We start from the raw sequence: 57,671 nt of genomic DNA, 5'->3' as shown, positions 1-57,671 counted from the left end.
CGGTGTACGCCGGCTGGTCAGGGTGAAGGCGGCGGTAGATCTGACTGATCGTGGCACCCTTGACCTTCAGTCGAAGACGATCCGGCATGCCGGGGGCATTGAATGCGTTCTCCCCCGGCGCGATGTAATCGAGACGCTCGACGACGGTCGATGACTGACGCGTGCGCTCGTGGTTGAGCATCGATCCCGTCATCGGCGGAACGGTCAACGCGTGGCGAGCCGTGACCGGCCGGTCCGCGTAGATCTCCGGTGAAGGCACCTTGAAGTCGACGTCGAGATCGCCGCGGATGCCGACGACGATGATTCGGCGCCGGCGCTGCGGAACGCCGTACTGATCGAAGCTGTAGAGGTGGGGGTACAGCTTGTAGCCGTGCTCGCCCGCCGCCGACAGCTCGTCGAGGATCTTCTGAAACGCCTTTCCCTCGTTCGCGCTCTGCAGGCCGGAGACGTTCTCCGCCACGAACCACCGGGGCTTGTGCGCCTCCAGAACACGGACACCGTAGGAGTAGAGCGGCCCGTACTTGCCGTCGAGCCCCCGCCACTCGCCGACCAGCGAATAGTCGTTGCAGGGGAAGCCGAACGCGAAGCCATCGATGCCGCTGAGCTGCTCGATGGCCAGCTCCTTGACGTCCTGGTGAATCACGCTCTCGTCGGTCGCGCCGATGATGTTGTGCCGATAAGTCGCGCAGGTATCCGCGTCGTAGTCGTTGGCCCAAGCGTGCTGCAGAGTGACGCCGACCGACTCGGCTGCGTTGTGTGCACCCTTGGCCATGCCTCCCGGACCACAGAAAAGTTCGCCCATGCGGAACGTGAGATCAGTCACTTGTGGCCCTTCGACTTGCTGGCGAGAACGCCGACTCTCTTCTTGATCCGAACACTAGTTCGACCCGGCGACATCGCCTCACCCGAACACGTTGTCGATCCAGTCGCGCAGGACCATGGCCTGCTCCCGATCGAGCTGGATCGATTGACTGCTCTTCGGCTGGCTCGCTCGATCGGAAGATCCGAAAGTCGACAGGTGAAGCAGCTTAGTTCCGTCCGCGGCCTCGAAATCCTGAACGAAGCAGTCGACCTCGGATGGATGAGCCTTGACGTTCTGGGTTCCATGCTCGATCGATCGAATCCGGGCCATGCTGCGATCATCGCCGACAAACGAATCGATCCTCAGTAGGCGCGCCTTGAGCGCCGCGCGGCTCGACTCCGCCTGGGACGCTGCGCGCCCCTGTCGGTCGGTGCTGACATCGTTGGGGGCATGACGGAGACGACGACACGCGGGGCCGCCCTCGACGCGCTGCGGGAGCTGGTGCAGCGGGATGACGCCGACTTCCACGAGGGGCAGTTCGAGGCGATCTCGGCGCTCGTCGACGATCGGCGGCGGGCGCTCGTCGTGCAGCGCACCGGGTGGGGCAAGTCGGCCGTGTACTTCGTGTCGACGCTGCTGCTGCGGCGCCGCGGGGCCGGGCCGACCATCCTCGTCTCCCCTCTCTTGGCGCTGATGCGCGACCAGGTCGCGGCGGCGGCTCGGGCCGGGGTTCGCGCCGCATCCATCGACTCCAGCAATCAGCACGAATGGGATGACGTGCGCGCGCGGCTCGCGGCCGACGACATCGACGTGCTGCTGGTGTCGCCCGAGCGGCTCAACAACCCGCAGTTCCGCGAAGAGCAGCTGCCGCAGCTGATCGAGCGCACCGGCCTGCTCGTGATCGACGAGGCGCACTGCATCTCCGACTGGGGGCACGACTTCCGGCCCGACTACCGGCGGCTGCGCGACCTCGTCGCCGAGCTGCCCGCATCCATCCCCGCGCTCGCGACGACCGCGACCGCCAATTCGCGCGTCGTCACCGACGTCGTCGAGCAGCTGGGCGGGGCGGATGACGTGCTCACCATCCGCGGACCGCTCGCGCGCCGCTCGCTGCGGCTCGGCGTGCTCGAGCTGCCCGACCAGGCCACCCGGCTCGGCTGGCTGCTCGAGCACCTCGGCGACCTGCCCGGCTCGGGCATCATCTACACGCTCACGGTCTCCGCCGCCGAGGACACCGCGCGGCTGCTGCGCCAGGCCGGGCACGAGGTGCTCGCCTACACCGGGCAGACCGAGACCGCCGAGCGGCAGCAGGCTGAGGCCGCGCTCAAGGACAACCAGGTGAAGGCGCTCGTCGCCACCAGCGCGCTCGGCATGGGCTTCGACAAGCCCGACCTCGGTTTCGTGCTGCACCTCGGCGCGCCCAGTTCGCCCGTCGCCTACTACCAGCAGGTCGGACGCGCCGGGCGCGCCACCGACTCCGCCGACGTGCTGCTGCTGCCCGGCAGCGAAGACCGCGCGATCTGGGAGTACTTCGCCACCACCAGCATGCCTACACGCGAGCGCGCCGAAGCGGTGCTGGCCGAACTGCGGCTCGACGAGCCGACCTCCACACCCGCGCTCGAAGCGCTCGTCGACGTGAAGCGCAGCCGACTCGAACTGCTGTTGAAAGTTCTCGACGTGGATGGCGCCGTCCGCCGTGTGCGCGGCGGATGGGTGTCGACGGGCTCCCCCTGGGTCTACGACGAGGAACGCTACCGGCGCATCGCCGAAGCCCGGCAGGCCGAGCAGAACAGCATGTTGACCTACGAGTCGCGGGGCGTGAGCGAGCAGATCCGCTGCCGCATGGAATTCCTGCAGAACGCCCTCGACGACGACAGCGCGGTGCCCTGCGGACGCTGCGACCTCTGCGCCGGCGCCTGGTACCCGGCCGAGGTCGCCGGCGACGGACGATCGACCGCCGACGCCGCGCTGCGCCGCGCCGGCGTCGCGCTCGAACCGCGCAAGCAGTGGCCGGTCGGCGCGAGCGAGCGCGGTATCCCCGTGCGCGGCAACATCGCCCCGGCGGAGCGTCCCGACGAGGGGCGCGCGGTCGCCCGACTCACCGACCTCGGCTGGGGCGGCCCGCTGCGCGAGCTCTTCGCGCCGGGGCACGAGGATGCGCCGGTGCCGCCGGCCCTGCTCGACGCTGCCGTGTCGGTGCTTGCGGAATGGGGATGGGCTGCCCGCCCCGTCGGGATCGTCACGATGCCGAGTCGTTCACGCCCGCAGCTGATCCGCTCGCTCGCGGAAGGGCTGTCGCGCGTCGGACGGCTGCCGATCCTCGGCGAGCTCGACGCCGTGCCGGAAGCGCCGCCGAGCGGCGCCGGCGGAGCGAGCGCGTTCCGACTCGCCGGCGTGTGGTCGTCGTTCCAGGTCGGCGCGGCGCTGAGCGAGCAGCTGGAGGGGCATCCGGGCCCGGTGCTGCTCGTGGATGATGTCGCCGACTCGCGCTGGACGTTCACCGTCGCCGCGCGGCTGCTGCGGCATGCCGGCGCCGAGGCTGTGATGCCGTTCGCGCTCGCGCTGCGCGCCTGAGCGAACGGGCTCAGCCGCCAGCTGCGCGTACCGGGCCGACGGCTCTCGCGCGACCCGCTATGCGTCATCTCCCGACTTCGGCGGGAAGATCGCGCCGAGCAGCGCGCCGACCCAGGCGACCAGGTCGGCATCCACCGTGTCCGCCGGCATCGGCACCGACACCGCGTGCTGCGCCGCGAACAGCCGCGCGCCCGGGTACATGCGCTGCAGGCGCACCTGCAGCGAGTCGGGCAGATCGGCGGGGGCGATGCGCAGGTTGCCGCCCATCGCGACGACATCCGACAATCCGGCCTTCTGCGCGGCGCGGCGCAGGCGCGACACGGCGACGAGCGTCTGCACGACCGCGGGCGGCTCGCCGTAGCGGTCGGTCAGCTCCTCGATGACCGTGTCGAGCGCGTCGTCCGGTGAAGCCGGCGCCGACGCGGTCGACAGCTTCTGGTACGCCTCGAGACGCAGGCGCTCGCTCTCGACATAGGTCTCGGGGATGTGCGCATCCACCGGCAGCTCGAGGCGCAGCTCGGTCTGACCCTCGGCGACATCGCCGCGGAAGGTCGACACCGCCTCGCCGATCATGCGCAGGTAGAGGTCGAAGCCGACACCCGCGATGTGACCCGACTGCTCGCCGCCGAGCAGGTTGCCGGCGCCGCGCATCTCTAGATCCTTCAGGGCGATCTGCATGCCGCCGCCGAGCTCGTTGTTCGCGGCGATCGTCTCGAGCCGGTCTTGCGCGGTCTCACTGAGCGGCTTCGTCTCGTCGTAGAGGAAGTAGGCGTAGGCGCGCTCGCGGCCGCGGCCGACGCGCCCGCGGATCTGGTGCAGCTGCGAGAGCCCGTACTTGTCGGCCTTGTCGATGATCAGGGTGTTCGCGTTGGCGATGTCGATGCCGGTCTCGATGATCGTCGTCGTGACGAGCACGTCGTACTTGCGCTCCCAGAAGTCGACGATGACCTGCTCGAGCTGGCTCTCGCTCATCTGGCCGTGGGCGACGCCGATGCGCGCCTCGGGCACGAGCTCGGCGATCTTCGCCGCCTGCCCGGTGATCGACTTCACGCGGTTGTGCACGTAGAAGACCTGGCCCTCGCGCAGCATCTCGCGGCGGATCGCGGCCGCGACCTGCTTGTCGCTGTACGCGCCGACGTAGGTGAGGATCGGGTGCCGATCCTCCGGCGGGGTCGCGAGCGTCGACATCTCGCGGATGCCGGTCACCGCCATCTCGAGCGTGCGCGGGATGGGCGTGGCGCTCATCGCGAGGATGTCGACGTTCGTCTTGAGCTTCTTCAGCGCATCCTTGTGCTCGACGCCGAAGCGCTGCTCCTCGTCGATGATGACGAGGCCGAGATCCTTGAACTTGACGCTGTCGCCGAGGATGCGGTGGGTGCCGATGACGACATCCACCTCGCCGGTGAGGAGGCCGTCGATGGTCTCCTTCGTCTCCTTGTCGCTCTGGAAGCGACTCAGCGCCCGCAGGTGCACGGGGAAGCCGGCGAAGCGCTCCGCGAAGGTCTCCATGTGCTGACGCACGAGCAGCGTGGTCGGCACGAGCATCGCGACCTGCTTGCCGTCTTGCACGGCCTTGAAGGCGGCGCGGATCGCGATCTCGGTCTTGCCGTAGCCGACGTCGCCCGAGATGAGGCGGTCCATCGGGATCTCGCGGCGCATGTCGGCCTTGACCTCGTCGATCACGTTCAGCTGATCGGGCGTCTCCATGTAGGGGAACGCCTCCTCGAGCTCGTGCTGCCACGGGGTGTCGGGGCCGAAGGCGTGACCCTTGGATGCCATGCGCGCGCTGTAGAGCTTGACCAGCTCGACGGCGATGTCGCGCACGGCCTTGCGCGCCTTGCCCTTGGCGGCGGCCCAGTCGGATCCGCCCATCTTGCTCAGCGCGGGCGCCTCGCCGCCGACGTAGCGGGTGAGCTGGTCGAGCTGATCGGTGGGCACGCTGAGCCGGTCGCCGGGGTGGCCGCGCTTCGACGGCGCGTACTCGATCACCAGGTACTCGCGCTTGACCTTGGCGTTCGTGACGCTCGTGCCGAGCGGACCGCGCGGGGTGCGCACGCCGCTGGCGACCTCGCGCTGGATGAGCTCGACGAAGCGGCCGATGCCGTGCGTCTCGTGCACGACGTAATCGCCGGGCTTCAGCTGCAGCGGGTCGACGACGGCCTTGCGGCGGGCGGCGAGCTTGCGCGGGCGGCCGGAGTCGATGCCGACGGCGCGGCCGTAGAACTCGGCCTCTCCGATCACCGCGAACTTGGCGTCGGGCAGCTGGAAGCCGGACTCGACCGAGCCGCGCACGAGCTGCGCGACGCCGGTCTCGAGGTCGGGGTCGACGGCGTCGAGGATGCGCGCGGCCGCGCCCGCCTCACCGAGCACGTCGGCGGCGCGCTCGAGCAGGCCCTGCCCGCCCGCGACGACCACGACGCGCCAGCCGTCGCGCAGCAGGCCCGCGACATGCTCGACCGCGCCCGTGGCCTGACCGGCGAAGCTCGGCACGGCATCCGCCGCGATGCGCACCACCTCGTCGTCGTTCGCGTCGAAGGGGCTGATCGTCAGCCACTGACGACCGGCGCCCGCGGCCTCGCGCAGGCCGTTCACGGTGAGGAAGCTGCCCGCGGCGAGGTCGTCGCGGAACGCCCGGCCGAGATCGATCGGAGCGTCGGCGCCCGCGGTCGCGGCGCTCCAGGCCGCGTCGAGGAACTCGCGATCCGTGTCGACGAGGTCTTTCGCACGACTCGCGATGCGCTCGGGCGAGAGCACGGCGACCGTCGCCTCCGCCGGCAGGTAGTCGGTCAGAGGGAGCAGCTTCGGCAGCAGCGCGGGGGCGAGCGCCTCCATGCCCTCGGCCGGGATACCCTCCCCCAGCTTCGACAGGATCGGCGCGAGGGTCGGGAACTCGTGCTCGAGCTCGCGCGCCCGCTGCCGCACATCCTCGGTGAGCAGCAGCTCGCGGCCGGCGCCGAGCTCGACGCGATCGACCTTCTCGGCGAGCGAGCGCTGGTCGGCGACCGAGAACAGGCGCAGCTGCTCGACCTCGTCGCCGAAGAACTCCGCGCGCAGCGGGTGGTCGGCATCCGGCGGGAAGACGTCGAGGATGCCGCCGCGCACGGCGAATTCGCCACGGCGCGTGACCATATCGACGCGGCTGTAGGCGAGCTCGACGAGCTGCGCCGAGAGCCGATTGAGCTCGAAGCCACGGGCGCCCGGCTCGAGGACGATCGGCTCGAGCACGTCGAGGCCCGGGGCGAGCGGCTGCAGTGCGGCGCGCACGCTCGCGACGAGGATCAGGTGCTGCGAGCGATCCCAGCGGTGGATGCGGCGCAGCGAGGCGAGGCGGGTTCCGACCGTCTCGGCGCTGGGACTGAGGCGCTCGTGCGGCAGCGTCTCCCAGGCCGGGAACGGCAGGATCTCGGCGTCGGGCAGGTAGCTCGCGAGCGCGGCGCGCAGCTGCTCGGACTCGCGGCTCGTCGCGGTGATCGCGAGGAGCGCGCGGCCGGGGCCGGTCGCGCCGTTAGCCGCGCCGCTGCCCGGGTCTCCCTCCGCCGACAGCTGGTCGAGGATGCCGCCGAGCACCGGAGCGCGCAGGCCGTCGACGAGCGAGAGATCCGCATCCGAAACCGGATACGCCGAACCACGGGCGCGCTGAAGCGCCGGAATCACACCGTGCAGACCCACTCGTTCGAGTTTAGGCGGCACCGCCGACACTGGCCGACGGCGACGAGCTCGCGCTCAGCTGCGAAGCGGCGCTCAGGCGCGCGGCGCGTGCCAGCGCTGCTGCGCGGCGAGCAGGCCGTCGTCGACGAGCTGCTCGGTCGCATCCACCGCGTCCGTCAGCAGCGACGGCAGGGACGCGCGCTCGGTCGAGGCGAAGGGCTTGAGCACGAAGTCGGCCGAGTCCTGGCGGCCGGGCGGGCGGCCGATGCCGATGCGCACGCGCAGAAACTCAGGGGTGCCGAGGGCCGAGATGATGTCGCGCAGGCCGTTGTGCCCGCCGTGACCGCCGCCCTGCTTGAGGCGCACGGTGTCGAACGGCAGGTCGAGCTCGTCGTGCAGCACGACGACGCGCTCAGCGGGCAGCGAGTAGAACTTCGCCAGCTGCGAGACCGGCCCGCCCGAGTTGTTCATGAAGCTCAGCGGCTTGGCCACGATGAGCTTGGCCGCGCCGGGACGAATCCATCCCTCGGCGACGACGCTGTTGGTCTTGTGGCGCGAGAACTTCGCGCCGATGCGGTCGGCGAGGTCGTCGACCGCCATCTGCCCCACATTGTGACGCGTGGCCGCGTAGGCGGGCCCGGGGTTGCCGAGCCCGACCACGAGCCACGCATCACTCATGCGGAACTGTTTCGCGAGACGCGAGAAGAGGCGCGAGCCTCTTACTCGGCGTCGCCCTCGGCGGCCTCGGCGGCGTCGTCGCCCTCGGTCGACTCGGCGTCGCCCTCAGCGGCCTCGCCCTCCTCGCCCTCGCCCGGCTCGGGCAGGTCGACGACGGCGGGAACCGTGATGTTGACCACGAGCACCTCGGGGTCGGTGAGCAGCGTCGCGCCCTTCGGCAGCTCGACGTCCTTCGCGAGGATCTGCGTGCCCTCCTCGAGGCCTTCGGCGCTGACGTGCAGGTTCTCGGGGATGTGCGTGGCCTCGACCTCGACCGACAGGGTGGTCGCGTCGAGCGCGATGATCGTGCCGGGGGCCGACTCGCCGTCGACGTGCACGGGCACATCCACGGTGACCTTCTCACCACGGCGCACGACGATGAGGTCGATGTGCTCGACGAGCTGGCGCACCGGGTCCTTCTGCACGTCCTTGACCAGGGCGAGCTGGCTCTCGCCGTTGATGTCGAGGTCGAGGATGGCGTTGGCCTTGCGCAGGATCAGCGCCGTCTCGTGACCGGGCAGGTTGATGTGGCGCGGCTCGGTGCCGTGGCCGTAGATCACGGCGGGGATCTTGTGGGCGGCGCGGATGCGGCGGGCAGCGCCCTTGCCGAACTCGGTGCGCTCTTCGGCGACCAGCTTGTTGTTGTCGTCAGCCATGGCTGTTGTTCTCCTTATCGGGCTCTCACCCGAATCGTGTGCGGTTTCAACTCGAACGCAGGACAACGTGAGGAAGAACACAGCGGGTCGCGCCCGGGGCCTTGCTCACCGCGTCGATCACGGATGCGGGCATATGCGCGCATCCCTCGCCGAGGTCTCGCAGGAGTCTAGCCGGGGCTCGGGATCATCGCGAACCGGAGGTCTCGCCGGGCAGGATGACGGCGGTCGGCGCGTCCGGGCTGCCGCCGTCGACGGGCGTGTACCCCGGCGCCGCGACGGCAGCGCCGCCCGCCCCGCCGCCGTCGATCGGCGTGTAGCCCGGGGTCGCCCACGGTCGCGCCGGTGCGTCCCCTTCGGCGCCCGGACGCGCGGCGACGAAGTTGCTGCGCCGCGCCCCGACCCGCCCGGCGACGCGTCCGGCGATGCCGGCGCCGATCAGCAGGCAGCCGAGGATGAGGAACGCGCCAGACCAGGCGAAGGTCTGGATGCCGCTGACCGCGTCGCGGAGTCCCCGTTGCGCGGTGATCGGGGCGAGCATGCCGACGGGCAGCAGCAGGTAGGCGATGCTCGCGCCGATGAGCAGGAAGCCGCCGAGAAGTGCCGCGAGCGAGCTCCAGCGCACGGCGAGCACGATGACCAGGATGAGCGCGGCGCCCGCCGTCAGCAGCGCGATGCCCCAGGGGCTCGGCCCGCGCAGCGCCTGGAGCGTCTGCACGTAGTTCGCGAAGCCGCCCGCGGCGACGAGTCCGGCGGCGGGGAGCGCGACGAACAGGGCGAGCAGGACCGCGACGATGCGGGCGACAGCGGGCGAGGCGATCGTGCCGCGACGGCGGCGCGTCGCGACGATGCCGAGAAGGATGTTCGCCAGCCCGATCACGAGCACGAGTCCCGTCGGCAGGGCGAGATAGAGCCCGGTTCCGAGGTCGGGCAGCACGCCGTAGATCCATCCCACCGCCACCTGCACCGGACTGGCCGGCCCGTCGAGGCCGCCGAACCGCGCCGGCAGCACGACGGCGGCCAGGCCGACGAGGGTCTGCACGATGCCGACGACCACGACGCCGAGCGACGACCATCCGGCGGTCGCGGAGGCGACGAGGTGCAGCAGCGCCCCGATGGCGACGAGGGTGAGGGCCACGGCGAGCACGCCGAACGGCACGGTGCCGGCGCCGCCGAACGAGGTGACGAGCGTGCGGTAGGCGACTCCGCCCTGACTCAGGGCGAGGGCCGCGCCGCCGAGCGAGGCGACGGCGGCGATGAGCAACGACAGTGATCGAGCCATGATCAGCGACCTATCCGGCGGTGGACGAGCATGCGCCTACTGTGCCGCATGTGCCCCATTCGGGGGTGGAATCTGTCACGATGAATCAGAATCGCGCGTTTTCGAAACTGATCCTGGCTTTTCGGACAGGTTTTTGAAACGATGATCACGCGGTGTCGAGGGCGAGACCGCGCGAGAGTCGACCCCCGATCCCGCTCGCCGCCCCGTCGCCGCATCGCACTCGACGACGAGGGAGATCGCAGTGAGACGCACCAACGACAGGCGAGGGCGGGGCGCACGCGCGCTCGGCGCACTCGTGACCGCCGGCATCGCCATCGGACTGGCCGGGCTTCCGGCCATCGCCGCGGACGCCGCCCCGACGAAGACCTGGAGCGGCATCACCCCGCCGCTCAGCACGCCGTGGACCGACAAGGTGTCGCCCACGAACGCGCTGCCCGACTACCCCCGACCGCAGCTCGCGCGCCCCACCGCCGCGAACCCGGAGTGGGTCAATCTCAACGGACTGTGGCAGTACGCCGGAACCGACGGCTACAGCGCCCCGCCCATCGGCAAGGACCTGACCGGGCAGATCCTCGTGCCGTACCCGACCGAGTCGGCGCTCTCGGGCGTGCAGAAGCACTCCGAGTTCATGTTCTACCGCCGCACGGTCGAGGTGCCCAAGAACCTCACCAACGGCGGCAAGCACGTCAACATCAACTTCGGCGCCGTCAACTACGACGCCACGGTCTACGTCAACGGCCGCCAGGTCGGACGCCACCTCGGCGGCTACGACGCCTTCAGCATCGACATCACCAGCGCGCTGGAGAAGTCGGGACCGCAGGAGATCATCGTCGCCGTCCACTCCCCCGTGGACTCGGCGAACATCCCCGTCGGCAAGCAGCGCAACGAGCCCGGCGGCATCTTCTACACGGCCGCGTCGGGCATCTGGCAGACCGTGTGGCTCGAGTCGGTGCAGCCGGCCAGCATCGCCAGCTTCACCGCCACCCCCGACGTCGACACCTCGTCGTTCGCCATCACGGCGGGCTTCAACGGCGACGCCGTCGGCGGCAAGCTCAAGGTGGATGTGCTCGCCGACGGCAAGAAGGTCGCCAGCGCGACGGGCGCCGCGGGCGGGCCCATGACGATCTCGGTGCCCAAGCCGCGCCTGTGGTCGCCGGAGGACCCGTTCCTCTACACCTTCCAGGCGAAGCTCACGGTGAACGGGAAGACCGACAAGGTCGAGAGCTACGCGGGCCTGCGCGAGATCGCGGTCGAGAACGTCAATGGCAAGCAGCGCATCACGCTCAACCACAAGGCGACGTTCCTGCTGTCGACGCTCGACCAGGGCTACTGGCCCGACGGCATCTACACGGCGCCGACCGACGACGCGCTGAAGTTCGACATCCAGAAGACCAAGGACCTCGGCTTCAACACCATCCGCAAACACATCAAGGTCGAGCCGGCCCGCTGGTACTACTGGGCCGACAAGCTCGGGATGATGGTCTGGCAGGATTCGCCGGCGCTGCCGACGGGACGCAACGCGAACCTCAGCGACGCCGACAAGGCGAACTTCCGCGCCGAGACCGCGCGCATGATCGACCAGCACAAGAACGTCACGTCGATCATCGGCTGGATCCCCTTCAACGAGGGATGGGGTCAGTGGAGCGTGCAGGCCGCCTCGGAGGTCGGCGCGCAGGTGAAGGCGCAGGACCCGACGCGACTCGTCAACGATCGCTCGGGTGCGAACTGCTGCGACACCCCCGGTGACCCGGGCACGGGCGACATCATCGACTGGCACCAGTACCAGGGACCGGCGCTTCCCGCACCGGACGCGAAGCGCGCATCCATCGACGGCGAGCACGGCGGTCTGACGCTGACCATCGAGGGCCACACCTGGCCCGGCGCCCCGATCAACCCCTACGGCTCGGTCAAGGACAAGAAGGAGCTGAACGACGGCTACGTCGCCAACACGAAGGTGCTGCGCGACCAGGGAGCCCCCTACGGCCTGTCGGGCGCCGTCTACACCCAGATCACGGATGTCGAGGGCGAGCAGAACGGCTTCTTCACCTACGACCGCAAGGTCGAGAAGGTGAACGAGCAGCGCGTTCGGGAGATCAACCAGCAAGTGATCGCGGCGGGCGACAAGACCCCGCCCGCTCCCCCGGCCGGCACGCCCGGACTCGCCGGCGTCGGCGCCTGGGGCTTCGACGAGGCCTCCGGCACGACCGCGGCAGACTCGGTGGGCAAGAACCCGCTGACGATCCACGGCGACGCCACCCGGGTCCCGGCTCGTGACGGAGCCACCGGCACCGCGCTGCAACTCGACGGATCGACCCAGTGGGCCGACACCGCCAAGACCGTGCTGAAGACGACCGACCGCAACTACTCGGTCTCGGCGTGGGTCAAGTTCGACCAGGTCGGGGATGCGTTCCAGACGGTCGTGAGCGAAGACGGCGACACGGTGAGCTCGTTCTTCCTGCAGTACTCCGGTGCTGACAAGAAGCTCGCGTTCTCCTTCGCCGGAGCGCGCGCTCTCGCCACCGGCGTGAACGTCGAGGCGAACCGCTGGTACCACCTGGTCGGCGTGCGCGACATCACCGCGTCGAAGCTGACGATCTACGTCGACGGCGCCGCCGCCGGCTCGGTCTCGGTGCTCGGCAACAGCGACACCGCGACCGGCGGTCTGCAGATCGGCCGGGGCAAGTACGACGGCAAGCCCGTCGACTACCTCGACGGAGCCGTGGACGGCGTGCGCGTCTTCGACCGCGCACTGTCGGCCGACGAGGTGGCGCAGCTCGCGAAGGGCTGAACCGGCTGGGATGCGCGGGACTCTTCGGGTGGCTCCGCGCATCCCGAACACGGCGGCGGGGCCGCGATCGGATGACTCCGGTCGCGGCCCCGCCGTTCTGCGTGCGCTGGACTCCAGCGTGAGCGGAGGATCGCGCGGCGATCCTGGTCTCGCCGCGCGATATCGCGCGGCGCCGCGAAGATCGCCGCGATCCTGCAGCCGTTCGGTCAGTAGAACTCGTGCGTGTTGACGACGTTGAGCAGGGGCTCGCCGTCGAGCAGACGGCGGGCGTTCTCGGCGAAGAGCTCCGTGATCAGGCGCGGCTCGTTCTCGTTGATCGCGGCCGTGTGCGGCGCGATCACCACGTTCTCGAGATCCCACAGCGGGCTGGATGCGGGCAGCGGCTCGACCGCGGTCACATCCAGCACCGCGGCGCCGACGTTGCCGCCCTCGCCCAGATGGTCGATCAGCGCCGGCTCGTCGACGGTCGTGCCGCGGCCGACGTTGACGACGATCAGCCCCGGCTTCGCGGCGTCGAGCGCGGCGCGGCTCAGCATCCCGGCCGTCTGCTCCGTGCCGGGCAGGGCGAGCACCACCGCATCCACCTCGGCCAGCACCGCGGCCAGGTTCTCGACCGGCTCGATGCGGCTCACGCCGGGCGCGTCGACCTCTCGGCGGTGCACGCCGATCACGGTCATGCCGAGGCCCGCGAGCAGCTCGGCGGTGCGGCGGCCGATCGAGCCGAGGCCGACGACCGCGACGGTCGTCTCGGAGTTGAGTCGCATGGCCTCGCGCCCGGCCCACTCGTGTCGGCTCTGCGCCGCCCGCAGGCGGCTGAGCTGCTTCGTGCCGGCCAGCACGCCGAACAGCGCGAACTCGGCGAGCGGCTGCGCGTGCACGCCGGCGGAGGTCGTGAAGGTCAGCCGCCCGAGCGCGGCGTCGTCGAGCTTCGCCGACTTGATCTGCGCGCCGCCGCCGGCCGGGATCGTGTGCACCCAGCGCAGCCGCGGGTTGCGCTCGATCGCCGCGCGCAGGGCCGTGCCCGACTGGTCGGGCACGCCGAAGAAGGCCTCGCCGCCGTCGAGGTAGGCGTCGTACTCCCGCTGCTGCGCGGCGTCGCGGTCGAGCCGCACCATCCAGTCGGCCGTCGCCGGCGCCATCAGCTCGGGGCGGTGCGCGATCTCGAGTCGCGGCTCGAGACGACGCAGCAGGGCGACGTTCTCGTCGCTGAGCGGAGTGGCGATGACGACGCGGAGGCTCTGGGTCACGCGTCGATCCTGCCAGCCGGGCGCTGTGCGCCGCCGAGCGGGAGCAGCCGCCACGAGGGGCGCCACGACGGGCGCCGCCGAGCGCCGGATGCGAGCCTCGTCCGCGCGCGGCAGGCGACGCGCCGTGAGCGATAACCTGGGAGCAACCCCCTCGTCGAACACAGGAGAAGCACGTGTCGGACAGCCCCCAGGCCAACATCGGAGTCGTCGGGATGGCGGTGATGGGATCGAACCTCGCCCGCAACCTGGCCAGCCGCGAGGGCAACACCGTCGCGATCTTCAACCGCTCGTACGAGAAGACGCAGACCGTGCTCGACGAGCACCCCGAAGCCGGCTTCGTGCCCGCTTCGACCTACGAGGAGTTCGCCGCGTCGCTGCAGAAGCCGCGCGCCGCGATCATCATGGTGCAGGCCGGTCGCGGCACCGACGCCGTGATCGACGAGCTCGTCAAGGTCTTCGAGCCCGGCGACATCATCGTCGACGGCGGCAACGCGCTCTTCACCGACACGATCCGTCGCGAGAAGGCCGTGCGCGAGACCGGCATCAACTTCGTCGGCGCGGGCATCTCCGGCGGCGAGGAGGGCGCCCTCAACGGCCCCTCGATCATGCCCGGCGGCTCGGACGAGTCCTGGGTCACCCTCGGCCCGATCCTCAAGTCGATCGCCGCGGTCGCCGAGGGCGAGCCCTGCGTCACCCACGTCGGCCACGACGGCGCCGGCCACTTCGTCAAGATGATCCACAACGGCATCGAGTACGTCGACATGCAGCTGATCGGCGAGGCGTACGACCTCATCCGCCGCGGCACCGGCAAGAGCCCGGCCGAGATCGCCGACATCTTCGCCGAGTGGAACACCGGCGAGCTCGAGTCGTACCTCATCGAGATCACCGCCGAGGTGCTGCGCCAGAACGACGCCGAGACCGGCACGCCGCTCGTCGACGTCATCCTCGACGCCGCCGGAGCCAAGGGCACCGGCGCCTGGACCGTGCAGACGGCGCTCGACCTGGGCATCCCCGTCTCGGGCATCGCCGAGGCCGTGTTCGCCCGCTCGCTGTCGTCGAAGCCTGCGCAGCGCGCCGGCGCGTCGTCGCTGCCGGGCCCGTCGACGACCGTGTCGGTGGATGACGAAGCCGCCTTCATCGAGGACGTGCGCCGCGCGCTCTACGCCTCGAAGATCATCGCCTACAGCCAGGGCTTCGACGCGATCGTCGCCGGCGCCGAGCAGTACGGCTGGGACATCAAGAAGGGCGACATCGCGAAGATCTGGCGCGCGGGCTGCATCATCCGCGCCCAGTTCCTCAACCGCATCTCCGACGCCTACGAGGAGGACTCCTCCCTCGTAGCGCTCGTGCTCGCGCCGTACTTCCGCGATGCGGTCGAGGGTGCGCAGGAGGCCTGGCGTCGCGTCGTCGTGCACGCCGTGCAGGCGGGCATCCCGACGCCGGCGTTCTCGTCGTCGCTCGCCTACTACGACGGCATCCGCGCCGACCGCCTGCCGGCCGCGCTGATCCAGGGCCAGCGCGACTTCTTTGGCGCGCACACGTACAAGCGCATCGATAAGGACGGCACCTTCCACACCCTGTGGTCGGGCGACCGGAGCGAGATCTCGGCGGTCGACGCGCACTGATCGCGCTCGCACCCGCGCGCTGAAGGCCGCGGCGTCCTCCGGGATGTCTCGGCCTTCTGCGTCTCCTGCACCCGCGTCATTCGTCGCTGCGGTGCGGTGAGTCGCCCACTTCCGCGGCGTGCCGCCGGTGACACACCGCGGAAGTGGGCAACTCGAGCACCCCGCCGACGCGTGGCGGGGATCGGGCGCGAGCGGCGAGTCAGGCGGGTAGGCGGAAGCGCTCGGGAGCGGGGATGCCGCGGGTGAGGTCGGCGAGCACGCGGCCGATCGCGGGCGTGAACTTGAAGCCGTGGCCTGAGAAGCCGGCGCCGATCGTGACGGCGCCGCGGCGATCCAGCACGAAGTCCTCGCTCGGCGTCGTCGTGTAGGTGCAGCTGATCGCGACGAGGTCGTCGGGATCGGCACCCGGGATCCACTCGCGCACATAGCGGCGCAGCGCATCCAGCTGCACCGGCTCGGCGAGGAAGTCGCGGCGGTCGGGGTCGACCTCGGCGCCGACGCCGTGCCAGCCGACCTTGATGCCCTCGCCCGGCGTGAGCATGCCGTAGATCGGCGAGTACCAGAAGGCGTCGCGCTCCCCCGGCTGCGGCTGCTGCATGAAGCTCGGCCAGACGGCGTCGGCGAAATCGGCGCGCACGGCGAAATGAGCGGGCTGCTCCTGGGTGACGCGCAGCGGAGGCAGAGCGTCAGCGAGCGCGGCGGGCACGATCGTCGACGTCCAGGCGCCGGCGGTCACGACGACCTGCGCCGGCCGGAGGATCTCCGCATCCGTGTGGATGACCGGGGCTCCGGTCGCGTCGAGCTCGAGCGCGCGCACGGGGGTGTCATACCGGAACTCGGCGCCCAGCGCCTCGGCCTGCTCGCGCAGCACTCGCAGCGCCTCGGCCGCGCGCACCCGGCCGGCGTCGAGCGTGTGCAGCACCGGGCTCGTGAAGCGCAGTCCGCGCCAGCGCGCCGCCGCCTCGTCGGGCGCGAGGATCTCGCTGCGCACGCCGTTCGCGTGCTGCACCTCGCGCAGCGCCATGAGGTCGGTCTCCGCTCCGCCGTGCTGCACGACGCCGACCCAGTCGATCAGCTGCGTGTCCGACTGCTGCTCGAGCTCGGTCCACAGCTCACGGGTCTCGGTGAGCAGCGCCTGATAGTCGGCCTGCGGGTACGCGGCGCTGATGTTGCGCGTCGCGCCGTGCGAAGCGCCGAGCGTGTGGCCGACGGGGTGCTGCTCGAGCACGATCACCGAGCGTCCGGCCCTGGCGAGGTTCCACGCGGTCGCGGAGCCCATCGCCCCGGCACCGATCACGACGACATCGACCTGACTCACGCTCGCGCGCTCCTTCCGCATGCGCTCGGGTCGCGCATCCTGTTCAACCGTAGGGGTGGACGCGCTGCCGGTTCTTCGCGCCGCCGTCGTGCCGGGGCGCGGGGTCAGGCGGCGGCGAGATGCCGGCGGGCGCCCGCGTCGGCCGACGACCAGAGAGTGGTCGGGAAGCGGTCGCGCAGCGCCGGGATGACCTCGGTCGCGAAGCGCCCGAGGATCTCGAGCTGATGCGGGAACTCGACGGCGGTCGGGATGCCGATCGACTGCAGGTCGTGGCGGTACAGCTCGTGGAACCGCGCGATCTTGTCGACCACCTGCTGCGGGCTGCCGACCAGCGCGGGCCCCTCGGCGATCGCGTGATCGATGTCGCGGAACGGCGTCGTGTTGCCGGGCACGTTCGACGCGGCGACGATCGCCTCGTAGACCGGACCGTAGAGGTCGCGCGCCTGCTGCGTCGTGTCGGCGATGAACAGCGCTCCGGCCCCGGCGCCGACGTAGGCGCCGGCGGGGTCGTGCCCGTGCCGCGCGAACTCGCTGCGGTAGTGCTCGATGAGCACGGCGTAGTTGCGCAGCGGCTGGATCGCGTTGGCGCTGAACAGCGGATCGCCGTGCTTGGCCGCGAGGCCGGACGAGAACAGGGTCGTCGCCGAGCCGTGCCAGATGCGCGGGGCGCCGGCGTAGGGGCGCGGCAGCGTGGTGACGCCACGCAGCTCGCGCACGAACTCGCCCGCGGGGATCGTCACCTCCTCGTCACCCCAGAGCCGTCTCAGCACCGTGTACTTCTCGGCGAGCAGCTCCCACTGATCGTCGATCTCGAGCCCGAACAGTGGGAACTGCTGCAGCTCGTTGCCCTTGCCGATCGTCAGCTCGAGCCGGCCGCGGCTGAGCTGGTCGATCGTGGCGTAGTCCTCGGCGACGCGCACCGGGTCGAGCACCGGCAGCACGGTCACTCCGGTCTGCAGCCGGATGGTCGAGGTGGATGCGGCGATCGCTCCGAGCAGCACGGTCGGCGAGGAGGAGAGGAACGGTCCGGCGTGCCGTTCCCCTACGGCGACGGAGTCGAAGCCGAGCCGCTCGGCCGCGACGGCGACCTGCAGCGTCTCGTCGAGCCGGTCGGCGGGAGTCGACTGCCGGCCGGTGATCGGGTCGGGGCGGTAGGGGACGATGTCGAGAACCTGGAAGCGCACGTCAGCCCCGCTCTGTCGGGGTCTTCTCACCGGCTTCGACGCCGACGGGGAGGCGGTTGCCGGCGGGCGGCAGCGGACACGTCGCGAAGTCGGTGTAGGCGCAGGGCAGGTTGACGGCCCGGTTGAAGTCGAGCAGCACGCGGCCTTCGGCGTCGGGCGCGGCGACCGCGAGCGAGCGGTTGGCGGCGTAGGTCGTGATGCCGCTGGTCGCATCCGTGAACAGCACGAGCAGGTCGCCGGGCGACTTGCCGTCGAAGGCCACGAGCCGGAAGGTCTCGCCCTGCAGCTCGAACTCGATCTCTCCCGGCGCGGCGTCGACGTGCTCGAGTCCTTCGACGGCGGCGCCGACGGTGACCTCGCGCGGGGCGTCGTAGGCGACGAAGCGCCCGGCGGCGAGCCAGCGCGGGTTCGGCGGGTAGACAGGGGTGCCGGCGTGGTTCACGCGCAGCGGGTAGGCGGGGTCGCGCGGGCGCACGATGTCGTTGCCGCCACGGCGGGCAACCTCGATCACGATGTCGCCGTGAACGAGGTCGACGCCGGTGCGCTCGGCGAGCGGGCCGAGCTCGACGCGACCGCTGACGGTGGCGCCGTCGCGCTGCAGCGTCTCGCCGTCGGCGAGCTCGACGACCGGACCGGCGTCGGAGGTGCTCCAGCGACCGGGGATCCCGTCGATCCGCTGCGGTTCGGCGCCCAGCCAATGCAGTCCCGTCACCGCGAGGAAGCCGTGCTCGCTCGCCCGCTGAGCCTCGTGCGCGGCGTGCCAGTCGGCCCACTCGCGGGCGAAGCCGGCGCGGTCGATCGCGCGGCGGTCGAAGCCGGCCGAGGTCGGCGTGGCCGCGGCGACGGCGGGGGTGGGCTCGGTGATGGTCATGCGGTGGCTCCGATCTGATCGGTCAGGCGGTGGGGAGCCGGCAGCCCGAGGTTCTCGCGCAGGGTCGCGCCCTCGGCGTATTCGGTGCGGTAGACGCCGCGCTCCTGCAGCTCGGGGATGACGGCGTCGGCGAACTCGTCGAGGCCGTGCGGGGTGAGGTGCCCGACCACGACGAAGCCGTCGCTGGCGCGGTTCTGCACGTAGCGGTCGATCTCGCTGGCGACGTGCGCCGCCGTGCCGACGAAGCCGTGCCGGTTGGCGACGGCGATGACGAGCTGGCGGATGCTGAGCTTCTCGGCGTCGGCCTTGGCCCGCCACGCGGCGATCTTGGCTTGGTTCTCCTCGAAGGCGCGCGCCCATCCGCGGGTGATCTGCTCGCCCGGGTCGGGGTCGACCTCGGGCAGCGGGCCGTCGGCGTCGTAGGCGCTGAGGTCGCGGTTCCAGACCTGCTCGAGGAAGGTGATCGCGGTCGGCTTGCTGATCTGCTGCAGCGAGATCTCGCGGGCCTTCTCCTCGGCATCGGCCGGGCTGTCGCCGAGCACGAACGACACGGCAGGCAGGATGAGCAGCGAGTCCTCGCTGCGTCCGCGCCCGGCTAGGCGGCCCTTGACGTCGGAGTAGAACCGCCGCCCGTCGTCGAACTCGGCGTGACGGGAGAAGATCACCTCGGCGTGCTCGGCGGCGAAGTCGCGGCCGTCGGGCGAATCGCCGGCCTGCACGATGATCGGACGCCCCTGCGGGCTGCGCGGCACGGTCGACCGCGCGTCGACGTCGAAGTGCTTGCCGCGATGCCGCACGTCGTGCACGGCGCCCGCACGCAGGAACTCGCCTGCCGCGGCGTCGCCGAGCACGGCGTCGTCATCCCAGCTGTCCCAGAGCTTCTTCGCGAGGGCGACGAACTCGCTCGCCCGCTCGTAGCGCTCGGGATGCGGCAGGAAGCCCCCGCGACGGAAGTTGCCGCCGTGGAAGGCGTCGGAGCTCGTCACGACGTTCCAGCCGGCGCGACCGCCGGAGAGGTGGTCGAGCGTCGCGAGCTGGCGGGCGAGCTCGGCCGGCTCGTTGAACGTGGAGCTGAGCGTGCCGACGACGCCGATGTGGCGGGTCACGGCGGCGACAGCGGCGAGGATGCCGAGCGTGTTCGGCCGGCCGACGACGTCGAGGTCGTGGATCTCGCCCCGGTGCTCACGCAGCCGCAGCCCCTCGGCGAGGAAGAGGTAGTCGAAGAAGCCGCGCTCAGCGGTGCGGGCGAAGTGCTCGAACGACGAGAACTCGACCTGGCTCTGCGCGGTCGGATCGCTCCAGACGGTCGTCGAGTTGACGCCCGGGAAGTGGGCGGCGAGGTGCACCTGGCGGCGTTCGGCGGTCATGCGGACTGCTCCTCGAGCTCGGGGGAACTGTGGTCGGTCGCGTAGCGGCTGGCGGGACGCGACAGGCCGAGCCGGCCGCGCAGGGTCGTGGCGTCGGGCCGATCGAGCACGCCGGCGTCGCGCAGCAGCGGCACGAGGTCGTCGGCGATGCGGTCGAGGTCGGCGGGAAGACGGGCCGGACGCAGGCGGACGCCGTCGTAGCCGAGCCGCTGCCACGCGAGCAGCTGCTCGGCGAGGCTCTCGGCGGTCCCGGCGTGGATGAGCGCGTCGGAGGTGAAGGCGGCGCCGTCGAACTGCTCCAGCTCGGCGAGGGCGGCGCGCGCGGCGTCGACGCTGTCGTCGAGCAGCACCACCGCATCCGCCCACACCTCGAGGGGACGGTCGAGGTGGATGCGGTCCGCGCGGCCGACCGCGCGCTCGGCCTCGCGGACCTCGCCGAGGATGCGCACCGCATCCGCCTCGTCGTGCGGCGTGACGTAGACCACGTCGGCGCCGCCGGCGGCGAGCTCGTAGGGGATGCGGGCGTGGGCGAGCACGGTGACGAGCGGCTGGCCCTGCGGCGAGCGCGGCATGATCGACGCGCTCTCGACGCTGAAGTGCTCGCCCTCGAAGCCGATGCGGTGCACGCGGTCGCGGTCGATGAACCGGCCGGTGGCGACGTCGCGGATGATCGCGTCGTCCTGCCAGCTGTCCCAGAGCTGTCGCCCGGCCTCGATCACCTCGGCGGCCTCGCCGAAGAGCTCGAGCAGCAGCGGGTTCGTCGGATCCTGGAAGCGCGCGAAGTCGGGCGCCGGGATGTCGCGGCGGCCGAACTGGCGTGCCTCGCGCGGGTCGGCGGAGACCTTGGGGCGCCACCCGGCCCTCCCCCGGCTGGCGTAGTCGAGCGTCTGCACCGCGGTGGCGAGGTGGAAGGGCTCGCTGTGGGTCGTGCTCAGCGTCGGCACGAGACCGATCGAGCGGGTCAGCGGCGCGAGGAAGGAGGCGATGATGCCGGCGTCGAGCCGGCCGCGCACCTGATCGCGGCGGTCATCGGGCGTGAACGGCGCCGCGGTCTGCTGCGCGAAGGCGTCCTCGATCGTCAGCAGGTCGAGCCGGGCCTCGTCGGCTCGGCGGGCGAGCCGGGTCCAGTAAGCGGCGGTGAACAGCTCGCCGGCGGCGAGGTCGCTCGTGCGCCACGCCTGCGGATGCCAGCCGGCGCCGTCGAGGGCGACGCCCAGGTGCAGTGGTCGGGGCATGTGCGCTCCTCGTGCTCTCGTGAAACGGCGGTCGGGCCTCTCACCCTGTCCCCGTCGTCGCGGCGCGCCAACCGGTCGGCGTAACAGTCGGTCAGAGAGCGTCAGATGACGACGCACGACGTCACGCGGCGTCGAACGGCGTCGAACACGGTCACCCGTTCTGGGGTGCGGCACGGCGCGCAACTACCGTGCCGCCATGACCTCCGACCGGCCCTCCCTCCAGGCCCTGCACTTCCTCACCCCCGGCAACTTCGACGACGACCGGCCGCGTGAGGGACTCGAGGCGACGCTGCGCCTGTTCGAGTTCGGCGAGAGCCTCGGACTCGACGGCGCCTGGATCCGGCAGCGTCATCTCGAGCACGGGGTCTCGAGCGCGGCCGTCTTCCTGGCCGCCGCAGGGCAGCGCACCCGCCGCATCCAGCTCGGCACCGCCGTGATCCCGCTCGGCTACGAGACGCCGTTCCGGCTCGCCGAGGATCTCGCGGTCGCCGACGTGCTCTCGGGCGGTCGCCTCCAGATCGGGGTGAGCGCGGGTCTCCCGCCGCACGCCGAGCTGATCGGCGACGAGGTCTTCGAGGGCGACTGGCGCAGCTGGGACTTCTCGCACGGGCGGGCCGAGCGGCTCATCCACCACCTCTCCGGCGCCTTCTTCGGCGACGCCGATACCGTGATCCACTCCCCCGGCAACGTGCAGCGGCCGCGCGTGCAGCCCTTCAGCCCCGGCCTCGCCGACCGCGTCTGGTACGGCGGCGGGTCGCTCGCGTCGATCGAGTGGGCGGCCCGCGCGGGGCGCAGCATCCTCATCGGCAACGTCATCAGCGGCGAGGGCACCGACGACTTCATCTCGGCCCAGACTGCGCTGCTCGCCCGCTACCGCACGACGCTCGCCGCCGCGGCGGAGGAGGGCGTCGTGGATGCGCCGACGGCCGCATCACGCCGGGTCGCGCTGGGCCGGGTGATCGTGCCGATCGACGGCGCCGATCGTGCGGCGCGCGAGCGCTACCGCGACTACGCGCGCGCCCGCCTGCCGCGGTTGGGTCGCGGACACGGACCGAAGAACACGCTCTTCGCGCCCGACCTCGTCGGCTCGGCCGAGGAGATCGTGGCCCGGCTGCTCGCCGATCCGCTGCTCGCCCAGGTCGACGAGCTGCGGCTCGAACTGCCCTACGAGTTCTCGCAGGACGACTACGAGCAGATCCTCGCCGACGTCGTCGGGCTGGTCGCGCCGCGGCTCGGCTGGAACTCGCGCGTCGCCGCCGCCGACCCCTCGTTCGACGCCCGCGTCGTCGCGGCGAACTGACCCGACGCGGCGGGGACGACCGTGACGCGCTATCTGCTGCGCCGGCTGCTGCAGGCGGTCGGGGTGCTCTGGGCCGCCTACACGGCGACCTTCCTGATTCTGTGGGCGCTGCCGGGCGACCCGGTGCGCATCCTCGCCGGATCCGACGCGACCGATCTCAGCGACGCCCAGCTCGATGCGCTGCGGCACGAGCTCGGCCTCGACCGGCCGCTCTGGCTGCAGTACGTCGACGGCATCGGCCAGGTGCTGCGCGGCGACCTCGGTCGCTCGATCGGGTCGGGGCGCCCCGTCGCCGACCTCCTCGCCGCGGCGCTGCCGTCGACGCTGCAGATCACCGCGCTCGGCATCGTGCTCGCGGTCCTCGGCGGCACCGGCGTCGCGATCGCGGCGACGCTCACCCGCAGCCGGGTGCTCGCGCGGGTGCTGCTGGCGCTGCCGCCGGTCGGCGTCGCGGTGCCCGGCTTCTGGTTCGGGCTGCTGCTCATCCAGTGGTTCTCGTTCCAGCTGCGCTGGCTGCCGGCGCTCGGCGACAAGACCTGGACGGCCGCGATCCTGCCGTCGATCGCGCTCGCCCTGCCGAGCGGGGCCGCGATCGCGCAGCTGCTGTCGAAGAGCCTCGCGACGACGCTGCGCGAGCCCTACGTGGATGCGGTGTGGGCCAAGGGCGCCGGGCGGTTCCGGGTGCACTTCGCGCACGCGCTGCGCAACGCCGCCCTGCCCGCGCTGACCTACACGGGCGTGATCGTGGGCGGCCTGCTCTCGGGCACGGTCGTGACCGAGACGGTGTTCTCGCGGTCCGGGATCGGCCGGCTGACCGCGACCGCCGTGACGGCGCAGGACATCCCGATCGTGCAGGGGGTGGTGCTGTTCGCGGCGCTCGTGTTCGTCGTGGTGAGCCTCGTCGTCGATCTGCTGTACCCGCTGCTCGATCCGCGCATCCGACTCGCCGGGCAGCGCTCCCGCGACCGGGCCCGCGCCGCCGCGGGCGCCCGGGGTTCGGCATCCGCCCCCTCGTCGGCCCGCGCCGCGCATTCCCACACTGAACTCGAGACGACGGGAGTCCGCCCGTGAGCGCGCCCACCCTCGACCCCTCCGCCCGGGCGGCGGCGCCCGGCGACACCTTCGCCACGACCGCCGCCGACCGCTTCGCCGACGCCGAGGCGTCGCGCCGCGGCTCCATCGGCCCCGTGGGCCGCGTCCGACGCCTGCTGCGCGCCCTGCCGCTCGACGCGATCCTCGCCGCCGTCTGGCTGCTGCTCGTGCTCGTCGCGGCCGTGCTGCCGCAGGTCATCGCCGCCGGCGACCGGCTCGCCGGGATCCCGCGCGAGAAGCTGCAGGGCCCGAGCGCGGCGCACCTCTTCGGCACCGACCAGCTCGGCCGCGACCTGTTCACCCGGGTCGTGCACGGCACCAGGCTCACCCTCCGCTCGGCGGTGCTCGCGATCGGCATCGGCCTGGCGTCGGGCGCCGTGCTCGGAGTCCTAGCCGGCTACGTCGGCCGGTGGGTCGACGACGTCGTCATGCGGGTGACGGATGTGCTGCTCGCGATCCCGAGCCTGCTGCTGTCGCTCGCGCTCATCACCGCACTCGGCTTCGGCACCACTAACGTCGCCATCGCGGTCGGGCTGGCGAGCGCCGCCGGCATCGCCCGCGTGCTGCGCGCCGAGGTCGTGAAGGTGCGCACCTCGACCTACGTCGAGGCGGCTGTCGTCGCCGGCAACCACCCGCTGCGGGTGCTGCTGCGCCACGTGCTGCCGAACTCGACCGGGCCGGTCATCGCGCTCGCGACGCTCGAGCTCGGCACGGCCGTGCTGGCGATCTCGTCACTGAGCTTCCTCGGCTACGGCGCCGTGCCGCCGACGCCGGAGTGGGGCTCGCTCGTATCGACCGGGCGCGACTACCTGCAGGGGGCCTGGTGGCTGACGACGCTGCCGGGGCTCGTGATCGCGCTGACCGTGCTGGCGGCGAACCGGCTCGCCCGCGCGGTCGACGCCGAAGGACGGAGGACGCGATGAGCGCCACCACGCAGCAGGACCTCGCCGGCATCTCGACCGGCTCAGAAGCGAGCGCCGACGTCGCAGACACCGCCTCCGCGCCCCTGCTCGAGGTCGATCGTCTCGCCGTGCACTACCGCGGTCGCGACGGCGGCGTGATCGAGGCCGTGCGCGAGGTGTCGCTGAGCATCGCCCCCGGCGAGACCCTCGCGGTCGTCGGCGAGAGCGGATCGGGCAAGTCGACCACGGCGCAGGCGATCGTGCAGCTGCTCGCGCCCGGCGCTCGCATCGCCGCCGGCTCCCTGCGATTCCGCGGCGAGGACCTCGCGACCGCCTCGCGCCGCCGGCTGCGGCAGCTGCGCGGCGTCGGCATCGGCTTCGTGCCGCAGGATCCGACCGTGTCGCTCGACCCGGTGAAGCGGATCGGCGCGCAGGTCGCCGAGACCCTGCTCATCCACGGCCTCGCCGACCGCCGCAGCGCGCCCGCTCGCGCCGTCGAGTCGCTCGGCCGCGCCGGGCTTCCCGACCCCGAACTGCAGGCGACGCGCTACCCGCACGAGCTCTCCGGCGGCATGCGTCAGCGCGTGCTCATCGCGATCGCGATCGCCGCCGAGCCGCCGCTCATCGTCGCCGACGAGCCCACCAGCGCCCTCGACGTCACGGTGCAGCGCCAGATCCTCGACCAGCTGGACCGGCTGCGCGCCGCGGGCACCGCCCTGCTGCTGATCACGCACGATCTGGGCGTCGCGGCGGACCGGGCCGACCGCATCCTCGTACTCTCGGAGGGGCGCGTCGTCGAAGAGGGCTCCCCCGCGCAGATCCTCGGCTCCCCGCGCCACGAGTACACCCGCCGCCTCATCGCCGCCGCACCGAGCATCGCCGCGCAGCGTGGCAGCGGCCTCGAACGGCACCGGCTGCCGGTCGCGACGCTCGCGGCGTTGACGACGGGCGGGGTCGGCGATCCCTTCGTGGAGCGGACGGGCGCACGAGCGAGCGAACGCCCCGGCGAGCCGCGCCACGAGGGCGCCCCGGGTGCGGATGCCGCAGCCGGCTTCGACGAGATCCTGCGCCTCGAGGGCGTCACCAAGGCCTTTCCGCTGCCGCGGTCGCTCGGCGGCGGGGAGCAGCTCGCAGTCGATGACGTGACCCTCGCGGTGCCCCGCGCCGGCACCCTCGCGATCGTCGGCGAGAGCGGATCGGGCAAGTCGACGACGGCACGGATCGCGCTCCGGCTCGAGCCGGCGGACGCGGGGCGGGTGCTGCTCGACGGCGTCGACGTGAGCGCGGCGCGCGGAGGTGAGCTGCGCCGGCTGCGCCGGCGCGTGCAGCTCGTGCATCAGAACCCCTACGCCGCGCTGAACCCCCGATGGAGCGTCGAGACGATCGTGACCGATCCGCTCGCGGCACACGGACTCGGCACCCGCCGCCAGCGTCGTGACCGAGCGGCGGCGCTGCTCGACGCCGTCGCCCTGCCGAGCCGCGCGCTCACCCGGCGCGCTGCCGAGCTCTCGGGCGGCCAGCGCCAACGCGTCGCGATCGCCCGCGCGCTCGCGCTCGGACCCGAGCTCCTCGTGCTCGACGAGCCCGTCTCGGCGCTCGACGTCTCGATCCAGGCGCAGGTGCTCGCGCTGCTCGCCGACCTGCAGGCCGAGCTCGGCGTCAGCTACCTGTTCATCTCCCACGACCTCGCCGTCGTGCGGCAGATCGCCGACACGGTCGCTGTGCTGCAGCGCGGGCGCCTTGTCGAGCAGGGCGACGTCGACACCGTCTTCAGCTCACCCGTGGCCGACTACACACGCGAGCTGCTCGCCGCGATTCCCGGCACCCGATTCGCCGGCCCCGCCGACGGCAGCAGCCGGTCCGGCACCGGCCCGTCCGGCACCGGCCCGTCCGGCACCAGCCCTTCCCACGCCACCCCGCCCGACGCCATCCCGGCGTCCGACACCCCAGGAGCATCCCGATGACCGCAGCCCGACCTCCGCGCCCCGCGCGCGGCCGCCTCCGACTCCCCCGTCTGGCCGGCGCCCTCGCCGTCACCGCGGCCGTCAGCCTCGCGCTCAGCGCCTGCGCCGGCGGCGCGGGCAGCGGCGCCGACGCCGGCGACGCGTCGAAGCCCGTCGATGGCGGCGATCTCAGCTTCGCCATCGCGAACGACCCGATCTCGCTCAACCCCTCCGGCACCGGATCGGGCAACGACACCCTCTACGTCACCCGTCAGCTCTTCGACTCGCTGCTCTACCAGAGCCCGAAGGACGGCTCGCTGAAGCCCTGGCTCGCCTCGAGCTGGGAGGCGAACGCCGACGCGACCCGGTACACCTTCCACCTGCGCGACGGGGTGACCTTCAGCGACGGCACCGCGCTGACCTCGGCCGAGGTCAAGGGCACCTTCGACGACATCGTCGCCGCCGGGGCCAAGAGCACCGTGGTCAGCGCCTTCCTGGGCTACAGCGGCACCGAGACCCCCGACGAGCACACCGCTGTCGTGACGTTCTCGAAGCCGAACGCCGCCTTCCCGAGTTCGACCTCGCAGGTCGGCCTCGGCATCGTCTCCGCCGCGGGGCTGAAGATCCCCTACGCCGACCGGGCCACCGGCGACGGCGTCTACGGCAGCGGTCCCTTCGTGCTGAAGAAGTACACGAAGGATGTCGAGACGGTACTCGAGAAGCGCGACGACTACGCCTGGGGTCCGGCCTCCCTCAACGCGGGGAAGGCCGCGCACCTCGACAGCGTCACCTTCCAGGTCGTACCCGAGGCGAGCGTGCGCACCGGCAGCCTCAGCTCCGATCAGATGTCATCGGCGGCGTGCAGCCGAACGACGTGCAGACCCTGAAGTCGTCCGACCTGCCGGTCGTCTCCCGCGCCAACCCCGGCGTCGCTTTCGGCCTCGGCTTCAACGAGAAGAGCACCAAGCTCGGCGACGTGCGCGTGCGCGAGGCCATCGCCCGCGCCGTCGATCACGACGAGGTGCGCGACACCGCCCTCAACGACCTCTTCGCGGTCGGCACCAGCTCGCTCGCGAAGACGACCCCCGGCTACAAGGACGAGAGCGCGCACTTCGGTCACGACGCGAAGAAGGCCGCGAAGCTGCTCGACGAGGCCGGTTGGAAGCTCGGCTCCGACGGCGTGCGCGAGAAGGACGGCGAGCCGCTCGAGCTCACCCTCATCTGGATCTCGAACTTCGGCCCCAACCAGACCTCGCTCGAGCTCATCCAGCAGCAGCTCAAGAAGGTCGGCATCAAGCTCACCCTCGACGGCGGCGCCGTGGTGCCCGACTTCCTCGCGAAGCAGCAGTCGGGCGACTTCGACATCGCCTGGGGCAACCAGTCGCGTGCCGACGGCGACATCCTGCGCACCGCATTCTCCAGCGCCGGTACGAACTACTACCGCATCGACGACCCCGAACTTGAGACGCTGCTGCAGCAGCAGCTGGCCACCGGCGACGCGGATGCGCGTGACAAGATCCTCGGAGAGGTGCAGGACCGGCTCGCGACGCAGTACTACCACGTGCCGATCCACGAGCTGACGAGCATCCTCGGCACGCAGCAGAGCGTGCACGATGTGAGCTTCGGCGCGGATTCGCGACTGGATCTGCTCACGGCGGCCTGGAAGGACGGCGAGTAGATGACGGCGACCGCGGCCTCGGCAGCGTCCCCGGCCGAGCCCACGGCAGCGCCCTCGACGGCAGCGCCCTCGGCGTCGGCGCCCGCGGAGTCGTCGTCGGCGACCGCTCCGGCGGGACTGTCGGAGGCCGCGGTCGCACTGCTCGAACGCGAGGCGCTCGACATCGCCCGGCAGCTCGTGCGCATCGACTCGAGCAACACGGGCGAACCCGGCATCGGCGACGGGGAGACCCGGGCGGCGCTGCTGATCCGCGAGCTGCTGACCGAGGTCGGCATCGCGAGCGAGTTCGCCGAGTCCCGGCCCGGGCGCGGCAACCTCGTCGCGCGCATCCCGGGCGCCGACCCCGAGGCGCCGGCCCTGCTCGTGCACGGGCACCTGGATGTCGTGCCGGCCGACGCCGACGATTGGACGCATCCGCCCTTCGCCGCCGAGATCGCCGACGGGCTGCTCTACGGGCGCGGCGTCGTCGACATGAAGGGTTTCGTGGGCACCGTCGTCGCCGTCGTGCGCGCCTTCGCCCGCGAGGGCGTGCAGCCGCGGCGCGAGCTCGTGCTCGCGTTCTTCGCCGATGAGGAGGCCGGCGGCGTCTGGGGCGCGCGCTGGGTCGTGGCCGAGCATCCCGAATGGCTGGCGGGCGCGACTGAGGCTCTGGGCGAGGTCGGCGGCTTCTCGCTGCCGCTCGCGCCACCATCGGACCAGGACGGCAGCGCGGGAACCCCCGGCGCTCACCGGGCCTACCTCGTCTCGACCGCGGAGAAGGGCGTCAGCTCGATCGTGCTGACCGCTCGCGGCCCGGCCGGGCACGGCTCGCGACCGAGCGCCGACAACGCCGTGACTCGGCTCGCCCGGGCGGTCGCGCGCATCGCCGACCACCGCTTCCCCGTGGTGCGCACGCCCTCGGTCGAGGCGCTGCTCGCCACGGTCGGCGCGGCGCTCGGCGAGGATCTGACGGCGCTCGACGACGACGCGCTCGAGGCCCGGCTCGCCGGGCTCGGACTGCTCGGCACGGTCGTCGCGCCCTCGCTGCGGCACACGGCGTCGCCGACGATCCTGCAGGCCGGCTACAAGAGCAACGTCATCCCGGGCGAGGCGTCCGCCCGCATCGACTGCCGCATCCTTCCCGGGCACGAGGAGGCCTTCTTCGCCGAGCTCGACCGACTCGCCGGGCCCGGAATCGAGATCGACAAGGCCAGCTGGATCCCGCCGATCGACTCCCCCGCCGACAGCCCGCTGCTGACCGTGCTGCAGGAGTCGATCCGCGCCGAGGACCCGGACGGCACGGTCGTGCCGTACCTGATGCCCGCGTCGACCGACAACAAGCACGTGGCCGCGCTCGGAATCCGCGGCTACGGCTTCACGCCGCTGCGGGTGCCCGCCGACGTGGATGTGCTGGGTCTCTTCCATGCGGCCGACGAGCGGGTGCCGGTCGAGTCGATCGCCTTCGGGGCGCGCGTTCTCGCCGACGTGCTGAGTCGCGCGTGAGCGCGGCGGCCGCGGCCGCCGACGACGTGACGCCCTGCCCCTCGGCGCGGGTGGTGCTTGTCATCGCGCTCGGCGCGGGACTCGCGACGCTCATCGACTCCGCCGTCGTGAACTACACGGCGCCCGCGGTGACGCGCGAGCTCGGCGCCGACACGGCCGCGATCCAGTGGTTCCTGGCGTCGTACTCCCTGACGTTCGGGCTCGGGCTCGTGCCCGCAGGGCGGCTCGGGGATGCGCTGGGGCGCCGGGGTCCGCTTGTCGTCGGCCTGGCGCTGTTCCTGCTCGGCGCGCTCGCGTGCGCTCTCGCGCCCGTCGTCGCGGCGGCGGTCGGCGGACGGGTCGTGCAGGGTCTGGGTGCGGGGCTCATCAGCGCGCAGGTGATGGGGCTCATCCAGGACGGCTTCCACGGACCGGCCCGCGTGCGGGCGTTCGCGGCCTACACGGCGGCGGGAGCGACGGCGGCCGTGCTCGGCCCGGCCGTGGCCGCCGGCCTGCTGACGCTGCTGCCGGAGTGGCTGGGATGGCGTGCGGTGCTCGGCATCAGCGCGCCGTTCTCACTCGCCACGCTGGTCGTGGCGCTGCGGCGGCTGCCCCGCGCACCGCGATCACCGCGCTCGGACGACCCGCTCCGATCCCGAGCCCGCGGCCGGCTCTCGCTCGACCTCCCGGGTGTCGCCCTGCTGGGCACGCTCGTGCTGCTCGCGACGCTGCCGGTGATCGACCCGGGCGTCGCCAGCTCCGGGGTACCCGCCGTGGCCGCCGGCGGAATCCTGGTCATCGTCGCGCTCGTGCTGTGGGAGACGCGGGAGGCGCGGCGCCGACGCGTGCCGCTGTTCGCGCCGGCTCTCATCCGCTCGGTCGGATTCGTGAGCGGCAACGCCGTCGCGGCTCTCTGGTTCGGCTCGGTGCTCGCGCACTCCTCGGCCGTCACGCTGTTCCTGCTGCAGGGGGCCGCGCTGGGCGCGCCGCTGACCGCACTGCTGCTCGTGCCCGCAGCGCTCGTGCGCATCGCCGCCTCGCTGCTGAGCGCCCGCGCGCACGCCCGCATCGGCGGCGTGGTCGTCGCGCTGGGACTCGGCCTGCAGATCCTCGCGAGCCTCGGCATCCTCGCGGCGCTCGGCGGCGACGCTCCTCTGACGGGTCTGCTCGTCGTGGTCGTCGCCGCCGAGGCGGTGAGCGGCATCGCGACCGGTCTGCTCGAGCCGCCGCTGCGCGCGATCACGCTCGGCTTCGCTCCCGCGGCGCTGCACGGTTCGGCGGCCTCGTTCCTGCAGCTGACGCAGCGTTTCTCGGCGACCTTCTGCGTCGCCCTGGTCAGTGGGCTGCTGCTCGCCGGCTCGGCGGGAGCGGGCGTGGCGACGGTATCCCGCGAGGGCCTCACGGCGGCGCTCGCGGTGTGCACCGGGCTGCTCGGCGGGGCGCTCCTGATCGCGCTGCTGCCGGTGCTGCGACGCGACTCGAGCGCGACGGAAGTCTCGTCGCGCACCCCGGCGTGAGCAGCGGCGGCACACGCAGCCGCTGCGGAAGCGCGTCAGGCGGCCGAGATCGACGAGGCCGCGCCGAGCGGGTACCCGAAGGCGTAGATCTCGATGAACCGACCGGGTGCGACCTCGATCGGCCCCTCGCGCTCACTCAGCCGCGCGAAGCCGAGCTTGGCGTAGAGCGCATGGGCGCCGAGCATCTCGGGCCCGCTGTTCATGACGACCTGGCTGACGCCGCGCTCGCGCCCGAGCTGCAGCACGTGCCGCGTGAGCGCCGCGCCGACGCCGAGCCCGCGGGCGTCGGGAGCCGTCGCGAGCAGCCGGAAATCGAGCTCGCCCGGCCGCGCGACGGCCGAGATCGTCTGGCCCTCGCGCGGCGTCCAGACGGTGCCGACGAGCGCGCGGTCGCTGCGTCGCTCGGCGACCCAGACCTCATCGCGCGCGGCGCGTCCGGCGACGTCGATGAGCGAGGCGAGGTAGTCGGCGGGCAGGTCGGGGTAATCGCTCGTGTACGCGGCGGCCGTGAGCCGGCCGACCGCCTCGAGCTCGTCGTGATGAACGAGGCGGATGAGCAGCGCGCCCTCGTCGGCCCCGAAACCGAAACGGTAGACGTGGATGCCGCCGATGCCGGGCTCGTCGTGCTCCCGCTCGGTCGCGCGCTGGAACCCGGCGCGGCGGTACAGCCGCTGGGCGCGCTCGTTGCGAGCGCCGGTGTCGAGCACGAGGGCGCCGACGCCCCACCCGCGAGCCGTCTCGAGGGACGCGGCGACGAGCGCATCCGAGACGCCGGTCGCCCGCGTCTCCGGTGCGACGACGATGAGACGCAGCTCGGCTTCGTCGGATCCCTCCGCGGCGAGGCGGGCGTAGGGCGTGCCGGCGCGCAGCACGCTCGCGGTGCCGACGAGGCGGCCGTCGCCGTCGACCGCGACGAGCAGGGCGCCGTCGCGGGCGCGACCCGCCGCATCCCGCTCGAGGGCGAGCCGCGACGCGCTGCGCGGCAGGTGGCCATAGGGACCGGCGAGGAAGCCGCGGACCGTCAGCTCGCCGATCTCGTCGAACTCCTCGGGACGTGCTGCGCGGATCTCGACGCTCACGCGGCGACCCCGGCGCCATGATCCGCCGTGGCGGACGACCGACCGGCACCGACGCCGGCCCACGCGTCGGCGAGCAGCTCGTAGGAGCGCAGCCGGTCGGCGTGGTCGTGCACGGCGGTCGTGATCAGCAGCTCGTCGGCGCCGGTCGCGCGGCGCAGGGTCTCGAGGCGCTCGACGACCGTCGCCGGCGAGCCGACGAACTGGGTGTCGAGACGGTCTTGCACGACGGCCAGCTGTGCGGGGGTCAGCGGGTTCGCGGCGGCGTCGGAGGGGGTCGGGAACGGAATCGCTCCACGCGATTCCCGGATGCTCAGCACCCAGGCACCGTATCCCGCCGCGAGCTCGCGCGCTTGCGCGTCGCTGTCGGCGACGACGACGTCGGCCGAGACGATCACGTGCGGGCGGTCGCGCTCGGCGTTCGGCACGAAGGCGGTGCGGTACTCGGCGACGGCGTCGAGCACGAACGACGGGAGCACGTGGTAGTTGCTGCCGAAGGGCAGGCCCAGCTGTCCGGCGAGGCGGGCGCTCGGCCCGGCGCTCGAGCCGTGGATCCAGACCTCGACGTCCGAGCCGGCGGCGGGGGCGGCTTCGAAGGGCAGTCCCTCGGGCGAGACGTAGGCGCCGGCGAGGAAGGCGCGGATGTCGGCGACGTCCTGCTCGAAGGAGTCGGCATCCCCCGGAGTGCGGCCGAGCAGCCCCGCCTGCAGCCGGAAGCGCTCCCCCGCGACGAAGCGATGCGGCGGCGGGATGACGAGGCCGTCGACGACGCGGTTCTCGCGCGGCCCGGCGGCGGCGCCCGGGTCGGGGCCGACGATCTCGGGGCCGGTGTCGCCCGGCTTCCGGCGCGGCGTACCGGAGCGGCCGATGCCGAGGTCGACGCGACCGGGGTGCAGTGCGGCGACGGTGCCGATCGACTCGGCGACCTGCAGCGGCGTCGAGTTGCCGATGATCGTCGCGGCCGTGCCGAGGCGGATCGACTCGGTCTGCGCGGCGATCGCGGCGAGCAGCACGTGCGGTGCGGACCCCGAGATGCCCGGGTTGCCGTGGTGCTCGGCGAGCCAGTGACGCGCGAAGCCCCAGCTCTCGGCGTGCCGCGCGAGGTCGATCGTCTCGAGCAGCCCGTCGCGGGCGGTGCGACCCGAGCCGAAGGGTGCGAGGTCGAGGACTGAGAGGGGGACGCGCGGGCTCATGGTTCTCCGATCACGGGACGTACTGGTCGAGCGGGGATGCCCCGGCGCAGCGGCGCCGGGAACGCCGAGGCGACCCCGGCGAGAGGGAGTGGATCTCGCCGGGGTCGCCGCGGGTCAGGACTTGGGCAGGCCGGGAGGGTTGATCTCCGACTTCTGGATGCCCTCGCTCTCGAGGCCCCATTCCTTCAGGAGCTTGTCGTAGGTGCCGTCCTCGATGAGCTTGTTGAGCACGATGTTGACGGGCTCGATGAGGCCGTTGCCCTTCTTGGTGCCGGCGGCGATCTGCGCCGTCAGCGGCCATCCGCCCGAGAGGGTGCCGACCAGCTTGGTGTCGCCGGTCTCCTTCGCCGACCAGGCGGCGGTGGCGTTCGGCCCGAGGGTCGCATCCGCCCGACCCGACTGGATCGCGAGCACGCCCGCGGCGTTGTCGTCGTAGTAGACGAGCTCGGCCGGCTTCTCGCCCGCGGCCTCGAGCTCCTTGTTCCACTCGAGCAGGACCGACTCCTGGTTGGTGCCCGACCCGACGATGATCTTGAGACCCGAGATGTCCTTGGGCTCCGTGATCGAGCTGATCTTGCTGTCCTTCTTCACGTAGAAGCCGAGCAGGTCGTTGCGGTAGCTGGCGAAGTCGTAGAGCTCCTTGCGCTCCTCGGTGACGGTGACGTTCGAGGTGATGAGGTCGTACTTGCCCGACTGGATGCCGAGGGGCCAGTCGGCCCAGGCGACGACCTTCGGGTTGTACTCGAGGCCGAGGCCATCGGCGATGAGCTTGCCGAAGTTCGGCTCGGTGCCCGCGGGCTCCTTCGAGCCCTCCGGCTGATAGCCGAGCGGCGGCAGGTACACGCTCGTCGCGACCGTCAGCTTGCCCGGCTCGACGGGTGTGAATCCGCTCGCCTTCAGGGCGGCGATCGCCTCGGGCACCTCGTCGTGGGTCACGACCGGCAGGATCTTCTCCGCCGAGGCGTTCTGGGTCTTGTCGCCCGCGGCGGCATCCGCGCCCGTCGGCTGGTTCGCGACGACGCCGGCGATCACGCCGCCGACGATCGCGACGATCGCCACGCCCGCGACGATCACCCCCACCTGCTTCTTGCTCACTGCCATGTTCTGTGCCTCTTTCGGTCTCGGTCTGCGCCCTGACGGGCGACTGCTGTGTCGGGTTGGTGCTGTGTCGGGTCGGTGCTGTGTCGGGCTAGTGCTGTGTCGGGTGCTGCTGTGTCGGATCGACCGACCGCCCCGGCGGGATGTCGCTCAGGCGAGCACCTTCGCCAGGAACTCCTGGGTGCGCGGGTGACGCGGGTTCACGAGCACCTCGCTCGGCGGGCCCTGCTCGAGCAGCTCGCCCTCGTCGAGGAAGACGACCCGGTCGGCGACCTCGCGGGCGAAGCCGATCTCGTGGGTGACGATCACGAGGGTGCGGCCGGAGTCGGCGAGGTCGCGGATGACGCTGAGCACCTCGCCGACGAGCTCGGGGTCGAGCGCGCTGGTGGGCTCGTCGAAGAGCAGCACCTGCGGGTCGAGCGCGAGAGCGCGGGCGATGGCGACGCGCTGCTGCTGGCCGCCCGACAGCTGACGCGGGTAGCGGGCGCCCTTGTCGCCGAGGCCGACGCGCTCGAGCAGCGCCTGGGCCTGCTCGCGAGCCTCCGCCTTCGTGGCGCGACGCAGGGCGAGCGGCGCCGCGGTGATGTTCTCGAGCGCGGTCAGGTGCGGGAACAGGTTGAAGTTCTGGAAGACCACCCCGACGCTGGTGCGACGCTTGAGCACCTCGCTTTCGCGCAGCTCATGCAGGCGGTCGCCGCGGCGGGCGTAGCCGATGAACTCGCCGTCGACCGTGACCGAGCCCCGGTCGATCGTCTCGAGGTGGTTGATCGTGCGCAGCAGGGTCGACTTGCCCGAGCCGGACGGCCCGAGGATCGCGACGACCTCGCCCGGCTCGATGTCGAGGCTGACGCCGCGCAGCACGGGCACGCCGGCGTAGCTCTTCCACACGTCGTGGATCTCGACGCGGCCGGGCCGGACCGCGATCGGCGTCGCATCCTTCTCGGTGGTCTCCGGGCGCTCCAGGGTGATGCTCATCGTGCTCTCCTGTCGGTCGATCGGGTGGGGTCAGGGGTCGACGTGGTCGCGGGGACGGCCGCCGGATCGCCGTCGCCGAGACGCGCCCACTGCACGCGGGTCCAGTGCCGGGCGCGCTGCAGCGGCGTCGGCGGCAGCACGCGCACGCTGCCCTTGGCGTAGTGCCGCTCGAGGTAGTACTGGCCGATGCTCAGCAGGGTGACGACGATCGTGTACCAGACGACCGCGACGATGAGCAGCGGGATGACGCGGCTGTTGCGGTTGTAGATGACCTGCACGGCGTAGAACAGCTCCGGCAGCGCGATCACGAACACGACGGAGGCGCCCTTGACGAGGCTGATGACCTCGTTCGCCGCGTTGGGGATGATCGAGCGGGCGGCCTGCGGCAGCACGATGCGGAAGAAGCGCACTCGCCGCGGCAGCCCGAGCGCGCCGGCGGCCTCGAGCTGGCCGGAGTCGACCGACAGCAGCCCACCGCGGATGATCTCGGCCGAGTACGCGGCCTGGTGCAGACCGAGGCCGAGGAAGGCGGCGGCCATCTGGCTGATCAGGGTGACCGTGTCGACCTGGACGATCCAGAAGTCGTAGGTGAACGGGGTTCCGAGCCCGATCTGCGGGAACAGGTAGCCGAGGTTGTACCAGACGACCAGCTGCACGACGAGGGGAACCGAGCGGAAGAACCAGATGTACGCCCACGATGCCGAACTGAGGATCCACGACTTCGACAGGCGCCCGGCGGCGAGCAGGATGCCGAGGCCGAAGCCGATCACGGTCGCCCCGACGGTGAGCTGCAGGGTCAGCACGAGACCGTTCACGACCGTCTCCGAGAAGAAGTACTGGCCGAAGGTGCCCCAGTCGTATTTGTCGTTCGTGAACAGCGTCCAGATCAGCTGCGCGACGACGAACACGACGACGGCACCGAAGACCCAGCGGAACCAGTGCCGGGTCGGCACGACCTTGACGGCGCTGAGGTCGACCCGGTCGCGGTTGCGGTTCGCCGCGGGCGCAGTGGATGCGGTCGCGCCCTGTTCGGCGTTCGCGCCGCCGTCGGCCGGACGGGTCGTGGTGTCGTCGGCGACGCTCATGCGCGGGTCTCCAGGTTCTTCTCGAAGTAGTGGATGCCGATGGTCTCGGGGTCCGCATCCACGTCGAACAGCGGGGTGTAGCCGAGGCCGAGGTAGAGGCGCACGGCCTCGGGCTGGCGCGGGCCGGTGCTGAGCACGACGCGGCGGTGACCGCGGCGCTCGGCCTCGGCTTCGAGCTCGCGCACGACGACGCGGGCGAGGCCGCGGCCGCGCTGGTCGGCGCGGGTCCAGATGCGCTTGAGCTCGACCGTGTCGGCGTCGATCCGCTTGAAGGCGCCGGCCGAGACGGCGGTGCCACCGGCTTCGGTGCCACCGGCTTCGGAGTCGCCGTCGAGCAGCAGCAGGAAGGTGCCGTCGGGGGCGCTGAACTCGCTCGCCGGATAGCGGTTGATCTCGGTCGAGGCGGGCTGATCGTCGGGGAAGTAGCCGCGGTAGCGCGTGTCGTACTCGCGCTCGAGGTCGGCGAGCACGGGACGCGAGCGCGGGTCGTCGGGCGTCGTGTGCACGAGCACGGCCGACGTCTCGGATGCGGTGATCGACATCGTGTCTCCCAGCGGCTCGGGTGTCGGTGCGACGCCCGGGGCGGGCGCCGTGAGCCGAAACTAGGAGCCGGGTCGAGCACCGTCCAGCGAGCGCGTCGCGGGCCGTCGTGAGGCGTCACACGACGGTCTCAGGGCGTCACATCCGGTCGTCGGATGTCATGCGGCGTCACGCGACGACGGGCGGTGTCACGAACTCCAGCGCGCGGGATGCCGGCCGAGCGGTCCCGGTTCGACGGGCCAGTCGAGCGTGACGCCGTCGACCTCGATCGGCGGCGCGAGGCGGCGAGCCGGGCCCCAGCCGGTCGAGACGGGCACGCTCGAGAGGTCGGCGGGATCGGATGAGGTGGACGACGTGCTTGATGCCGGCGCCGACGCACCCGACGCCGCGGCGCGCATCCGCTCGAGCTCGAGCGCGGTGCGTGCCAGCGAGAGGCGGCGCAGCGATCCCGCGCTCGGCGCAGCGGTCTCATCGCGTCCGCGGAACGCACGCCCGCGCACGCGCTCGGCGAGTCCGGTCATCACCGCCGCGGCGGCGAGGTAGCCGGTCGCGACGTCGAGCGCCTGCACCGGCAGCGCGACCGGCGCTGTGGCGCCGGCGGCGCGCATCCCCGTCTCGGCGAGGCCCGTCGAGAGCTGCACGAGGCTGTCGAAGCCGCGGCGCCCGGCCCACGGCCCGTTGAAGCCGTAGGCGTCGAGCTGCACCTCGACGAGGCCGGGGCGGATGAGGTGTCGGCTCGTCAGATCGAGGCCGAGCCCGTCGAGCGCCCGGGGACGCAGCCCGTGCACGAGCACGTCCGCGCCCGCGAGCAGCTCGCGCAGCCGCGCGGCGCCCTCCGGCGTGCGGGCGTCGAGTCGTGCGCTGCGCTTGCCCGACATGACGATCGGGAGCACGCCCGGCTCATCCCAGTCGGGCGGATCGATGCGCAGCACCTCGGCGCCGAGCCCCGCGAGCAGCTGGGTCGCGGTCGGTCCGGCGAGAACCCGGGTGAGGTCGAGCACGCGCAGACCGGCGAGGGGATGAGACCGGCTCGGCGCCCAGCGCGATGTCGGCGGGACCGGCGTCGCGGGCGTCGCGCGCGACGGCGACGGCAGCTCGACGCGGGCGACCAGCGGCTCCCCCGCGACGGCGACGCCCTGCGGATGCACGGCCCACTCCGCCGCGGTGCGCAGCTGGGCTGCGGCCCCGCCCTCGGCGACGACGGCGGCCTCCAGCTCGCCGGCGTCCCGCGCCGCGACCCGCCGCTCGACCTCGGCGCGCAGTGCGGCATCGGCGTCGGCGTCAGATCCGACCGCGGCGCTGGCGCCGGTCGCGGACCCGGCGACGACGTCGCGATCTCGCACCGGAGCCAGACCGAGCGCCCGCAGCGCCGCCGCCCGATGGTGCGGCGCGTTCGTGTGCAGCCGCAGCCAGCCGTCGCGGGCGCGATAGTCGCCGGCGAGCGCATCCCACGCCGGCGCCGGCGTCCAGCCGACCGGCACGATCGGGCTGCGGAACCACGCCTCGGCGAGCTCGCGGCGCACCGTGACGTGCGGCGCAGGGTGCCCCAGCGCGACGAGCAGCTCCGCGACGGCCGCTCCCGCCGCGCCGACGGAGCGCACGGCGAGCTCCGACACCGGGTAGGCCGAGGCGAGCCCGGTCGGTCCGATGATGTCGGGCGCGGCGACCGACAGTCCGAGTTCGCCGACGGCATCCATGTCGCGACGCTAGCCCGCGGCGGGCGGTGTCGGAAGGTCCGCACGCGAGCCCGCGGCCCGCGCGGATACCGAGATCGAGGCACATCCTCAGGCCGTCGGATGCGACGATAGAGCCGTGTCGAGTGACGAGTTCCACCCGGAGCTGGCCGAGTACGTGCCGAACGACCGCCCGCTGCGCGGTCACCGCTACGGTCGCGCCCTGCGGATCGTCGTCATCGTCGCCGTGCTCGCCCTCATCGTTCCCGGCGCAGCCGGCACGATCCTCACGCAGGCGCGCACGGCCGAGTTCACCTGCTCGAGCATCGTCGAGCGTGCGGCCGGCCAGTACAGCGGGGTCGTGCGCTTCGAACTCGGCGCCGACGGACCCGGCTGGTACTGCTACGCCGAGGCCTTCGACGGCGAGCAGACGATGTTCGCGGCGCTCGGCCTCATCCCCTACGCGCGCACCCGCTGAGGTCGGACTCGAGCACGCTGCGCCGGACGGCGCCTCCGCGGCGTCTCAGGCGAGGTAGGGATTCGGCCGTGGGTCGTCATTCCCGCGGGCACGTCGCGCCGGCCGACGGGTCCGGCGGACGCGTCGGGTATCCGGTGCGGGCGGATCGCCGGGAGTCCAGCGCGCCCTCAGTCGATTGCGATGGCGCACACCCGAGAGATGCCCGGCGGCGATCGCGATGATCGCGGCCGCGGCGATCGCGCCGACCCCGGCCAGAGCTGAGCCGAGCGGGCCGACCAGCTGTTCTGCGCCGGGGATGTCGCTGTCGCCGGCGACGAGCATCGCCGTGGCCAGGTAGGCGGCCACGACCGAGGCGATCGTGACCACGCCCATGCCGAACAGCACTGACACCGAGACGCGGTTCAGCTCCTCCGCCAGGTCGTCCGGCGACGCCCCGCTGTCGGGAACCCGCGCGGCGCGCGCGAGCTCGACCCGGCGCAGCAGCCGTCGCAGCATCCAGCCGACCATCGCGAGGGCGAGAGCGGCCAGGGCGACGAGCGCGAAGACGATCACCGCCATCGCCAGCACGTCGATCGCCGATTCGCCGGCGGCGCCGAAGACCCGCGGCGCGCATCCACGGCAGGGCTGTCGACTCTTCGCCGCGATCACCAAGGTGATGCCGCTGAGTGCGAACGCGATGCCGGCGACGCTCTGCACGATCGCGATCGCACGACCCCAGCGTCGATGGCGTGCCGAGTTCAGGTCGATGCGCTCACCGCGGAACCCGGCGCGCGCAGCGCGCTCGGCCCGCGACGCCGTCGCGAGGAACTCGGGCGTCCAGAGCTCGCCGACCGTGCGACGCAGACGCCACCACCAGAACGGGCCGCTGCGCCGGAACGTGTTCAGCATGACGAAGCAGAAGGCTGTGACCCCGAGCAGGATCAGCAGGATGCTGCCGAGGAACTCGGGATCGTCGTCGGGGTCGATCAGGAACGCCACGATCGCGCAGAACGTCAGCACGGCGCCGACCCCGCCGACCACCGCGACGAGCCCGCGGATCCCGCCGAGCAGGCTGTCGTCGGTCAGCGCCGTGCGATCCCGCAACGGGGCCACGAGATCGGGCTGATCCTGCCGGCGCCGCAGCTCCTGCCGCGCCAGCAGCAGCCTCTCGATCGGGGTTGCGACGACGAAGCGGACGACGACCGCCGCGAGGAATCCGAGCGAGACGAACGCGAGCGCCCCGCGCACGATGCGATCCGCGTCGGCCTGCAGCGGCCCGAACGGCTGCAGCTCCTCGACCAGGAGAGCGGTGAGCAGCACGGCGCCGAGTCCGACGAGACCGGCGTAGACGACCGCGAGCGCGACGTCGCGCACGACGAGGGCCAGCAGGCGTGCCGGTCCGGGCGTGTGCTCAGCGAAACGCGGCACCGGCTGCGGCGACGTCATCAGGTCGCGCGGTCAGCCGCGAGGAGCATCGGGGCGGATGGCGACGATCAGGCGGCGCCGTCGAACATGCTCGTGACCGAGCCGTCGTCGAAGACCTCGTGGATGGCGCGGGCGATCAGCGGCGCGATCGGCAGGATCTCGAGGCGGTCCCAGCGCTTCTCCTCCGGCACCGGCAGCGTGTCAGTGACGACGACCGAGTCGATGAAGTCGCTCTGCAGGATCTCGACGGCCGGGTCGCTGAAGACGGCGTGCGTCGCGGCGACGACGACACCGAGCGCTCCCTGCGCCTTGAGCGCCTCGGCGGCCTTGACGATCGTGCGGCCGGTGTCGATGAGGTCGTCGACGAGCAGGCAGACGCGGCCCTCGACCTGGCCGACGATCTCGTGCACGGTGACCTGGTTCGCGACCTTCGGGTCGCGGCGCTTGTGGATGATGGCGAGCGGGGCGCCGAGCTTGTCGCTCCAGATGTCGGCGACGCGCACGCGGCCCATGTCGGGGCTGACGACCGTGAGGGTCGACGGGTCGAGCTTCGCCTGGAAGTGCTCGAGCAGCACCGGCATCGCGAAGAGGTGGTCGACGGGGCCGTCGAAGAAGCCCTGGATCTGCGCGGCGTGCAGGTCGACGCTCATGATGCGGTCGGCGCCGGCGGCCTTGAACAGGTCGGCGACCAGGCGGGCCGAGATCGGCTCGCGGCCGCGGCCCTTCTTGTCCTGACGCGAGTAGGGATAGAACGGGGCGACGACCGTGATGCGCTTGGCGCTGGCGCGCTTGGCCGCATCCACCATGATGAGCTGCTCCATGAGCCACTCGTTGATCGGGCTCGTGTGCGACTGGATGACGAACATGTCCGCGCCGCGGACGCTCTCGTCGAAGCGGGAGTAGATCTCGCCGTTGGCGAAGGTGCGCGAGTCGGTCTCGACCAGCTCCGATCCGAGCTCGTCGGCGATGTCCTTCGCCAGCTGCGGATGAGCACGCCCCGTGACGAGGACGAGCTTCTTCTCACCGGTGATCTTGATCGCGGCCACGATCTCGCTTCCTGCCCTCAGGCGGTCGGCTCGGCGGGCGTCTGACCGTCGGCGTCCGCCGCGGCCTGCGCCGACGCGGACCCCGGTCGCTTCTGCTCGACCCAGCCCTCGATGTTGCGTTGCGGTGCGACGGTGAGGGCCAGCGATCCCGCGGGGACGTCCTTGCGGACCACGGCGCCGGCTCCCGTGTACGCGCCGTCCCCGATCCTAACGGGGGCGACGAGCACGGTGTGCGACGCGATCCTCACGTTCCGGCCGATCGTCGTGCGGTGCTTGTTCACGCCGTCGTAGTTCGAGGTGATGGTGCCGGCGCCGAGGTTCGACTCCTCGCCGACCTCGGTGTCGCCGACGTAGCTGAGGTGCGGGACCTTGGTGCCGCGGCCGATCTTCGCGTTCTTCGTCTCGACGAAGGCGCCGATCTTGCCGCCGCCGCCGAGCTCGGTGCCCGGGCGGATGAACGAGAACGGCCCGACCGTCGCGAAGGCCTTGAACACGGCGAGCGTCGCCTCGCTGCGGGAGATGGATGCGCCCTCGCCGACCTCGCAGTCGACGAGCGTCGTGTCGGGGCCGATCACGGCATCCCGGTCGATGGTCGTCGCGCCGAGCAGGCGGCTGCCGGGCAGGATCTCGGTGTCCTCGCCGATCGTGACGGCCAGGTCGATCCAGGTCGTCGCCGGGTCGGTGATCGTGACGCCCGCCAGCTGCCAGCCGCGCACGATAATCGCGTTGAGACGGCGCGCCTGCTCGGAGAGCTGCGCGCGATCGTTGACGCCGCCGACGATCCACGGCTCGGCGACCGGCACGGCCGCGACGGGCTGCCCGGCCGCGCGCAGCAAGCCGACGACCTCGGTGAGGTACTTCTCCCCCGCCGCGTTCTCGGTCGTCAGCGACGGCAGGTGGGTGCGCAGCGCGGCGACGCTGAAGACGTAGCTGCCGGAGTTGATCTCGGCGATCGCGAGCTCGGCGTCGCTCGCGTCCTTGTGCTCGACGATGCGGTCGACGCCGCCGTCGGCGTCGCGCACGATGCGGCCGTAGCCGGTGGCGTCGTCGAGCACGGCGCTGAGCAGGGTCGCTTCGGCGCCCGCGCCGCGGTGGGCGGCGACGAGGCCGGCGAGCGTCGCGGCGTCGAGCAGCGGCACGTCGCCCGACACGACGACGACCTCGCCGTCGAAGTCGGCGGGCAGGGCGGAGACGGCCTGCTCGACCGCGCGGCCGGTTCCCGGCACGTCATCCTGGTCGACGACGATCGCCTCGGGGCTGAGCTCGGCGATCGCGGCCGAGACCTCGTCGCGCTGGTGCCGCACGACCGTCAGCACGTGAGCCGGGTCGAGTTCGCGCGCGGTGGCGAGCACGTGGCCGATCATCGGCACGCCGGCGATCGGATGCAGCACCTTCGCCTTCTTCGACCGCATGCGGGTTCCCGCCCCGGCTGCGAGGACGACGACGGCCAGACGCGGATCGCTCATGACTCCATCATGGTGGACGGCGGGCCTGACGTTCCCCGTCGGCGTTCAGGCAGGAGCGTGTCCGGAGTCAGACCAGGCTGAGATCCGTCGCCCGCTCGCGGTCGAGCAGGCTCCCGAGGAAGCGCGCGATGCTGCGCGGACCCGACGCTGGCGCGGCCGCCTCGACGGCGGGGTTGTAGTTCGTGTTGGTGTTGACGTCGTAGGTGACGCTACGGCCGTCGACGGTCTCGATGAACTCGATGCCGGCGATGTCGATGCCGGCCGAGCGCAGCAGCTGGCCGTAGGCGACGATCAGCGGATGCTCGCCGGTGATCTCCTCGCGCACCTGGAACGGCTCCGCCGCACCGGGCACGACCTCGCACGCATCCGCCGGGCACAGCTCGAAGCTGCCGGCGCTCGTGTCGACGCGCACCGCGTAGACGAACTCGCCGCCGACGAACTCGGCGCGGGTGATGAAGGGCTCGCGGGCGACCAGCAGCTCCTGCACCAGGGTGATGCCGTCGACCGGCTGCTCGAAGTCGGCGCCGGCAACATAGGCGTCGAAGTCGTCGTGACTGTCGAAGCGGCGCACGCCGAGCCCTCTGCCGCCCTGGTTGTGCTTGGCGATGAAGGGCGCCGTGAAGTCGCGTGCCGCGGCCGGCAGACCCTCGCGACCGAACACGGCGACCGTGCGCGGCACGTCGAATCCGGCTCGGCGCAGCAGCGCGTGCTGGCGCACCTTGCTCACCTCGAGCTCGATCACGTTCGAGCCGCCGATGACGGTGCGGCCCCAGCCCTCGAGCCAGCCGAGCACGGCGCGCGTGTAGTCCTTCGAGTGCGTGTTGCCGCGGGTGTGGGCCGAGGCGCTCATGCGCGACCACCAGACGCCGGGCGCCGGCTCGGCATCCAGATCGATCGAACCGGCGGTGAGCAGCACCTCCTCGACGGGGACGCCCTCCGCCTCGAAGGCCGCCCGGAACGGCGGGAACCACTCCGGATTCTCGTGGATGACATGCACGCGGGGTTCGATCGTCACGCGGCCAGGCCAGGTCGAGCGCGCGAGCTCGTGCCGGGTCGGCCGGGCAGTGTTGCCTCGCGTGACGCCGATCGTGAGACCGACCGGAGGACGCGGATGCTCGGCTCGGCTCGGCCAAGCTGGGCTCGGCCGAGCTCAGCTCAGCAGCTCGCGCAGCTTCTCGAGGTCGGCCCGCACGGCCGCGACATCCGCCTCGAACTGCTCGTCGCTCATCCCCTCGCGGCGCAGCACCGTGAAGACGACCTCCGTCCCGGCGCCGTCGTCGGCCGACAGGACCCGCAGCGGGTTGAGGTTCTCGGTGCCGTCGGGGAAGACCACGACGTGATCGAGCACGCCCGGCTCGTCGGAGACGAAGCGCACCTCGATCGCGCCCATCGGCGAGTCGGCCATCCAGCGCTCGCCCTCCCGGCGGATGCCGGTCGCGAGGCCCGCGGCCCAGCGCGGCAGCTTCGCCGGGTCGCCGGCGAAGGCCGACACCTCGTCGACGGAGCGGTCGATGCGGACACTGACGCGGCGGTCGGCGGTTTCGCTCATGCGGGCATCTTGACGTGCGCCTCCGACACGCGGGTGAACGCCCGGGTGATGGTCAGGGCGTCATCGCCAGGGCGCGATCGCCGTGGCCGAGCCCGCGGGCCCGACCACGGCGTGCGCCCGGGCTCAGGCGCCGGGGACGATGACGGCGCGGCCGCGCACCTTTCCGGCGTGCAGCCTGTCGTAGGCCTCGGTCGCGTTCTCGAGACCGAACTCCTCGACGTGGATCGAGATCGCGCCGCGCTTCGCCAGCTCGACGACCTCCATCAGCTCGGTGCGCGAGCCCCAGTTGATCGCCCGCCCGGTGACGTCGAGCGGAACCGTCGTCTGCCCGATCGGCACCGCGCCCTTCGCGACGCCCACCACGACGACGTGCCCGGCGGTGCGGATCATCCCGGCGGCGAGGTCGGCGGTGGGCTGGATGCCGACGAAGTCGAACACGACATCCGCGCCGTGACCGCCGGTCAGCTCCTTGACGGCGGGGATCGCGTCGGGGTTCGAGAGGAAGGCGTGGTCGGCGCCGACCTCGCGCGCGAAGTCGAGGCGGTCGTCGGCGACGTCGAGCACGACGACGGTCGACTGGGTCAGCGCCTTGAGCAGCTGGATGGCGACGTGGCCGAGCCCGCCCGAGCCGATCACGACGGCGGTGGTGCCCGGCACGAGGGTCGGCAGCGCCGACTTCACGGCGCGGTACGGGGTGAGACCCGCATCCGTCAACGACACGTTCTTCACCGGGTCGAGGTCGCCCAGCGGAACGAGGTGGCGGGCGTCGTCGACGATCATGTACTCGGCCATGCCGCCGTCGCTGAAGATGCCGGGGGCGCGCATCCCCTTCTCGCAGTTGTTCTCCTGACCCTGCGCGCACTGATAGCAGCGGCCGCAGCCCCACGGTCCGTAGACGAGCACCGACTCGCCGACCTCGACGTCGTGCACGCCGTCGCCGATCTGCTCGACGACGCCGGCGACCTCGTGGCCGAGCGTGAGCGGCAGCGGCTTGAAGTAGTAGTCCTCGGCCGAGGTGCCCATGATGAACTCGTCGGAGTGGCAGGCGCCGGCGGCGGTCACCCGCAGCAGGATCTCGCTCGGCCCCGGCGTGGGCTTCTCGATCTCGACGAGCTCGGGGCGGGATCCGATGGTGCGGTACTGCAGGGCCTTCACGGCGGACTTCTTCCTCCGGGCGCGCCGCCCGGTGTCGGGTTCGGGCGCCGGTGGGCGTCCGGACCGACTGTACGCCTATCCGACAGTCGTCGCGTACCGCGCCGTCAGTCCGCGGCGCGGAGCGAATCCGCACCGAGCTCGGCGATGGCGGTGTGCCCCGCGAGCCCGAGCGTGATGTCGAGTTCGGCGAGCAGGTTGCGAACGACCTCGGCGACGCCGCGTTCTCCCGCGACGGCGAGGCCGTAGGCGTAGGGGCGGCCGATCGCGACGGCGGTCGCGCCGAGTGCGAGGGCGATCGCGACGTCCGAGCCCTGCCGCACGCCCGAGTCGGCGACGATCGGGATGCGCCCGGCGACGCGCGCGGCGACCTCGGGCAGCACGGCGAGCGTCGGAACCGACTGGTCGATCTGACGACCGCCGTGGTTCGAGACCCAGACGCCATCGAGCCCGGCATCCACCGCTCGCTCCGCGTCGTCGGGATGCACGATGCCCTTGAGCAGGATCGGCAGGCTCGTCCACTCGCGGGCCTTCGCGAGCGCCTCCCAGGTGAGCGCCGGCGTCGAGAACACGTCGAGGAAGGTCTCGACGGCGGCGCGCGGCAGCGGCGAACGCAGGCTGTCGCGCAGCCCGGCGCCGGTGAGCGGGGCGCTCTTTCGCGCGATCGAGACGCCGGCCGCGACCGTCTTCGGGGTCACGCGCACGCGCGGGGCGGCATCGCCGCCGCCGATTCCGTCGGCGGTCGCCGGCGCCGTGCGGGAGGCGAGCACGCGATCGCGCACCAGCTGCTGGAACACCGGATCGCTCGTGTACTGCGCGAGACCGAGCCCGCGCGTGAAGGGCAGGAAGCCGAGGTCGAGATCGCGGGTGCGCCAGCCGAGCAGGTGGGTGTCGAGCGTAACCACGATGGCCTCAGCGCCCGCGGCCTCGGCCCGGCGCAGCAGCGAGGCGTTGAGCTCGTCGGAGGCCGACCAGTACAGCTGGAAGAGACGCGCGGCGCCCGGCGCCGCCGCGACCACGTCCTCCATCGCGACCGATGCCTGGTTCGAGAGCACGAGGGGCACGCCGGTGGATGCCGCGGCCCGAGCCACGGCCCCGTCGGCGTCGCGGTGCGCGAGCTCCATGACGCCGAGCGGCGCGAGCAGCAGCGGAGTCGGCCGCCGCGCCCCGAGGAAGTCGATCGACAGGTCGCGCGTGCTCACGTCGCGCAGCGGGCGCGGCCAGAGCTGCCAGCGGCCGAACGCGGCGCGGTTCGCCGCCATCGTGCGCTCGGCTCCGGCACCGCCCGCGAGGTAGGCGAAGGCCTCGGCGCCGAGGCGGCGACGGGCGGCGCGTTCCAGGGCATCCGCATCCACCGGCACGGCCGGCCGCGATCCGCTGATGCCGGCCCGGAAGATCGCGGACTGAGCCCGGCGCCCGATGCCGCGCGCGGCGGCCGGATCGTCGGGAGCGACGCTGCTCGATGCTCCGCCGGACGCTGCCATGACGGCCTCCTCGGTGTCGTGGATTCCCGCCAGTCTGCCGCGCGCGGCCGGAGCGATGCTCAGCACACGCTGTTCGAGAACGGCGGCCTGATCCTCGTCCCCGCGATGTTCCTGCTGCTTCTCTTCGGCGGGATCGCTGCGATCACCGTGCTCGTGCTCGGGGTGATCCTGGTGAAGACGGTGGCGAACGCGGCGACGGAGGCGATCATCGCCCTTGCGCAATCGGTGATCGCGCGCCGCCGACGGCGCCGTCCCGCGGCCTGAACCGCGAAGTTCAGTCGACGAGCGCGACCCAGAGACCGGTCGTCGGCGGGAACCACGGCCCGTCCGGCCCGTCGGCTGACCAGCCCGCCGCATCCAGATGCTCGCGGTAGCCGGGCTGCGTCGTCGCCTCCCGATGGATGACGCGCAGTCCGGCACGGCCGAGCAGCGTCGCGTAGCCGTCGAGGGTCGCGAGCTCGAAACGCTCGAGCGCTTCGCGGGGCAGCGACGCGGCGCCCCAGGTGAGGGTGCACAGCGCTTCGGAGACGGCGTGGCGCGTTCCCGACCAGACGCCCGGCCGCGTCCGCTCGAGCCGCGTCTCGGATGCCGCGAACGGCGACAGTGCGAGGTAACGCTCGACGAGGGCGTCGTCCCGTCCGTGCAGCTCGGCCGGCTCGTCGGGTCGCTCGGGCATGACGCCGTCGCGGATGATGACCACGCCGCCGGGCGCGAGCGTCGCCCGCGCCTGCGCGAGGGCGCGCTCGTGCGCCGCCCACGGCGCGGTCGCGTAGGAGTAGACCTCGTGCAGCACGGCGCTGAACACGATGGTGGATGCCGGTCGCGCGGTCAGCGGGTCGCGGTCGGCGCCGAGCTCGCGCTGCTGCACGGCGAAGGTCCCGTCGTCGCGGAGCCGCGCGAGGGACTCTTCGGCGAGGTCGAGCGCCGTGACGTCGACACCGGGAAGCCGCGCGAGCATCGCGGCCAGCTCTCCTCCGCCGGCGCCCGCGTCGATCACGTGCCCCGATCGCACGTGCTCGAGCACGCGCGCCTTGTCGCCGAGCGCCGCCGCCATACGGGCGAAGTACCGCGGTTCGAGCGCGGGATGCGATGTCGTCACGACTGATCCTCCCCGTGATCATCGCGGCCGTGAACCTATCCGCTGGGCGGTGACGCTGCGGCCAACGGATCCGCTGTTCCCCTCGAAGCTGTTTTCAGCGTAGCGATCACCGACCGACCAGCGCCCGTCAGCCCGGCTGGGCCCCGTCTCCAGGCCGACCGGCCGGACGTGCGTCCGGCCGTGCTTCGGGAGCGCCCCCTGCTGCGAGGTCGTCATCGCGGAGCCCCGTCAGGGATGTGACGTCGAATTCCGGTCGCGAGAACCACTCGGCTTCGAAGTCGGCCGCGCTCCGCCCCTCCGCGATCGCCGCTGATTCGCCATCGAGGTAGGAGTCGGTGAAGATCGGCTCGGACATGCCTCGGGCGTGCCAGCTCTCCACCAGCTCCTTCCACCGCTTCTGCCGCGCGGCTAACCGCGCTCGCTCATGACGTTCCGACGGAGTCAGCGCGAGCGGGAGGAGCGAGAACAGGCCGACCGCGGTGCCGAGGAACATCACGAGCACCGCCGCGCTTCCGAGGCCGTCGTCGAAAACGAGGCTGCCGATGAGTCCGACGACGGCCAGAGCGACGCCCGCACCGCGGATAGCCAGCCGCAGCCAGCGATCACGCGAGGATTCGAGGACGCGATACCTCTGCACGGCCGCGGTGCGCACCCGGATGTATGCGTCGGTGTCGGCGGCGAGCAGATCGGCGAGCTGTGCGTGCCGAGGCTGATCGGTCGGGGTCAGGAGAAGCACTTCGTGGTCGCGCTTCAGCGACTCCGCGAGTCGCCGCGTCGGCGAGAAGAGCCAACGGATCCCGGCCGCCCCCGCGGTCACCAGCGCGATCACGAGCACCGGGACGATCTGATAGACGATATCGGCGGGATCGTGCGCAGCCGCGGCCAGCATGCCTGGACGTTACCGCCATCGGCCTCCGCAGAACCAGGGCAGGTCGAGACCCGTCACGCGATGTCGGCCGATGACGAGACCCGGGCGAGAGGCGCGAACAGACCTCGTCAGCTCCGCCGCCAGGATTCGAACCTGAACCTCACGGCTCCAAAGGCCGTCGTGCTGCCGTTACACCACGGCGGAACGCACCGCGTGCGGCGCAGGACGAGTCTGCCAGAGGATGCGCACCAGCCCGGCGAGGGCGAGGTGCGGCGGCGGCTCGAGCGTCGGCGACGCGGATGCGCGGATCAGGCGACGGGACGAAGCCCGTCCATCGCGAGCTGGATGAGGCGGTCGCGCTGGGCATCGTCGTCGACGACCACGCCGGCGACGCCGGAGATGAGGCGCACGACATCCGAGATGCTGACGTCGCCGCGCACCGCGCCGGCGGCCTGCGCCCGCTGCAGAACGGGCTCGCCCGAGCCGTACATGACGCTGCGGCACTGGGCGAAGACGGTTGACTCGCGGTTGTTGAGCCCTTCGAGCAGGGCGCGCTTCGTGCCGACGTATTCGAGGAAGCGCTCGAGCCAGGCGCCGAGCGCCTTCTCGGAGGGCAGGCTCTCGGTCGCCTGCGCGGCGAGCACGAGCGACTGCACCTCCTCGACGTAGACGGCTTCGATCAGGTCGTCGCGGGTCGGGAAGTTGCGGTAGAGCGTGCCGATGCCGACGCCGGCGCTGCGCGCGATCTCCTCGAGCGAGGCGCCGGATCCGTCGCGGGCGAAGATCTCGCGGGCCGCGGCGACGAGCGCGTCGTAGTTGCGGGCGGCATCCGCGCGCTTCGGACGCTGGACGACGCCGGCGAGCTGATCGAGCAGCGGTGCGGCGGCGGTCCCGGGGGCGTGGACGGCCGGGACGGTGCCGGGTGCGGCGGTCGCGGCAGCCGCCGGGGCTGCGCTCGCAGACGTGCTCACGAGGGATCTCCAATCGAGGCTTGCGAAGCGGAGGCACCCTCCGCTAATCTCTCTTAAGCGGAGGCTCCCTCCGATCGGAGCCAGCCTCCAGTCTACGCCGCATCATCGCCGAAAGCACGTCGCCCGGCCCACGCCGCTCGACCCGCGTTCCCGACCCCGGCACCCCACGACAGAACCGTCAGGACCACCAGAAGGAAGAAGGCCTCGTGCCTCGTTCACCGTTCACCGTGTTCCTCGCGCTCGCCCTCGGCGTCGCGAGCCTCAGCTCACTGCAGTCCCTCGTCATCCCCGTGCTGCCCGAGATGCAGCGCGACCTCTCCACCACCCCGGCGGGTGTCAACTGGACGCTCACCGCCTGGCTCATCGCCGCCGCCGTCGCGACGCCGCTGATCGGGCGGGTCGGCGACCTCTTCGGCCGCCGCCGCACGATGATCGTGGTCGTCGCGATCGTCGCCGCGGGCGACCTGATCGCCTTCGCCTCCCCCGACCTCAGCGTGCTGCTCATCGGCCGCGTGCTGCAGGGCGTCGGAGCCTCGCTGTTCCCGCTCGCCTTCGGCCTGCTGCGCGAGACCTTCCCGCGCGAGCGCATCGCCTCGGCGATCGGAGCCATGTCGGCGGTGATCGCGATCGGATCCGGACTCGGCACCGTCATCGCCGGCCCGCTCGCCGGGGCGCTCACCTGGCGTGGACTGTTCCTGCTGCCGTTCGTGCTCGTCGTCGCCAGCGGCATCCTCACCCTGCTCGTGATCCCGCGCTCGACCGAACGCGAGCACGGCCGCATCAACGTGCCGGCCGGCATCCTGCTCTCGGGCTGGCTCGTCGCCCTGCTGCTGCCCCTGAGCAACGGCGCCGCCTGGGGCTGGACGTCGCCGCTCGTGCTCGGCCTCTTCGCGCTCGCCCTCGTGCTGATGGCGGCCTGGGTCGCCGTCGAGCTGCGCTCGGTCGAGCCGCTCGTCGACCTGCGCCTCATGCGCGCCCCGGCCATCTGGAGCACGAACCTCGCCAGCCTGCTGCTCGGCGGCGCCATGTTCGCCGTGTTCGCGTTCTTCGCGCGCTTCGTGCAGACGCCGACCTCGACCGGCTACGGCCTCGGCGCCACGATCGCCCAGTCGGGGCTGCTCATGCTGCCGATGCTCGTGACGATGGCGGCCGCCGGCTTCCTCAGCGGACCGATCGGCAAGATCGTGAGCTTCCGGGTGCAGTTCGGCGGCGGTGCCGCCCTGCTCGCCCTCTCGGCCGTCGGACTCGCCGTGCTGCACTCGCAGCCCTGGCTCGTCGCCGTCGAGGCGGGGCTGTTCGGGCTCGGACTCGGCATCTCCTACGCCGCCATGACCAGCCTCATCGTGCAGAGCGTGCCGTCGACCCAGACCGGCATCGCGACCGGCGTCAACGCGAACCTGCGCACGATCGGCGGCGCGATCGCGAGCTCGGTCGTGACCGTGATCGTCTTCGCGAACACGGATGCGACGGGCCTGCCCCTCGAGGCCGGCTACACGGAGGCCTTCCTCACGGCGGCGGCCCTCGCCGGCGTCGCGGCCGTGATCGCCTTCGCCGTGCGAGCGCGGCGCGTGCGCCGGGCGAGCGAGCGCGAGTTCGCCGTGCTGACCTCGCCGCTCACGCTCGAGACGGAGGCCGAGGCGGCCTGATCCCGCCCGCGGCCGGATGCGCGCATCCGACCGCCGCACCCGCGAGGGGGCGCATCGCGACACCGGTGCGCCCCCTCGTCGTCGTTCGGGGCGTGAGCGAGCGCGCCGCGGCCGACGGGCGCGATCGACTCGGCGTTCGAGCCCGTGAGCGAGCCGCTGAGTGCAGGGTGCCATGATGGGCGGATGCCCGCCTCCGACGAAGTCGACCGCATCGTCGACGCCTGGTCTCGTGAGCGCGGCGATCTCGACTTCACTCCCCTGCAGGTGCTCTCGCGCGTCTCGCGGCTGGCGAAGCACCTCGACCGCGAGCGCAAGGCGGCCTTCGCGGCGAGCGACCTCGAGCCGTGGGAGTTCGACGTGCTGTCGGCGCTGCGCCGGGCCGGCGAGCCGTACCAGCTGAGTCCTAAGGCGCTGCTGCAGCAGACGCTCGTCTCGAGCGGCACCATGACGAACCGCATCGACCGGCTCGTCGCCCGCAGCGTCGTCGAGCGGCGCACCGATCCGCACGACGGCCGCGGCATCCTCGTCGTCATGACCGCTCTCGGGCGCGAGCGCGTCGACCGGGCGATCAGCCTGCTGCTGGATGCCGAGCGGGACCTGCTCGCCGGGCTCAGCGCCGCCGATCAGGAGCGGCTGTCGGGACTGCTCCGCAAGCTGAGTCTCGACTTCGACGCCGGGGCTTAGGACTCGTCGGCAGGGCTCTCGTTTGACGCGCTCGCGCCTGGCGCGCTCGCGTCTGGCGTGACGCTGCTCGGGCGCGCCGCCGCCCTGAGCGGGCTGTAGCGCCGCCGCGCCATGCCGACGACCAGCGCCGAGGCGGGCGCGGTGAGGATCCAGAAGTACATCGCCCAGCTCGCCGAGACGAAGGCGATCGCGATCGAGAGCCCGAAGATCACGGGCATCGCCAGCAGGTTCGCGATCACGAAGCGGTAGACGCCCTCGTCGACCGAGTGCGACATGAGCCCGCGGCGCCGGGCGTGCACCCACAGCCAGAGCTGGGCGAGGTTGAGCGCCGCGACAGTCGCCGCGTACAGCACGACGACCGGGGTCACCGCTCCGTACTCCGCGAGTGCGCTCGTCGGGAAGGGCAGGAAGGCGACGAGTGCGAGCAGCGCGAAGTTCGCGATCAGCAGTCCCGAATCCCAGCGGCCGATGACCCGGAACTTGCGGTGGTGGTTGACCCAGTTGATCGCGATGACGACGAAGCTCAGCAGGTAGCCGAAGAACTGCGGCCAGAGCTCGACGAGCGCGCTCGCGACGCGGCCGGCGCCGGGATGCTCGCCCAGGTCGGTCGGCAGGCGGATGTCGAGAACGAGCAGCGTCAGCGCGATCGCGAAGACGGCGTCGCTGAAGAACTGGATGCGGTCGGTTCCCTCGCCCGCCTGGAACAGCCGGGCGGAACGGTCGCGCACGTCGCTCATGGCGTCGACCCTAGTGAGGCCGCGTCACGATGGCGACGGATGCGGTCCGTGGGGCGGCCGCGGCCGCCTGACAGCGCCTACCAGTCCTCGGCGCCGTCGAGCGTCGTCGGCGTCGGGTGGAAGCCGAGGCGGTCGCGCGCGGCGTCGAGGTCGAAGGTGCGCTCGAGTCCGAGCAGCTTGACGGTATGACGCGTGATGAGCGGACGCCGACGCGCGGTGCGCGCGGCGAACTCGAGGGTGGCGGCGGCGCGGGCGGCGGCATCGACGTCGACGTCGACGAGGCGCACGTCGACGCCGCGGCGTGACAGCAGCTCGGTCACGACGCTGCTGAGTTCGACCGGGGTGGCGTCGCCGATGTTGTAGGTGCCGCGCGGGGTGTCGGGCCGCAGGGCGCGCTCGACGGCGTGCACGACGTTGCCGATCGAGGTGAGGCGGTGACGCACGCGTCCCCCAGAAGGCATCGGCAGCCGAGCGCCGCGGGCGGCGCGGGCCGCGCGCAGGAGCACACCGACGAGCGGCGACCCCGAGCCGTAGATCAGGTGCGGACGCAGCAGCACCGCGTCGGCGCCGGCGAGTTCGCGCTCGGCGGCGAGCTTCGACGCGGAGTAGCCGCTGAGGAAGCGGCGGGCGGGCGGGGTCGACTCGGGCACGTCGACACTCGGCACCGTGAGGTCATAGACGGCGGTGGTCGAGAGGTGCACGATGCGCGAGCCGACGAAGCTGCGCACGACATTGCGGGTGCCGAACTGGTTGACCCGCATCGACTCCTCACGGGATGCGCCCGGGTCGACGAGTGCGGCGGCGTGCACGACGGCGTCGAACTCCTGGTCGGTGACCATCTGTCCGGCCGTGATGTCCCAGACGCGGTAGCGCCCGCGCGGATGCGTCCAGCCGCGCGGAGTGCGCCCGAAGCCGACGACCTCGTCGCCTCGATCGGCCAGCGCCGTCGCGACCGCTCCGCCGACGAAGCCGCTCGCCCCGGTGACCGCGATCCTCATCTCATCGATGCTCTCACGCCGCCACCTGCCCAGCTGACCGGGAGGGGCGCGACCGTCCGGGCGCCGCCTTCGCCGATGGTCATGTCAGCCCTCGAGCTGCTCGCTGAGCCCGAGCCAGCGCTCCTCGAGCTCGGCCGACTCGGCTTCGAGGGTCGCGAGCTGGGTCTGCAAGGTGCCGAGGCCCTCGTAGTCGCTCTGGTCGTGCTCGGCGAAGGCGGTGTGCTGTGCACGCACGAGCTCGTCGACCTTGGCCAGCCGGCGGGTGATCGCGGCGAGCTCCTTCTCAGCGGCGCGACGCTCGGCTCCGGCGAGGGACGACGCGGCGACGGCTCCGGCGACGCCGCCCGAACCGGAAGCACCGGCCGAGCCGGACGAGCCGGAACCTGTCCCGGCAGAGCCCGAACCCGATCCGCTCTGCTGGTCGCGTCGGATCTTCAGGTACTCCTCGACGCCGCCCGGCAGGTGCCGCAGGCGCGCGTCGAGCACGGCGAACTGCTGATCGGTGACGCGCTCGAGCAGGTAGCGATCGTGCGAGACGACGAGCAGGGTGCCCGGCCAGGAGTCGAGCAGGTCCTCCATCGCCGCGAGCATGTCGGTGTCGAGGTCGTTGGTGGGCTCGTCGAGAATGAGCACGTTCGGCTCGTCGAGCAGCACGAGCAGCAGCTGCAGTCGACGCTTCTGGCCGCCGCTGAGGTCGCGCACGGGCGTCGACAGCTGCGCGGTCGGGAAGCCGAGGCGCTCGAGCAGCTGGCCGGGCGACAGCTCCTGGTCGCCGACGCGGTAGGCCGTGCGGTAGCGGCCGATGACCTCGCGCACCTTGTCGCCGCTGATCGCCTCGAGCTCGGCGAGGCGCTGATCGAGCACGCCGATCTTGACCGTCTTGCCGAACTTCACGCGTCCGCTGGTCGGCTGCACGGCGCCCGAGACGAGGCCGAGCAGGGTCGACTTGCCGGCGCCGTTGACGCCGAGGATGCCGGTGCGCTCGCCCGGCGCGATGCGCCATTCGATGTCGCGCAGGATGACGCGCTCGCCGCCCGCGGCCTCGCCGGCTGCTCCGCCCGCGCCGGCCGGCACCGGGTAGGTGACGCCGGCATCCAGCAGGTCGACGACGTTCTTGCCGAGTCGGGAGACGGCCATGCGCTGCAGCGAGACCGCGTCGCGCACGGGGGGTTCGTTCTCGATGAGCTCGTTGGCGGCGTCGATGCGGAACTTCGGCTTGCTCGTGCGGGCGGGCGCGCCGCGGCGCAGCCAGGCGAGCTCTTTGCGCATGAGGTTCTGGCGCTTCGACTCGATCGCGGCGGCCTGCCGGTCGCGCTCGACGCGCTGCAGCACGTAGGCCGCGTAGCCGCCCTCGAAGGGCTCGATGACGCGGTCGTGCACCTCCCAGGTGCTCGACGACACCTCGTCGAGGAACCAGCGGTCGTGGGTGACGACGACGAGTCCGCCGGAGTTCGCGCTCCAGCGGCGTTTGAGGTGCTCGGCCAGCCACGCGACGCCCTCGACGTCGAGGTGGTTGGTGGGCTCGTCGAGCAGCACCAGATCCCAGTCGCGGCTCAGCAGGGCGGCGAGCGAGACGCGGCGCCGCTGGCCACCGGAGAGCGAGCCGATCGTGGCGTCGAAGTCGAGGTCGCCGAGGAGGCCGGCCAGCACGTCGCGGATGCGCGCATCCCCCGCCCACTCGTGCTCGGCGCGGTCGCCGACGACGGCCTCGCGGATGGTCTGCTCGCTGGGGAGCACGTCGCTCTGGTCGAGCATGCCGAGGGTCGTGCCGCGTCGCATGGTGACCTGGCCGGAGTCGGGCTGCTGGCGTCCGGCGAGGATGCGCAGCAGGCTCGACTTGCCGTCGCCGTTGCGGCCGACGACGCCGATGCGGTCGCCTTCGCCGATGCCGACGGTGACGTCGTCGAAGATCACGCGGGTCGGGTATTCGAGGCGGATGCGCTCAGCGCCGAGGAGATGTGCCATGTCCTCCCCAGGGTAGGGCCGCGGGCGGGGTTGCGCCGTCGCGGGACGGGTTGCTCTGCAGCGAGCGGGCGGAAGGCGAGCGGTGCCGGAGGCTGCAGGCGCCGTCGCGGGGTCTTGGCGATGCGGCGGCATCGGCCATGGAGTCCGATCGAGACGCACACGTCGTCGCCCGAGTCCAGCGGCGATGCCCGGCTTCGTCGCCCGAGTCCGACGACGACGGTGTCAGCGAGGGCGACCCGAGCGCAGGGCAGAGCGTCCCGCCGCTGTCCGATCAGAACGGAGCGAGGTCGAAGTCGTACTCAGCTCGCCGCGACGAGTCGCCGACGAGGTCCGGCCGTTCCGGCACGCCGTCCGGTTCGCAGGATGGATCCGGCGGATCGAGCGGGTCATCCAGGTCGGCCGGTCCGAGGCGGGCGAATATTCGGATGGGGTGTCCGAGGGGCACGAATGCGACCGGTGGCGCTGGTGTGTCTTCGCGGTAGACGCGTCCGGTCGGGGAGGTCCATTCCAGGACCCCGCCGGGATGTTGTTCCACCCGCCAGGGGGTGAACTGCTTCATCGAGTGATGCCGCTGGCACAGGTGAGCCAGGTTGGTCAGAGCTGTCGGGCCGCCGAGCGCGTGGTCGACGGTGTGGTCGAGTTCGCAGCGGATCGCCGCCTGCCGGCATCCGGGGAAGCGGCAGTGCAGATCCCGGGCACGCAGGTGACGGCGCTGTTCGAGACTCGGCCTGTACCGGTCGACCGCCACCGTGGTGCCGTCGACCGGGTTCGTGAGCAGTCGCGTCCACGACGAGGTCTCGCCGGCGAGGTAGCGCGCGGTCCCGGCGTCGATCGGGCTTCGGCCGATCAGGTCGGCGGGGTTCTCGTTGTCACCGAGGAGCGTCAACGCCGAGACGGTCACCTGCACCTGCGCGCGGATCGCGCCCAACGCACCCGCCCCGTCACCGTGAACGGTCGGGTCGAGCGCGGGCGCCCCGGCGAGGATCAGATCCGCGAACACGTCCGCGCGGATCTGATCGACCGTGCGACGATCGGTGCCCGCCGCGCCGACCGAGGGTGTCATCCCCTCGTGCGCGACGTCGGCGTCCTGCACCGCGTGCGCCATGCGGGTGAGGCGGTCGAGGATGCCGTCGCCGATGACCGTCGGGACCGTGGCGATGACATCGCACATCCCGTCCCGGCCCGGGACCAGGCGCACCGCGCGCTGGCGGGCGGCGTCCTGGTGGCGTTCGGTGAAGGACTGTTCCGTGAGTCTCTCCGCGTACTGCTCGAGCCCGGCA

46 protein-coding genes, 1 tRNA gene and 1 pseudogene (1 of these 48 cut by a window edge) are annotated in these 57,671 nt (G+C 72.1%); 14 read left to right on the top strand and 34 right to left on the bottom strand.

What is annotated here, in order from left to right:
* Together FJ657_RS07605 and FJ657_RS07600 are read right to left on the bottom strand one after the other, a co-directional pair.
* Window positions 1–823, bottom strand: the 5' portion of a protein-coding gene (locus tag FJ657_RS07605; protein WP_219995885.1) for a DNA cytosine methyltransferase. It extends 287 nt beyond the left edge of the window; only the first 823 of its 1,110 coding nucleotides appear in the window; the start codon lies at window positions 821–823; its stop codon lies beyond the left edge, outside the window.
* A 78-nt stretch (window positions 824–901) separates the two neighbouring features.
* Window positions 902–1,132, bottom strand: a complete 231-nt coding sequence (locus FJ657_RS07600) for a hypothetical protein (RefSeq protein ID WP_141163092.1) — start codon at window positions 1,130–1,132, stop codon at window positions 902–904.
* Between the two features lie 120 nt (window positions 1,133–1,252).
* Between FJ657_RS07600 and FJ657_RS07595 the strand changes: the two genes are divergently transcribed.
* Window positions 1,253–3,376 (top strand): RecQ family ATP-dependent DNA helicase, encoded by a 2,124-nt coding sequence (locus FJ657_RS07595; protein ID WP_141163091.1) that lies wholly within the window; start codon window positions 1,253–1,255, stop codon window positions 3,374–3,376.
* Between the two features lie 57 nt (window positions 3,377–3,433).
* Here FJ657_RS07595 and mfd read toward each other — a convergent pair whose 3' ends face one another.
* From mfd to FJ657_RS07575, 4 genes are all read right to left on the bottom strand, one after another.
* Complete coding sequence (mfd, locus tag FJ657_RS07590; RefSeq protein ID WP_141163090.1) at window positions 3,434–7,045, bottom strand: transcription-repair coupling factor; 3,612 nt, start codon at window positions 7,043–7,045, stop codon at window positions 3,434–3,436.
* Between the two features lie 72 nt (window positions 7,046–7,117).
* A complete protein-coding gene (gene pth, locus FJ657_RS07585) occupies window positions 7,118–7,702 on the bottom strand; it encodes an aminoacyl-tRNA hydrolase (protein WP_141163089.1) in 585 nt (194 codons plus the stop codon).
* 41 nt (window positions 7,703–7,743) lie between these two features.
* A complete protein-coding gene (locus FJ657_RS07580; protein ID WP_141163088.1) occupies window positions 7,744–8,397 on the bottom strand; it encodes a 50S ribosomal protein L25/general stress protein Ctc in 654 nt (217 codons plus the stop codon).
* A 184-nt stretch (window positions 8,398–8,581) separates the two neighbouring features.
* Window positions 8,582–9,676 carry a hypothetical protein gene (locus tag FJ657_RS07575; protein ID WP_141163087.1) on the bottom strand — a complete coding sequence of 365 codons (1,095 nt, stop codon included), beginning with the start codon at window positions 9,674–9,676 and terminating at the stop codon, window positions 8,582–8,584.
* A 295-nt stretch (window positions 9,677–9,971) separates the two neighbouring features.
* Between FJ657_RS07575 and FJ657_RS07570 the strand changes: the two genes are divergently transcribed.
* Complete coding sequence (locus FJ657_RS07570; protein WP_219995884.1) at window positions 9,972–12,464, top strand: LamG-like jellyroll fold domain-containing protein; 2,493 nt, start codon at window positions 9,972–9,974, stop codon at window positions 12,462–12,464.
* Window positions 12,465–12,670: 206 nt separating this feature from the next.
* Here the strand turns inward: FJ657_RS07570 and FJ657_RS07565 are convergent, their stop codons facing one another.
* Window positions 12,671–13,711: a D-2-hydroxyacid dehydrogenase gene (locus FJ657_RS07565; RefSeq protein WP_141163085.1), complete on the bottom strand. Its 1,041-nt coding sequence runs from the start codon at window positions 13,709–13,711 to the stop codon at window positions 12,671–12,673.
* 173 nt (window positions 13,712–13,884) lie between these two features.
* Between FJ657_RS07565 and gnd the strand changes: the two genes are divergently transcribed.
* Window positions 13,885–15,336, top strand: coding sequence for an NADP-dependent phosphogluconate dehydrogenase (gene gnd, locus FJ657_RS07560; protein ID WP_141163084.1), 1,452 nt, complete (start codon window positions 13,885–13,887; stop codon window positions 15,334–15,336).
* Window positions 15,337–15,535: 199 nt separating this feature from the next.
* On the opposite strand, the gene FJ657_RS07555 is transcribed toward gnd, so the two are convergent.
* The 5 genes from FJ657_RS07555 to FJ657_RS07535 form a co-directional block, all read right to left on the bottom strand.
* Window positions 15,536–16,654, bottom strand: coding sequence for an FAD-dependent oxidoreductase (locus tag FJ657_RS07555; protein WP_255447203.1), 1,119 nt, complete (start codon window positions 16,652–16,654; stop codon window positions 15,536–15,538).
* A gap of 104 nt (window positions 16,655–16,758) precedes the next feature.
* On the bottom strand, window positions 16,759–17,838 hold the full coding sequence (locus tag FJ657_RS07550) for an LLM class flavin-dependent oxidoreductase (protein WP_141163082.1): 1,080 nt from the start codon (window positions 17,836–17,838) through the stop codon (window positions 16,759–16,761).
* A gap of 1 nt (window position 17,839) precedes the next feature.
* Complete coding sequence (locus FJ657_RS07545) at window positions 17,840–18,709, bottom strand: DUF1684 domain-containing protein (protein ID WP_141163081.1); 870 nt, start codon at window positions 18,707–18,709, stop codon at window positions 17,840–17,842.
* On the bottom strand, window positions 18,706–20,076 hold the full coding sequence (locus FJ657_RS07540) for an NtaA/DmoA family FMN-dependent monooxygenase (protein ID WP_141163080.1): 1,371 nt from the start codon (window positions 20,074–20,076) through the stop codon (window positions 18,706–18,708). Before FJ657_RS07540 ends, FJ657_RS07545 begins: the two co-directional genes overlap by 4 nt.
* Window positions 20,073–21,311, bottom strand: coding sequence for an LLM class flavin-dependent oxidoreductase (locus FJ657_RS07535; protein ID WP_141163079.1), 1,239 nt, complete (start codon window positions 21,309–21,311; stop codon window positions 20,073–20,075). The genes FJ657_RS07540 and FJ657_RS07535 overlap by 4 nt, the downstream gene beginning before the upstream one ends.
* Window positions 21,312–21,507: 196 nt before the next feature.
* Here FJ657_RS07535 and FJ657_RS07530 point away from each other — a divergent pair, with 196 nt between their 5' ends.
* From FJ657_RS07530 to FJ657_RS07500, 7 genes and pseudogenes are all read left to right on the top strand, one after another.
* Window positions 21,508–22,611 carry an LLM class flavin-dependent oxidoreductase gene (locus tag FJ657_RS07530; RefSeq protein ID WP_141163078.1) on the top strand — a complete coding sequence of 368 codons (1,104 nt, stop codon included), beginning with the start codon at window positions 21,508–21,510 and terminating at the stop codon, window positions 22,609–22,611.
* A 21-nt stretch (window positions 22,612–22,632) separates the two neighbouring features.
* Window positions 22,633–23,682, top strand: a complete 1,050-nt coding sequence (locus FJ657_RS07525; protein WP_141163077.1) for an ABC transporter permease — start codon at window positions 22,633–22,635, stop codon at window positions 23,680–23,682.
* Entirely contained in the window at window positions 23,679–24,626 is a 948-nt protein-coding gene (locus FJ657_RS07520; RefSeq protein WP_141163076.1) for an ABC transporter permease, read from the top strand. Before FJ657_RS07525 ends, FJ657_RS07520 begins: the two co-directional genes overlap by 4 nt.
* Complete coding sequence (locus tag FJ657_RS07515; protein ID WP_141163075.1) at window positions 24,623–26,569, top strand: dipeptide ABC transporter ATP-binding protein; 1,947 nt, start codon at window positions 24,623–24,625, stop codon at window positions 26,567–26,569. Before FJ657_RS07520 ends, FJ657_RS07515 begins: the two co-directional genes overlap by 4 nt.
* Window positions 26,566–28,226 (top strand): annotated as a pseudogene (locus tag FJ657_RS07510) (ABC transporter substrate-binding protein). The gene FJ657_RS07515 and the pseudogene FJ657_RS07510 overlap by 4 nt, the downstream one beginning before the upstream one ends.
* Window positions 28,227–29,708: a M20/M25/M40 family metallo-hydrolase gene (locus FJ657_RS07505; protein WP_141163074.1), complete on the top strand. Its 1,482-nt coding sequence runs from the start codon at window positions 28,227–28,229 to the stop codon at window positions 29,706–29,708.
* A complete protein-coding gene (locus FJ657_RS07500) occupies window positions 29,705–31,204 on the top strand; it encodes an MFS transporter (RefSeq protein ID WP_141163073.1) in 1,500 nt (499 codons plus the stop codon). The genes FJ657_RS07505 and FJ657_RS07500 overlap by 4 nt, the downstream gene beginning before the upstream one ends.
* A 35-nt stretch (window positions 31,205–31,239) precedes the next feature.
* Here the strand turns inward: FJ657_RS07500 and FJ657_RS17355 are convergent, their stop codons facing one another.
* The 7 genes from FJ657_RS17355 to FJ657_RS07460 all read right to left on the bottom strand — a co-directional run bounded on the left by FJ657_RS17355 (window position 31,240) and on the right by FJ657_RS07460 (window position 38,868).
* Window positions 31,240–32,283, bottom strand: a complete 1,044-nt coding sequence (locus tag FJ657_RS17355) for a GNAT family N-acetyltransferase (protein ID WP_255447202.1) — start codon at window positions 32,281–32,283, stop codon at window positions 31,240–31,242.
* Entirely contained in the window at window positions 32,280–33,473 is a 1,194-nt protein-coding gene (locus tag FJ657_RS07485; protein WP_141163072.1) for an LLM class flavin-dependent oxidoreductase, read from the bottom strand. Before FJ657_RS07485 ends, FJ657_RS17355 begins: the two co-directional genes overlap by 4 nt.
* Before the next feature lie 114 nt (window positions 33,474–33,587).
* Window positions 33,588–34,574, bottom strand: coding sequence for an ABC transporter substrate-binding protein (locus FJ657_RS07480; RefSeq protein ID WP_141163071.1), 987 nt, complete (start codon window positions 34,572–34,574; stop codon window positions 33,588–33,590).
* A gap of 147 nt (window positions 34,575–34,721) precedes the next feature.
* Entirely contained in the window at window positions 34,722–35,546 is an 825-nt protein-coding gene (locus tag FJ657_RS07475) for an amino acid ABC transporter ATP-binding protein (RefSeq protein WP_141163070.1), read from the bottom strand.
* Window positions 35,543–36,631: an amino acid ABC transporter permease gene (locus FJ657_RS07470; RefSeq protein WP_141163069.1), complete on the bottom strand. Its 1,089-nt coding sequence runs from the start codon at window positions 36,629–36,631 to the stop codon at window positions 35,543–35,545. Before FJ657_RS07470 ends, FJ657_RS07475 begins: the two co-directional genes overlap by 4 nt.
* Window positions 36,628–37,173 (bottom strand): GNAT family N-acetyltransferase, encoded by a 546-nt coding sequence (locus tag FJ657_RS07465; protein ID WP_141163068.1) that lies wholly within the window; start codon window positions 37,171–37,173, stop codon window positions 36,628–36,630. The genes FJ657_RS07470 and FJ657_RS07465 overlap by 4 nt, the downstream gene beginning before the upstream one ends.
* A 186-nt stretch (window positions 37,174–37,359) precedes the next feature.
* The gene (locus FJ657_RS07460) at window positions 37,360–38,868 is read right to left on the bottom strand and encodes a CoA transferase (protein ID WP_141163067.1); all 1,509 of its coding nucleotides are present in this window, start codon (window positions 38,866–38,868) and stop codon (window positions 37,360–37,362) included.
* 115 nt (window positions 38,869–38,983) lie between these two features.
* Between FJ657_RS07460 and FJ657_RS07455 the strand changes: the two genes are divergently transcribed.
* Complete coding sequence (locus FJ657_RS07455; protein ID WP_141163066.1) at window positions 38,984–39,322, top strand: hypothetical protein; 339 nt, start codon at window positions 38,984–38,986, stop codon at window positions 39,320–39,322.
* A 45-nt stretch (window positions 39,323–39,367) separates the two neighbouring features.
* Here FJ657_RS07455 and FJ657_RS07450 read toward each other — a convergent pair whose 3' ends face one another.
* The 7 genes from FJ657_RS07450 to FJ657_RS07420 all read right to left on the bottom strand — a co-directional run bounded on the left by FJ657_RS07450 (window position 39,368) and on the right by FJ657_RS07420 (window position 47,423).
* On the bottom strand, window positions 39,368–40,729 hold the full coding sequence (locus FJ657_RS07450) for a hypothetical protein (RefSeq protein WP_141163065.1): 1,362 nt from the start codon (window positions 40,727–40,729) through the stop codon (window positions 39,368–39,370).
* 65 nt (window positions 40,730–40,794) lie between these two features.
* Complete coding sequence (locus FJ657_RS07445; RefSeq protein ID WP_141163064.1) at window positions 40,795–41,772, bottom strand: ribose-phosphate diphosphokinase; 978 nt, start codon at window positions 41,770–41,772, stop codon at window positions 40,795–40,797.
* A 17-nt stretch (window positions 41,773–41,789) separates the two neighbouring features.
* Window positions 41,790–43,238 carry a bifunctional UDP-N-acetylglucosamine diphosphorylase/glucosamine-1-phosphate N-acetyltransferase GlmU gene (gene glmU, locus FJ657_RS07440; RefSeq protein WP_141163063.1) on the bottom strand — a complete coding sequence of 483 codons (1,449 nt, stop codon included), beginning with the start codon at window positions 43,236–43,238 and terminating at the stop codon, window positions 41,790–41,792.
* 67 nt (window positions 43,239–43,305) lie between these two features.
* Window positions 43,306–44,253 carry an ATP-grasp domain-containing protein gene (locus FJ657_RS07435; protein ID WP_141163062.1) on the bottom strand — a complete coding sequence of 316 codons (948 nt, stop codon included), beginning with the start codon at window positions 44,251–44,253 and terminating at the stop codon, window positions 43,306–43,308.
* 135 nt (window positions 44,254–44,388) lie between these two features.
* Window positions 44,389–44,787, bottom strand: coding sequence for an SRPBCC family protein (locus tag FJ657_RS07430; RefSeq protein ID WP_141163061.1), 399 nt, complete (start codon window positions 44,785–44,787; stop codon window positions 44,389–44,391).
* 123 nt (window positions 44,788–44,910) lie between these two features.
* Complete coding sequence (locus tag FJ657_RS07425) at window positions 44,911–45,942, bottom strand: NAD(P)-dependent alcohol dehydrogenase (protein WP_141163060.1); 1,032 nt, start codon at window positions 45,940–45,942, stop codon at window positions 44,911–44,913.
* Between the two features lie 104 nt (window positions 45,943–46,046).
* On the bottom strand, window positions 46,047–47,423 hold the full coding sequence (locus tag FJ657_RS07420) for an alpha-hydroxy-acid oxidizing protein (RefSeq protein ID WP_141163059.1): 1,377 nt from the start codon (window positions 47,421–47,423) through the stop codon (window positions 46,047–46,049).
* A gap of 18 nt (window positions 47,424–47,441) precedes the next feature.
* Here FJ657_RS07420 and FJ657_RS07415 point away from each other — a divergent pair, with 18 nt between their 5' ends.
* Window positions 47,442–47,687: a hypothetical protein gene (locus FJ657_RS07415; RefSeq protein WP_141163058.1), complete on the top strand. Its 246-nt coding sequence runs from the start codon at window positions 47,442–47,444 to the stop codon at window positions 47,685–47,687.
* Between the two features lie 10 nt (window positions 47,688–47,697).
* On the opposite strand, the gene FJ657_RS07410 is transcribed toward FJ657_RS07415, so the two are convergent.
* The 4 genes from FJ657_RS07410 to FJ657_RS07395 all read right to left on the bottom strand — a co-directional run bounded on the left by FJ657_RS07410 (window position 47,698) and on the right by FJ657_RS07395 (window position 50,361).
* Window positions 47,698–48,522: a methyltransferase domain-containing protein gene (locus FJ657_RS07410; RefSeq protein WP_141163057.1), complete on the bottom strand. Its 825-nt coding sequence runs from the start codon at window positions 48,520–48,522 to the stop codon at window positions 47,698–47,700.
* 127 nt (window positions 48,523–48,649) lie between these two features.
* On the bottom strand, window positions 48,650–49,411 hold the full coding sequence (locus FJ657_RS07405) for a hypothetical protein (RefSeq protein ID WP_141163056.1): 762 nt from the start codon (window positions 49,409–49,411) through the stop codon (window positions 48,650–48,652).
* A 111-nt stretch (window positions 49,412–49,522) separates the two neighbouring features.
* Window positions 49,523–49,594: transfer RNA gene (locus FJ657_RS07400), tRNA-Gln, on the bottom strand.
* 104 nt (window positions 49,595–49,698) lie between these two features.
* A complete protein-coding gene (locus tag FJ657_RS07395; protein ID WP_255447201.1) occupies window positions 49,699–50,361 on the bottom strand; it encodes a TetR/AcrR family transcriptional regulator in 663 nt (220 codons plus the stop codon).
* A 206-nt stretch (window positions 50,362–50,567) separates the two neighbouring features.
* Here FJ657_RS07395 and FJ657_RS07390 point away from each other — a divergent pair, with 206 nt between their 5' ends.
* Window positions 50,568–52,007 carry an MFS transporter gene (locus FJ657_RS07390; protein WP_141163055.1) on the top strand — a complete coding sequence of 480 codons (1,440 nt, stop codon included), beginning with the start codon at window positions 50,568–50,570 and terminating at the stop codon, window positions 52,005–52,007.
* 183 nt (window positions 52,008–52,190) lie between these two features.
* A complete protein-coding gene (locus FJ657_RS07385; protein ID WP_141163054.1) occupies window positions 52,191–52,691 on the top strand; it encodes a MarR family winged helix-turn-helix transcriptional regulator in 501 nt (166 codons plus the stop codon).
* Here FJ657_RS07385 and FJ657_RS07380 read toward each other — a convergent pair.
* The 4 genes from FJ657_RS07380 to FJ657_RS07365 all read right to left on the bottom strand — a co-directional run.
* The gene (locus tag FJ657_RS07380; protein ID WP_141163053.1) at window positions 52,688–53,428 is read right to left on the bottom strand and encodes a TMEM175 family protein; all 741 of its coding nucleotides are present in this window, start codon (window positions 53,426–53,428) and stop codon (window positions 52,688–52,690) included. The genes FJ657_RS07385 and FJ657_RS07380 overlap by 4 nt on opposite strands.
* A 77-nt stretch (window positions 53,429–53,505) precedes the next feature.
* Window positions 53,506–54,426, bottom strand: coding sequence for an NAD-dependent epimerase/dehydratase family protein (locus FJ657_RS07375; protein ID WP_141163052.1), 921 nt, complete (start codon window positions 54,424–54,426; stop codon window positions 53,506–53,508).
* Between the two features lie 84 nt (window positions 54,427–54,510).
* Entirely contained in the window at window positions 54,511–56,391 is a 1,881-nt protein-coding gene (locus FJ657_RS07370; RefSeq protein WP_141163051.1) for an ABC-F family ATP-binding cassette domain-containing protein, read from the bottom strand.
* A gap of 271 nt (window positions 56,392–56,662) precedes the next feature.
* The coding region (locus FJ657_RS07365) for an HNH endonuclease signature motif containing protein (RefSeq protein WP_255447200.1) at window positions 56,663–57,671 on the bottom strand (1,009 nt) is incomplete at its 5' end.

The sequence above is a fragment of the Schumannella soli genome (genome assembly GCF_006517435.1).
Lineage (GTDB): Bacteria > Actinomycetota > Actinomycetes > Actinomycetales > Microbacteriaceae > Schumannella > Schumannella soli.
The sequence above is the reverse complement of the archived record's forward strand: the minus strand, read 5'-3'. Positions and strand labels throughout refer to the sequence as shown.

Bases quoted from the DNA above. Each gene is read 5' to 3' on its own strand.
- FJ657_RS07470 (WP_141163069.1), bottom strand. From the start codon at position 36,631: ATGAGCGTCGCCGACGACACCACGACCCGTCCGGCCGACGGCGGCGCG.
- FJ657_RS07575 (WP_141163087.1), bottom strand. From the start codon at position 9,676: ATGGCTCGATCACTGTCGTTGCTCATCGCCGCCGTCGCCTCGCTCGGC.
- FJ657_RS07475 (WP_141163070.1), bottom strand. From the start codon at position 35,546: ATGAGCATCACCCTGGAGCGCCCGGAGACCACCGAGAAGGATGCGACG.
- FJ657_RS07465 (WP_141163068.1), bottom strand. From the start codon at position 37,173: ATGTCGATCACCGCATCCGAGACGTCGGCCGTGCTCGTGCACACGACG.
- pth (WP_141163089.1), bottom strand. From the start codon at position 7,702: ATGAGTGATGCGTGGCTCGTGGTCGGGCTCGGCAACCCCGGGCCCGCC.
- glmU (WP_141163063.1), bottom strand. From the start codon at position 43,238: ATGAGCGATCCGCGTCTGGCCGTCGTCGTCCTCGCAGCCGGGGCGGGA.
- FJ657_RS07485 (WP_141163072.1), bottom strand. From the start codon at position 33,473: ATGAGCCCGCGCGTCCCCCTCTCAGTCCTCGACCTCGCACCCTTCGGC.
- FJ657_RS07505 (WP_141163074.1), top strand. From the start codon at position 28,227: ATGACGGCGACCGCGGCCTCGGCAGCGTCCCCGGCCGAGCCCACGGCA.
- FJ657_RS07370 (WP_141163051.1), bottom strand. From the start codon at position 56,391: ATGGCACATCTCCTCGGCGCTGAGCGCATCCGCCTCGAATACCCGACC.
- FJ657_RS07600 (WP_141163092.1), bottom strand. From the start codon at position 1,132: ATGGCCCGGATTCGATCGATCGAGCATGGAACCCAGAACGTCAAGGCT.
- FJ657_RS07460 (WP_141163067.1), bottom strand. From the start codon at position 38,868: ATGGATGCCGTCGGCGAACTCGGACTGTCGGTCGCCGCGCCCGACATC.
- FJ657_RS07405 (WP_141163056.1), bottom strand. From the start codon at position 49,411: ATGCTGGCCGCGGCTGCGCACGATCCCGCCGATATCGTCTATCAGATC.
- FJ657_RS07430 (WP_141163061.1), bottom strand. From the start codon at position 44,787: ATGAGCGAAACCGCCGACCGCCGCGTCAGTGTCCGCATCGACCGCTCC.
- FJ657_RS07375 (WP_141163052.1), bottom strand. From the start codon at position 54,426: ATGAGGATCGCGGTCACCGGGGCGAGCGGCTTCGTCGGCGGAGCGGTC.
- FJ657_RS07535 (WP_141163079.1), bottom strand. From the start codon at position 21,311: ATGCCCCGACCACTGCACCTGGGCGTCGCCCTCGACGGCGCCGGCTGG.
- FJ657_RS07480 (WP_141163071.1), bottom strand. From the start codon at position 34,574: ATGGCAGTGAGCAAGAAGCAGGTGGGGGTGATCGTCGCGGGCGTGGCG.
- FJ657_RS07595 (WP_141163091.1), top strand. From the start codon at position 1,253: ATGACGGAGACGACGACACGCGGGGCCGCCCTCGACGCGCTGCGGGAG.
- FJ657_RS07545 (WP_141163081.1), bottom strand. From the start codon at position 18,709: ATGACCATCACCGAGCCCACCCCCGCCGTCGCCGCGGCCACGCCGACC.
- FJ657_RS07380 (WP_141163053.1), bottom strand. From the start codon at position 53,428: ATGAGCGACGTGCGCGACCGTTCCGCCCGGCTGTTCCAGGCGGGCGAG.
- FJ657_RS07420 (WP_141163059.1), bottom strand. From the start codon at position 47,423: ATGGCAGCGTCCGGCGGAGCATCGAGCAGCGTCGCTCCCGACGATCCG.
- FJ657_RS07580 (WP_141163088.1), bottom strand. From the start codon at position 8,397: ATGGCTGACGACAACAACAAGCTGGTCGCCGAAGAGCGCACCGAGTTC.
- FJ657_RS07530 (WP_141163078.1), top strand. From the start codon at position 21,508: ATGACCTCCGACCGGCCCTCCCTCCAGGCCCTGCACTTCCTCACCCCC.
- FJ657_RS07515 (WP_141163075.1), top strand. From the start codon at position 24,623: ATGAGCGCCACCACGCAGCAGGACCTCGCCGGCATCTCGACCGGCTCA.
- FJ657_RS07540 (WP_141163080.1), bottom strand. From the start codon at position 20,076: ATGACCGCCGAACGCCGCCAGGTGCACCTCGCCGCCCACTTCCCGGGC.
- FJ657_RS07385 (WP_141163054.1), top strand. From the start codon at position 52,191: ATGCCCGCCTCCGACGAAGTCGACCGCATCGTCGACGCCTGGTCTCGT.